The sequence below is a fragment of the Phaeovulum sp. W22_SRMD_FR3 genome (genome assembly GCF_052113705.1).
In the GTDB taxonomy this organism is placed as follows: domain Bacteria; phylum Pseudomonadota; class Alphaproteobacteria; order Rhodobacterales; family Rhodobacteraceae; genus JBGQOG01.
Genome location: NZ_JBGQOG010000011.1, coordinates 57155 through 114825, shown reverse-complemented (window position 1 = coordinate 114825; position 57671 = coordinate 57155). Strand labels below are relative to the sequence as shown.

At 64.6% G+C, this 57671-nt stretch carries 52 protein-coding genes (2 of these 52 running past the window's edge); 24 read left to right on the top strand and 28 right to left on the bottom strand.

The genetic code is table 11. From position 1 onward, the window contains the following. Positions 1–376: the 3' portion of an NAD(P)-dependent oxidoreductase gene (locus ACEN2S_RS14805; protein ID WP_441867102.1), read on the top strand. Its footprint begins 587 nt before the window's first position; only the last 376 of its 963 coding nucleotides appear in the window; its start codon lies beyond the left edge, outside the window; its stop codon occupies positions 374–376. Between the two features lie 182 nt (positions 377–558). Next, positions 559–1302: a 5-oxoprolinase subunit PxpB gene (gene pxpB, locus ACEN2S_RS14800; protein WP_441867099.1), complete on the top strand. Its 744-nt coding sequence runs from the start codon at positions 559–561 to the stop codon at positions 1300–1302. A gap of 117 nt (positions 1303–1419) precedes the next feature. On the opposite strand, the gene ehuA is transcribed toward pxpB, so the two are convergent. The 9 genes from ehuA to ectA all read right to left on the bottom strand — a co-directional run bounded on the left by ehuA (position 1420) and on the right by ectA (position 9474). Then, positions 1420–2235, bottom strand: coding sequence for an ectoine/hydroxyectoine ABC transporter ATP-binding protein EhuA (gene ehuA, locus ACEN2S_RS14795; protein ID WP_441867096.1), 816 nt, complete (start codon positions 2233–2235; stop codon positions 1420–1422). Further along, entirely contained in the window at positions 2232–2924 is a 693-nt protein-coding gene (gene ehuD / locus ACEN2S_RS14790; RefSeq protein ID WP_441867092.1) for an ectoine/hydroxyectoine ABC transporter permease subunit EhuD, read from the bottom strand. Before ehuD ends, ehuA begins: the two co-directional genes overlap by 4 nt. A gap of 3 nt (positions 2925–2927) precedes the next feature. Then, positions 2928–3599, bottom strand: a complete 672-nt coding sequence (ehuC, locus tag ACEN2S_RS14785) for an ectoine/hydroxyectoine ABC transporter permease subunit EhuC (protein WP_441867089.1) — start codon at positions 3597–3599, stop codon at positions 2928–2930. Between the two features lie 77 nt (positions 3600–3676). Then, entirely contained in the window at positions 3677–4540 is an 864-nt protein-coding gene (gene ehuB, locus ACEN2S_RS14780) for an ectoine/hydroxyectoine ABC transporter substrate-binding protein EhuB (RefSeq protein WP_441867086.1), read from the bottom strand. Between the two features lie 23 nt (positions 4541–4563). Then, on the bottom strand, positions 4564–6135 hold the full coding sequence (locus ACEN2S_RS14775) for an aspartate kinase (RefSeq protein ID WP_441867083.1): 1572 nt from the start codon (positions 6133–6135) through the stop codon (positions 4564–4566). A gap of 63 nt (positions 6136–6198) precedes the next feature. Beyond that, positions 6199–7137, bottom strand: a complete 939-nt coding sequence (thpD, locus tag ACEN2S_RS14770) for an ectoine hydroxylase (RefSeq protein ID WP_441867080.1) — start codon at positions 7135–7137, stop codon at positions 6199–6201. Positions 7138–7156: 19 nt separating this feature from the next. Beyond that, positions 7157–7567 (bottom strand): ectoine synthase, encoded by a 411-nt coding sequence (locus tag ACEN2S_RS14765; protein WP_441867077.1) that lies wholly within the window; start codon positions 7565–7567, stop codon positions 7157–7159. 10 nt (positions 7568–7577) lie between these two features. Then, positions 7578–8858, bottom strand: coding sequence for a diaminobutyrate--2-oxoglutarate transaminase (gene ectB, locus ACEN2S_RS14760; protein WP_441867075.1), 1281 nt, complete (start codon positions 8856–8858; stop codon positions 7578–7580). A gap of 25 nt (positions 8859–8883) precedes the next feature. Further along, positions 8884–9474, bottom strand: a complete 591-nt coding sequence (gene ectA / locus ACEN2S_RS14755; RefSeq protein WP_441867072.1) for a diaminobutyrate acetyltransferase — start codon at positions 9472–9474, stop codon at positions 8884–8886. A gap of 301 nt (positions 9475–9775) precedes the next feature. On the opposite strand from ectA, the gene ACEN2S_RS14750 reads away from it, so the two are divergent. From ACEN2S_RS14750 to ACEN2S_RS14740, 3 genes are all read left to right on the top strand, one after another. Continuing rightward, positions 9776–10246 (top strand): MarR family winged helix-turn-helix transcriptional regulator, encoded by a 471-nt coding sequence (locus ACEN2S_RS14750; protein WP_441867069.1) that lies wholly within the window; start codon positions 9776–9778, stop codon positions 10244–10246. 148 nt (positions 10247–10394) lie between these two features. Further along, entirely contained in the window at positions 10395–11621 is a 1227-nt protein-coding gene (locus ACEN2S_RS14745; protein ID WP_441867066.1) for a glutathionylspermidine synthase family protein, read from the top strand. Positions 11622–11634: 13 nt separating this feature from the next. Continuing rightward, positions 11635–12222: a DUF1190 domain-containing protein gene (locus ACEN2S_RS14740; RefSeq protein ID WP_441867063.1), complete on the top strand. Its 588-nt coding sequence runs from the start codon at positions 11635–11637 to the stop codon at positions 12220–12222. Between the two features lie 129 nt (positions 12223–12351). Here the strand turns inward: ACEN2S_RS14740 and ACEN2S_RS14735 are convergent, their stop codons facing one another. Both ACEN2S_RS14735 and ACEN2S_RS14730 read right to left on the bottom strand, forming a co-directional pair. Then, on the bottom strand, positions 12352–14154 hold the full coding sequence (locus ACEN2S_RS14735; RefSeq protein WP_441867060.1) for a flavin-containing monooxygenase: 1803 nt from the start codon (positions 14152–14154) through the stop codon (positions 12352–12354). Between the two features lie 74 nt (positions 14155–14228). Next, positions 14229–15299, bottom strand: coding sequence for a 2,3-butanediol dehydrogenase (locus ACEN2S_RS14730; RefSeq protein ID WP_441867057.1), 1071 nt, complete (start codon positions 15297–15299; stop codon positions 14229–14231). Positions 15300–15553: 254 nt separating this feature from the next. On the opposite strand from ACEN2S_RS14730, the gene ACEN2S_RS14725 reads away from it, so the two are divergent. Continuing rightward, positions 15554–17434 carry a sigma-54-dependent Fis family transcriptional regulator gene (locus ACEN2S_RS14725; protein WP_441867054.1) on the top strand — a complete coding sequence of 627 codons (1881 nt, stop codon included), beginning with the start codon at positions 15554–15556 and terminating at the stop codon, positions 17432–17434. 266 nt (positions 17435–17700) lie between these two features. Then, complete coding sequence (locus ACEN2S_RS14720; protein ID WP_441867051.1) at positions 17701–18237, top strand: carboxymuconolactone decarboxylase family protein; 537 nt, start codon at positions 17701–17703, stop codon at positions 18235–18237. On the opposite strand, the gene ACEN2S_RS14715 is transcribed toward ACEN2S_RS14720, so the two are convergent. The 8 genes from ACEN2S_RS14715 to ACEN2S_RS14680 form a co-directional block, all read right to left on the bottom strand. Beyond that, positions 18234–19022, bottom strand: coding sequence for a DNA-binding transcriptional regulator (locus ACEN2S_RS14715; RefSeq protein WP_441867048.1), 789 nt, complete (start codon positions 19020–19022; stop codon positions 18234–18236). The genes ACEN2S_RS14720 and ACEN2S_RS14715 overlap by 4 nt on opposite strands. A gap of 38 nt (positions 19023–19060) precedes the next feature. Continuing rightward, positions 19061–19909 (bottom strand): fumarylacetoacetate hydrolase family protein, encoded by an 849-nt coding sequence (locus tag ACEN2S_RS14710; RefSeq protein ID WP_441867046.1) that lies wholly within the window; start codon positions 19907–19909, stop codon positions 19061–19063. A 3-nt stretch (positions 19910–19912) separates the two neighbouring features. After that, positions 19913–21409 (bottom strand): bifunctional 3-(3-hydroxy-phenyl)propionate/3-hydroxycinnamic acid hydroxylase MhpA, encoded by a 1497-nt coding sequence (mhpA, locus tag ACEN2S_RS14705; protein ID WP_441867044.1) that lies wholly within the window; start codon positions 21407–21409, stop codon positions 19913–19915. 2 nt (positions 21410–21411) lie between these two features. After that, complete coding sequence (locus ACEN2S_RS14700) at positions 21412–22392, bottom strand: VOC family protein (protein WP_441867041.1); 981 nt, start codon at positions 22390–22392, stop codon at positions 21412–21414. A gap of 101 nt (positions 22393–22493) precedes the next feature. Further along, the gene (locus ACEN2S_RS14695) at positions 22494–23498 is read right to left on the bottom strand and encodes a TRAP transporter substrate-binding protein (RefSeq protein ID WP_441867037.1); all 1005 of its coding nucleotides are present in this window, start codon (positions 23496–23498) and stop codon (positions 22494–22496) included. A gap of 26 nt (positions 23499–23524) precedes the next feature. Then, positions 23525–24826, bottom strand: a complete 1302-nt coding sequence (locus tag ACEN2S_RS14690; RefSeq protein WP_441867034.1) for a TRAP transporter large permease — start codon at positions 24824–24826, stop codon at positions 23525–23527. 1 nt (position 24827) lies between these two features. Continuing rightward, positions 24828–25268, bottom strand: a complete 441-nt coding sequence (locus ACEN2S_RS14685; RefSeq protein ID WP_441867032.1) for a TRAP transporter small permease subunit — start codon at positions 25266–25268, stop codon at positions 24828–24830. 930 nt (positions 25269–26198) lie between these two features. After that, entirely contained in the window at positions 26199–27851 is a 1653-nt protein-coding gene (locus tag ACEN2S_RS14680; RefSeq protein ID WP_441867138.1) for a GMC family oxidoreductase, read from the bottom strand. 174 nt (positions 27852–28025) lie between these two features. Between ACEN2S_RS14680 and ACEN2S_RS14675 the strand changes: the two genes are divergently transcribed. Continuing rightward, positions 28026–28955, top strand: coding sequence for a LysR family transcriptional regulator (locus tag ACEN2S_RS14675; RefSeq protein ID WP_441867029.1), 930 nt, complete (start codon positions 28026–28028; stop codon positions 28953–28955). Between the two features lie 9 nt (positions 28956–28964). Here ACEN2S_RS14675 and ACEN2S_RS14670 read toward each other — a convergent pair whose 3' ends face one another. The 6 genes from ACEN2S_RS14670 to ACEN2S_RS14645 all read right to left on the bottom strand — a co-directional run bounded on the left by ACEN2S_RS14670 (position 28965) and on the right by ACEN2S_RS14645 (position 35672). Beyond that, on the bottom strand, positions 28965–30263 hold the full coding sequence (locus tag ACEN2S_RS14670) for a PQQ-dependent sugar dehydrogenase (RefSeq protein WP_441867026.1): 1299 nt from the start codon (positions 30261–30263) through the stop codon (positions 28965–28967). A 148-nt stretch (positions 30264–30411) separates the two neighbouring features. Continuing rightward, complete coding sequence (locus ACEN2S_RS14665; RefSeq protein WP_441867024.1) at positions 30412–31221, bottom strand: DeoR/GlpR family DNA-binding transcription regulator; 810 nt, start codon at positions 31219–31221, stop codon at positions 30412–30414. A gap of 173 nt (positions 31222–31394) precedes the next feature. Further along, positions 31395–32459, bottom strand: a complete 1065-nt coding sequence (locus ACEN2S_RS14660; protein ID WP_441867021.1) for an ABC transporter permease — start codon at positions 32457–32459, stop codon at positions 31395–31397. A gap of 2 nt (positions 32460–32461) precedes the next feature. Continuing rightward, complete coding sequence (locus ACEN2S_RS14655; protein ID WP_441867018.1) at positions 32462–34006, bottom strand: sugar ABC transporter ATP-binding protein; 1545 nt, start codon at positions 34004–34006, stop codon at positions 32462–32464. Continuing rightward, entirely contained in the window at positions 34003–34647 is a 645-nt protein-coding gene (locus tag ACEN2S_RS14650; protein WP_441867015.1) for a DUF2291 family protein, read from the bottom strand. The genes ACEN2S_RS14655 and ACEN2S_RS14650 overlap by 4 nt, the downstream gene beginning before the upstream one ends. Before the next feature lie 68 nt (positions 34648–34715). Further along, a complete protein-coding gene (locus ACEN2S_RS14645) occupies positions 34716–35672 on the bottom strand; it encodes a D-ribose ABC transporter substrate-binding protein (protein ID WP_441867012.1) in 957 nt (318 codons plus the stop codon). Positions 35673–36032: 360 nt separating this feature from the next. Between ACEN2S_RS14645 and ACEN2S_RS14640 the strand changes: the two genes are divergently transcribed. The 7 genes from ACEN2S_RS14640 to ACEN2S_RS14610 all read left to right on the top strand — a co-directional run bounded on the left by ACEN2S_RS14640 (position 36033) and on the right by ACEN2S_RS14610 (position 44371). After that, complete coding sequence (locus ACEN2S_RS14640; protein ID WP_441867009.1) at positions 36033–37499, top strand: L-fucose/L-arabinose isomerase family protein; 1467 nt, start codon at positions 36033–36035, stop codon at positions 37497–37499. Between the two features lie 9 nt (positions 37500–37508). After that, the gene (locus ACEN2S_RS14635; RefSeq protein ID WP_441867006.1) at positions 37509–38357 is read left to right on the top strand and encodes a transketolase; all 849 of its coding nucleotides are present in this window, start codon (positions 37509–37511) and stop codon (positions 38355–38357) included. Further along, a complete protein-coding gene (locus ACEN2S_RS14630; protein WP_441867003.1) occupies positions 38357–39313 on the top strand; it encodes a transketolase family protein in 957 nt (318 codons plus the stop codon). Before ACEN2S_RS14635 ends, ACEN2S_RS14630 begins: the two co-directional genes overlap by 1 nt. Then, the gene (locus ACEN2S_RS14625) at positions 39313–40782 is read left to right on the top strand and encodes an FGGY family carbohydrate kinase (RefSeq protein ID WP_441867000.1); all 1470 of its coding nucleotides are present in this window, start codon (positions 39313–39315) and stop codon (positions 40780–40782) included. Before ACEN2S_RS14630 ends, ACEN2S_RS14625 begins: the two co-directional genes overlap by 1 nt. Before the next feature lie 762 nt (positions 40783–41544). Continuing rightward, positions 41545–42216, top strand: a complete 672-nt coding sequence (locus ACEN2S_RS14620; protein ID WP_441866997.1) for a cytochrome b/b6 domain-containing protein — start codon at positions 41545–41547, stop codon at positions 42214–42216. Positions 42217–42230: 14 nt separating this feature from the next. Beyond that, positions 42231–43364, top strand: coding sequence for an ethylbenzene dehydrogenase-related protein (locus ACEN2S_RS14615; protein ID WP_441866994.1), 1134 nt, complete (start codon positions 42231–42233; stop codon positions 43362–43364). Further along, entirely contained in the window at positions 43364–44371 is a 1008-nt protein-coding gene (locus ACEN2S_RS14610) for a 2Fe-2S iron-sulfur cluster-binding protein (RefSeq protein ID WP_441866991.1), read from the top strand. Before ACEN2S_RS14615 ends, ACEN2S_RS14610 begins: the two co-directional genes overlap by 1 nt. A 4-nt stretch (positions 44372–44375) precedes the next feature. Here ACEN2S_RS14610 and ACEN2S_RS14605 read toward each other — a convergent pair whose 3' ends face one another. From ACEN2S_RS14605 to ACEN2S_RS14595, 3 genes are read right to left on the bottom strand one after another with little or no spacing between them, the layout of a single operon-like run. Beyond that, a complete protein-coding gene (locus ACEN2S_RS14605; RefSeq protein WP_441866988.1) occupies positions 44376–45632 on the bottom strand; it encodes a CaiB/BaiF CoA transferase family protein in 1257 nt (418 codons plus the stop codon). After that, entirely contained in the window at positions 45622–46002 is a 381-nt protein-coding gene (locus tag ACEN2S_RS14600; protein WP_441866986.1) for a PaaI family thioesterase, read from the bottom strand. Before ACEN2S_RS14600 ends, ACEN2S_RS14605 begins: the two co-directional genes overlap by 11 nt. Before the next feature lie 51 nt (positions 46003–46053). Next, positions 46054–46779, bottom strand: coding sequence for an IclR family transcriptional regulator (locus ACEN2S_RS14595; protein WP_441866983.1), 726 nt, complete (start codon positions 46777–46779; stop codon positions 46054–46056). Between the two features lie 207 nt (positions 46780–46986). Between ACEN2S_RS14595 and ACEN2S_RS14590 the strand changes: the two genes are divergently transcribed. The 9 genes from ACEN2S_RS14590 to ACEN2S_RS14550 form a co-directional block, all read left to right on the top strand. After that, positions 46987–48546 (top strand): acyl-CoA synthetase, encoded by a 1560-nt coding sequence (locus ACEN2S_RS14590; protein ID WP_441866981.1) that lies wholly within the window; start codon positions 46987–46989, stop codon positions 48544–48546. 32 nt (positions 48547–48578) lie between these two features. Beyond that, positions 48579–49718, top strand: coding sequence for an FAS1-like dehydratase domain-containing protein (locus ACEN2S_RS14585; RefSeq protein ID WP_441866979.1), 1140 nt, complete (start codon positions 48579–48581; stop codon positions 49716–49718). Positions 49719–49753: 35 nt separating this feature from the next. Next, entirely contained in the window at positions 49754–50245 is a 492-nt protein-coding gene (locus ACEN2S_RS14580; RefSeq protein WP_441866977.1) for a TRAP transporter small permease, read from the top strand. A 28-nt stretch (positions 50246–50273) separates the two neighbouring features. Beyond that, a complete protein-coding gene (locus tag ACEN2S_RS14575) occupies positions 50274–51275 on the top strand; it encodes a TRAP transporter substrate-binding protein (protein WP_441866975.1) in 1002 nt (333 codons plus the stop codon). A 78-nt stretch (positions 51276–51353) separates the two neighbouring features. Further along, positions 51354–52643 (top strand): TRAP transporter large permease, encoded by a 1290-nt coding sequence (locus ACEN2S_RS14570; RefSeq protein ID WP_441866973.1) that lies wholly within the window; start codon positions 51354–51356, stop codon positions 52641–52643. Positions 52644–52687: 44 nt separating this feature from the next. After that, entirely contained in the window at positions 52688–54295 is a 1608-nt protein-coding gene (locus ACEN2S_RS14565; protein WP_441866971.1) for a carboxyl transferase domain-containing protein, read from the top strand. A gap of 2 nt (positions 54296–54297) precedes the next feature. Beyond that, entirely contained in the window at positions 54298–56292 is a 1995-nt protein-coding gene (locus tag ACEN2S_RS14560) for an acetyl/propionyl/methylcrotonyl-CoA carboxylase subunit alpha (RefSeq protein ID WP_441866968.1), read from the top strand. After that, the gene (locus ACEN2S_RS14555; RefSeq protein ID WP_441866966.1) at positions 56289–57149 is read left to right on the top strand and encodes a hydroxymethylglutaryl-CoA lyase; all 861 of its coding nucleotides are present in this window, start codon (positions 56289–56291) and stop codon (positions 57147–57149) included. Before ACEN2S_RS14560 ends, ACEN2S_RS14555 begins: the two co-directional genes overlap by 4 nt. Before the next feature lie 17 nt (positions 57150–57166). Then, on the top strand, positions 57167–57671 hold the 5' portion of the coding sequence (locus ACEN2S_RS14550; RefSeq protein WP_441866965.1) for a crotonase/enoyl-CoA hydratase family protein. 287 nt of this gene lie beyond the right edge of the window; 505 of the gene's 792 nt are visible here — the first part of the coding sequence; it begins with the start codon at positions 57167–57169; its stop codon lies beyond the right edge, outside the window.

Genomic DNA, 57671 nt, shown 5'->3' with positions numbered 1-57671 from the left:
GCTGCACACGCCGTTGCGCCCGCAAACGCGGGGCCTGATCGGCGCGGCGGCGCTCTCTGCCTGCAAACCGGGGGCAATCCTCGTCAACACCGCCCGCGCCGGGCTGGTTGACGAGGCGGCCCTGGCCGCCGCCCTCGCAAACGGTCAGATCGCGGCCGCAGCGCTCGATGTCTACTCTCCGGAGGCGCCGCAGGGTCCGCTGGCCGCCTTTGCGCAGGTGATCTTCACCCCGCATCAGGGCGGCGCCACGCGTGAGGCTCTGTCGCGGGTTGCTCTGGGCAGCGTGGGCCATGTGCTGACCGCCCTGGCGGGGCAGATCCCCGAAACCGCCCTCAACAGCCCGCCGGGCTGGCCCGGACAGGCCACATCGGCGTGAGCGACATGGCTTTTTGCCCGGCAGAACCCTGATGCGCCCCAAGGGTCCGCCGTCCGGGGCCGCCATCCGGGGCCGCCATCCGGGGCAGCTTCCGCCACCGGCCCCTTGCGCCCTCTGCCGCGGCGTGTACCCTGTCCCTGCCTTCCTCACCCAAAGAGCATTCCCTGCCACAAGGAACCGTCATGCCACCTGCCCTCTCTGCCGCCGGCATGCCGCGCATCCTGCCCGCCGGAGACAGCGCTCTGGTGGTTGAATTTGGTATTCAGATCTCGGAAAGCCTTCACGATCAGGTGGTTGCGCTGGATCAATTGCTGACGCAGGCCCCCCCCGATGGCGTCACAGAATGGGTGCCCACCTACCGTTCGGTGATGGTGTGCTATGACCCCGGCCGCATCCGCGGTGCGGCACTGCAGGCGGAACTGACCGCGATGCTCACGCGGCTGCAGCCCGGCCAGCACCAGCCTCGGCGGTGGCATGTGCCCGTGCTTTACGGTGCGGCGGCGGGTCTTGACCTTGATGAGCTGGCCGCGATGAAAGGGCTGACACCCGCGGCGCTGATCGCGCTGCATGCCTCGGTGGAATACCGGGTCTATATGATCGGATTTGCCCCCGGGTACACCTATCTCGGCGGCCTGCCGGAGCTGCTGCACACCCCGCGCCTTGCGGTGCCGCGGCAGATGACCCCGGCGGGCGGCATCTCCATCGGCGGTGCGCAGGCCAGTGTGGGGGCGCTTGCGGGGCCGAGTGGCTGGCGTTTTCTGGGCCGGACACCCTTGCGCAGTTTTGATCCCCGACGCGCCGAGCCTTTCGTGTTCCGCGCAGGTGACAGCCTGCGTTTCCATCCGGTTACGGCAGCAGAGGCGGAGAGGCTCGACGCGCAATCCGAGGCCGGAGAGATCTGCGCCGAGTGCGAACCGACCGGCTGAACAAGCGCATCCTGCGGCGCGTCATCACGCCGGTCGGATGCCCCCCTCCCCCGGGGGACGCGGCGGCGGTCAGGGCGCAGGACCCGCGCGCCACCGCCAGGATGGCGGCCTGCGCGTTCAGTTTGCGGCGAGCACCGTTTTCAGAAACTCCCGCGTCCGTTCCTCCTGTGGATCGGTGAAGAGTTCCTCCGGCGGACCCGATTCACAGATCTGGCCCTGATCGAAGAACAGAACACGGTCCGAAATCTCGCGGGCAAAGCGCATCTCATGCGTCACCAGCAGCATCGTCAGATCATGTTCCGCCGCGAGTTGGCCGATCACCGTCAGCACTTCGCCCACCAGCTCGGGGTCCAGCGCCGAGGTGGGTTCATCAAACAGCAGGATGCTGGGGCGCATCGCCAGCGCCCGGGCAATCCCCACGCGCTGTTGTTGCCCGCCCGACAGCTGATGCGGGAATTTCTCGGCGTGATCGCTCAGACCCACCAGCTCCAACAGGTCGAGCGCGCGCGCGCGGGCCTCGGCGCGGCTCAGCCCCAGCACCTGCACCGGCGCTTCGGTGATGTTGCGCACCACACTCATATGCGGGAAGAGGTTGAAGGACTGGAAGACCATCCCCAACTGCCCGCGCATGCGGCGCAAATGCGCCTCCGAGGCGGGTTTAAGACCCGGCCCGTCAGGTTCATGCCACAAAGGCTCTCCCCCGACATAGACGACGCCGCCCTCGATCCCCTCCAGGGTCATCAGGATGCGCAGGACCGTGGATTTGCCGGACCCCGACGGCCCGATGATCGAGACCTTTTCGCCGGGCATCACCTCAAAGCTCAGCTGGTCAAGGACGGTGTGATCGCCGAAGCGTTTGACGACCTTGTCGAATTTCACAATCGGTTTGGCGTTCTGGGTGGTGTTCGCAGTGTCAGCGACGGGATTGCTCATTTCAGCGGCACTCCGTGTTGCGGCAGGTGGCGGTCAAGCGCGCGCACCCCGGCCGAGGCGATAAGGGTCATGATCAGATAGAGGCCGCCCACCATCGAGAGTGGGATCAGATAGTTGAAGGTGCGGTCGCCGATGATCCGGGCGACATTCAGCATCTCCAGTACCGTCACCACCGACAGGACCGGCACGTCTTTCATGATCGAGACCAGATAATTGCCCAAGGCAGGCACGATGCGGGGCAGCGCCTGGGGCAGGATGACATGGGTGAAATTCCGCGCGGCGGTCAGGTTCAGCGCCCGCGCCGCTTCGCGCTGGCCGCGCGCCACCGCCTCCAGCCCGGCGCGGTAGACCTCGGAGGTATAGGCGCTGTATTGCAGCCCCAAAGCCAGCGCACCCGTCATGAAGGCGGGCAGGATGATCCCGTAATCGGGCAGGACGTAGTAGAGAAAGAAAAGCTGGGCGAGCAGCGGCGTGTCCCGCAGAAACTCGGTGATCACCCCGGCAGGCCAGCGGATGAGGCGCAGCGGCGCGGCCTTGAGCAGCGCCAGCACCAGCCCGAGGATCAGCGCCACCACAAAGCCCAGAAGCGTTGCCTGCACCGTCACCCAGAGCCCGCGCAGCAGGATCGGCAGGATCGAAAGCGCGAAGGCCCCGGGGCTCGAGATGTCCCATTCGTACCCAAATAGCATGTGTTACCTCCGCACCGGACGCCAGCGGCCCACGGCCCGCTCGGTGGCGCGCATGATCGCGGTCAAGACCAGCGCCATGCCGAAATACATCAACAAGAGCAGCGAATAGACGCCGATGCTGTCTTGGGTGAAATTGCGGATCTGCTCGGCGCGGAAGGTCAGATCGCCCAGCGAGATCAGCGAGACGAGCGCCGTATCCTTGAGGTTTTGCACCGCGAGATTGCCAAAGGAGGGCATCATTTCGGGCAAAGCCTGCGGCAGTGCGATGCGCCAGAGGCTCTGGCGGGGCGTGAAGTTCAGCGCCCGCGCGGCCTCTGCCTGGCCCGGCTTGACCGATTGCAACGCGCCGCGCACCACTTCGGCGCCATAGGCCCCGATGTTCAGCCCCAGCGCCGCCACCCCCGCCACGACGGGCGGAATGCGCAGATCAAGCCCGATCGCCTGACCGGCCAGCGGCAGCGCGAAATAGAGCCAAAAGAGCTGCACCAAGAGCGAGGTGCCGCGAAAAACCTCAACGTAAACCACCGCCAGCCCGCGCAGCAACGGGTTGCGGGAGAGCTTCCCCATCCCGCCTGCAAAGGCCATCACCGCCCCGAGAAGGGTCGAGTAGAAGGTCAGCTGAACCGTGACCCAGGCCCCTTGTGACAGCGGGCCAAGATAGTCTGTCCAATGCATTGCGCATCCTTTGAAAGCGGAAACGAGGGGGCGGGGGTCGATCCCCCCGCCCCGCCCAAACACCAAACGGCACTATCTCAGCTGCCGCAAAGCTCGGCGCCGGTCTTCTCGGTCGAGCCTTTGGTATCGGCCTCGGTAAAGCCATAGCCGGTGACGGTGTCGTGCCATTCCGGCGTGGCCTTATAGGCGGCCAGCGCGGTGTTCACCGCATCGCGCAGCTCTTCATTGCCCTGTGCAAAGGTGAAGCCCCCCCAGCTGCGCGCCGGGGTGCCGTCGATCACCGGGTCGGTGAAATCATCCACGACCGCCACCTTGTCACTCTGCGAGGCAAGGCCCGAGGCGGTGAGGCTGGTCGCGGCATAGGCATCCGCCCGGCCCGTCGACACGGTGGAGATGGCATCGGCGTTGGAGCCGATCATCACCAGGTTTTCCTCTGGCACGCCCAGTTTCTGCATCATGGCCAGCTGATCGGCGCCCGACATGATCGCCACTTTCAGCTCGGGGTTCTTGGCGAAATCACCATAGGCCGTAACACCCTTGGGATTGTCGGCGGCGACCAAAAGCCCCTCGCCATAAGAGGTGTTGGGGTTGGAGAAGAGCACCTGCTGGCAACGCTCGGGCAGGATCGCCATTTCGGCGGCCACCATATCGAAACGGTCGGCCTGCAGGCCCGGGATCAGCGCCGAGAAATTGGTGGTCACCCATTCGATATTCTCGATGCCAAGATCGGCCACGATCTTTTTGGCGACATCCGGGCCTGCGCCCATCGCCTCGCCATTCGGGTCGACATAGCCATAGGGAATTTCATTGGCCACGGCGATGCGGATGGTGCCCTTGGCCTTGATCTCTTCCAGCGTCGCGGCACCCGCCATCGGGGCGCCGAGTGTGGCGCCCAGAGCGGCGGTGGTCATCACGGCAATCGCGGTACGGTTCAACAGCATAAGATCTTCCTTTCGGGTTGGGGTCAGGCCACCGCGTCCAAGACGGGATCAGCACGGGTGGCACGTTGCGCAGTGGTCGCGGTCGTCTGCGCGGAGGATTGGGGGTCGGCAGCGGTCTCTTTGGCGGCCGGAGCGGAGGCGGCATCGCGGCCTGAATCCCGGGCGGCATCGCGGTCGGCATCCCGGGCGGGGGTGGTTTCGACCAATCCCTGATGCAAGGCCCGGATCGCCTGATCGTAATCGGCATCCTCCACGATCACCTGCAAATCGACGCGGCGCATCTGATCGAGCAGGCCCAGCGGCTCGATCCCTGCCGCATGCAGCGTTTGCAGCGTGGTGCGCAGCACCCCGGCACCGCCCAGATCGCGGCCAATCGCCGAGACCAGCGCCACTTTGCGCAGCCGGATCGCGGCGGCGGGATAGGCCTCGGCCAGTTCCGCCTCGGCCTGCCGGATCGCCTGCATCGCGCCTTTCAGGTAATGCGTGATCGTATTGGCGTTCGAGGCTTTGGAGACGATCCAGACCTTGTGCCGGTTGAGCGCGGCAAGGATGGCCGCATCATAGCCTTTGACGCCAACCATATCGGGGTCGTGAAACTCAAAGGCAAAGACGCCCCGCAGCCCGGTGACAATGTCAACGCGCGGCGCTTCGGCGGCCAGATCGGCGCGGATCACCGTGCCCTGATGCGCGGGTTCAAAGGCGTTTTTCACCCGCAGCGGAATGCCCGCTTGCCGCAAGCCCTTGGCCGCACTCGGGTGGATGGCCTCCATCCCAAGGTTGGAGAGCTGATCGGCCACGTCATAATTCGTCTCGCCGATCACCCGCACGGCATCGGTGCCCACCAGCCGCGGATCGGCGGAGGAGAGGTGGAATTCCTTGTGGATCACCGCCTCGCGCGCGCCGGTGACGACGGCCATCCGCGAGAGGGTAACTTCGCTGTACCCGCGATCATAACTCTTCATCAGCTTTTCGCGGCATTGCGCATAGCCGGTGACAATCGCCAGTTCGCGCGTCAGATCCACGTCCTGCAACGCCGCGCGGATCGTCTCGTCCAGCGACAGCGGCGCGCCACCGCACCAGCCGGTCAGATCGACAAAGCGCGCCTTGACGCCAAGGCTGTTGAGCAACAGCGCCGTGTTGAACGCCGATTGCGCCTCGCCCAGCGAAGCCAGCATTTCGCGCAGGGTGAGCATGTGTTCCGCCAGCTGGAAATGCCCGAAGGAACAGAGCCGCCCCAGATCACTGAGGCACGAGCGCACCCCGTCCAACCGCTCGGTCAGAAAACGATCGGCTGTGGCGCGGGCCTCGGGATCGGTGAAGATCGCGGCGTTCAGCGCCAGCATTTTCGCGCCGGTCTCGTCCAGCGCTTCTTGCCAGTCGCTGCCCCGGCCGGGGTCGGTGAACAGCGCATAGACGCCGGGCGTGCCCGACTTTTTATGCTCCAGGAGCGCGTCGGTCACCCCGGCATAGGCCGAAACGACAAAGATCCGGTTGTAGAGCGCGGCCCCCTGACGGGTGCCGATCAGCACCGTGTCCAAAAGCTCTTGCGTGCGCGACATCGAGGTGCCGCCGATTTTCTCAACAGTATGGGTCATGGTTCTCCCGGCGCAGCGCCCGGGCGGGCGCTGCGGCATGTTCAATGGTCAGGACGGATCCGGTCAGGCGAAGGTGCCATCTTCCAGCGTGATCGGCGCTTTCGGCTGCCGGTTGCTCAGGAAATCCGGGCGCGGTGCCGGTGCGGCATAGGGCGCGCGCAAACGGTTCGACCAGGCGTTGTAGACAAAGAAGGCATTCGAGCGCGGGAAAGGCGTGATATTGCCGTTCGAGCCGTGCAAGACGTTGCAATCAAACAAGATCACCGTGCCCGCTTTGCCCGAGGCATAATCGATGCCATGCGTCTCGGCCATCCGCGCCAGGCTCTCTTGCGAGGGCACGCCGATCTCTTGCTTTTTCAGCGACTGCGCATGGTTGTTCTCGGGCGTTTCGCCCGCGCAGGCGATGAACTGGCGGTGCGAGCCGGGGATCAGCATCAAGGGCCCGTTCAGCGCGGAATTGTCGGTGAGCAGGATCGAGGCCGAGATGGCGCGCATCCGTGGCATGCCGTCCTCGGCGTGCCAGGTCTCGAAATCCGAATGCCAGTAGAATTCCTTGCCGGTGAAGCCCGGTTTGTAGTTCAGCCGCGACTGGTGCAGGTAAAGCGCGTCGCCCAAGAGCTGCTGCACCCGGCCCGCCACCCGCGCATCGCGGGCCAGACGGTCAAAGAGCCGGTTGTTTTCATCGAGCCGAAAGACGGTGCGCACGGCCGCGTCATTGCCGGGCTCGGCAATCACATCTTCGGGCGGCAGATTGCCACCGCCGGTGCGCAGATGCTGCGCCTCGGCGGTCAGCGCGGCCACTTCCGCATCGGAAAACAGACCCTTCAGCACCAGATAGCCGTTCTGGTCAAAGCTCTGCACTTCCGCCTCGGTCAGCGCCGCTTTGCCCGCAGGCGCCACGGCGGCTTCCTGCGGCCAGACCACCGGGTCTTTGCGCGGCAGCCAGCTCTCGGATTTCAGGCGGGTCGGATAATCGTCGGATTGATTCTGGGCGTCCAGCATCGGATCCTCCTTCGGCGTCTCAGGCGGTTTCAGAAACAGGTTCGATCTCGGCGGCCGGGGCATAAGAGCCATCTGCGCGGTGCACTTCCTGCCCGGTTACCGGCGGGTTGAACGAGCAGGCCATGACCAGTTCGGTCTCGGCGGTCAGGCGGTGCTTGTCGTGCAGGTTCAGCGCATAGATCACCCCGGGCTTGATCGGATGCACCTGACCCGTGGCCAGATCCTCAATGCTCCCGGTGCCGGACACACAGTAGACACTTTCGAAATGGTGTTTGTAGTGAAACACATGCGAGGTGCCCGGATGGATGCGGGTGATGTGAAAGCTGAAGCCCATGCCATCTTCGGCCAGCAAAAGCCGGGTGCTGTCCCAGCCGTCGGCATTGACCAGACGGTTGGTTTGGCGGGCGTCGTTCAGATCGCGAACAATCATGGGGGTCTCCTTATTCAGCTGCGGTGCGCCAGGCGGCCATTTCGCGCGCGAAGGCGGTTTCCAGAATGTCGAGCCCGGCGGCGAATTGCGCGGGCGCAATGGTCAGCGGCGCGAGGATCTTGACGATCTCATCATGGCTGCCCGAGGTTTCGATGATCAGGCCCTTGTCGAAACAGGCCTTGCAGATGGCGGCGGCGGCTTCGCCACTGCCCGCATTGATGCCGCGCATCATGCCACGCCCGCGCAAGGTGGTGCCATGCGCATCGGCGATCTCTTGCAGGCGCGCCTCAAGGAAGGCGGCCTTTTCGGCGACAGCTTCGGCGAATTCATCATCGGCCCAGAACTTTTCGATCGTCGCCGTGGCGGTGACGAAGGCATGGTTGTTGCCGCGGAAGGTGCCGTTGTGCTCGGCGGGCGACCAGATGTCATGCTCGGGCTTCATCAGCGTCAGCGCCAGCGGCAGACCCATCCCCGAGAGCGATTTCGCCATGGTGATGATGTCGGGCGAAAGGCCCATCCCCTCAAAGCTGAAGAAGCCGCCGGTGCGGCCACAGCCCGCCTGAATATCGTCGATGATGAACAGCGCGCCATGGTCACGCGCGATGCTCTCGATCCGGCGCAGCCATTCGGGGGAGGCCGCGTTCAGACCGCCCTCGCCCTGCACGGTTTCGACGATGATCGCAGCCGGGGCGTCAATGCCGCCCGAGGGGTCGGCCAGTTGCTGCGCCAAGAGTTCAGCGGTGTCGATCTCGGTGCCGTAATAGCCATCATAGGCCGCGCGGGTGACGCCGTTCAGCGGGATGGCAGCACCGGCGCGGTGCTTGCCATTGCCGGTCGCGGCGAGGGCACCCAAGGTGACACCGTGAAAGCCGTTGGTGAAGGAAATCACATTGCTGCGGCCCGTCACCTTGCGCGCGAGTTTCATCGCCGCCTCAACCGCATTCGCCCCGGTGGGGCCGGTGAACTGCAGCCGGTAGCGCATGTCGCGCGGCTTGAGGATGTGACGCTCGAACGCGCTGAGGAATTTTTCCTTGGCATCGGTGAACATGTCCAGCCCATGCGCAATGCCATCGCGGCTGATGTAGGCGAGCAAGGCCGCCTTCAGATCCGGGTCGTTATGGCCATAGTTCAGCGAGGAGCAGCCCGCGAGGAAATCGGTATATTCGCGGCCATCGGTGCCGTGGATCGTGGCGCCGGTGGCGCGGTCAAACAGACGCGGAAAGCTGCGCGAATAGGAACGAACCTGGCTCTCGACGCGGGTGAAGGCGGTGCTGTTGATCGGCTTGTTCATGGAAAACTCCCAATAGGTCTTGCGGTCAGGCATCCTGCGGATGCGGGACCTTTTCAAATGAAGTGGCGGCGGCGGTCGCAGGAAGGGCCTGCGCCGCGAATGGCCCAAGGATCACCCGGCGCTCGCTGGCATGGCTTCCGTCCAGATGCCGGTCACGGTCCAGCCATTCCTGGGAGCGCATGGGGGCGTTGAGACGCCGGGCGACGCTCTCGAAAAAGCGCCAGGAGGCGGTGTTCTCGCGGGTGATGCTGCATTCGAGATGCCGGATGCCGGACAACGCTGGGCGGCCCAACAGCTCGGCGATCATCGCTTGCGCCAGACCCAGACCCCGGGCCTCGGGGCTGGTGCAGATCTGCCAGACAAAGAGCGTGTCGGGCTGCATCGGCGGCACATAGCCCGAGACCCAGCCCAGGAGCGCGCCCCCGCGCTCGGCCAGAACGCAGGTGCCTGCGAAATGCGTGCTTTGCAGCAAGTTGCAGTAGAGCGAATTGGCATCCAGCGCGCCGGACGCCCGCACGAGGCGCGCAATCTCGGCGCCGTCTTCCGCGCGCGGCGCGCGCAGGGCCACATCTTGCGCGGCAATCGACAATTTCCGCAGGCTTGGGTTGTGTTGCATGGGCACTCCGAAACTCTTTGGTTGCGGCAATATTGCTTAGTTTGCACTAAACATCAACCCTAGCGTCTGACTTTTGCCGAAGCGACCGCCTTGGTCTCCCCCGCGAATACCCCATTAAATCATTGAAAATAATTGGATAAATGCAAATGAGCGGGAAAATATATTGCCCTATATGCTTGAAAAATACTTAGTTTTAGCGTAGGAATTTGTTGGGGATTTGGATCAACACAATGGTAATTTCCAAATTCTCCGCGACACTCTACAAGAAAAGCTAAGTAAATTTTCCCAACGGATTCGTGCGATGGAAGACCGGACCAAGCTTGCCCTGACCGCCATGCGCCGGATCCTGCGCAGCACCGAGCTGCACGGCAAAGAACTGATGCGCGAAACCGGGCTGACGCCCTCGCAATTGATCTTCATGCACCTGCTGCAAGAGGCGGGCGAGCAGACCGCCGGATACATTGCGGCACGCATGGGCATCACCCAGGCCACGGCCACCGTGCTGATCCACAAGCTAGAGGCGCAGGGCGTGGTGCAGCGGCGGCGTGGCGAGCAGGACCGGCGGCAATCCTGGCTCTCGCTGACGGCCAAGGGCCAAGAGTTTCTGGCGATCGCGCCCGATGGGGCGCATGCGCAGTTTCACCGAAAATTCAGCGTCTTGCCCGATTGGGAACAGATGATGCTGATCGCCTCGCTGGAGCGGGTGGCGGCGATGCTCGCCTCGCCCGAGGAAGAGATGCTGCAATCGCGCGACCTGCCCTTCGCCCCCTGACCAGCAGCCCTCCCCCGGGCCACCCCCGGCCCGACGCGGGACCAATGTCACAGCCGCGACATTGCGGCGCCGAAAGTCGCCCTGCCCTGTCTGGTATCCCCCCGCCGATCCCCTTATGTATAAGCAACCTTAGGGAGATCAGAACGACGTGCAAAAAATAGCGCTGCCAGAGCGGCCGGAATGGCGGGCAGAAGCCGCCGAATTGGGTTTCACCTTTGCCGATATGCATGGCGAACCCTATTGGGACGAAACCTCTGCCTATCAGTTCAGCCTGCAAGAGATCGAAGACGATCTTGAGGCACCGGCGACCGAATTGCATGGCATGTGCCGCGCGGCGGTGGCGGAAATTCTGGCGCATGAAGAGCTGATGGCGAAAATGGGGGTCCCGCGCGAGCATTGGGACCTTATTGCCGAAAGCTGGCAGCGCGGGGACCCGGAAATCTACGGGCGCTTTGATCTGGCCTATGATGGCACGGGCCCGGCCAAGCTATTGGAATATAACGCCGACACACCGACCTCGCTCTACGAGAGCGCCTCGTTCCAATGGAGCTGGCTGGAGGGGCAGTTGGAGGCCGGGGTGCTGCAGCCGGGCGATGACCAGTTCAACGGCATCCATGAGGCACTGGTCGAGCGCTTCCGCGCGCTGTTCGCGCCGGGCACCGATCTGCATTTCGCCGCCGCCGCGGGCAATCCGGAGGATTACGCCACCGTCGAATGCATGGGCTGGGCCGCGCGTGAGGCGGATCTCGGCGCGCATTACACCGATCTCGACAAGATCGGGATCAGCGATGCGGGGCAGTTTCTGGATGCCGAAGACCGGGTGATCGGCCTTTTGTTCAAACTCTACCCCTGGGAGGATCTGCTGCGCGACGACTATGCGCAGCATTTGCGCAGCGCGGGCTGCATGATGCTGGAACCCGCCTGGAAGGCGCTGGTGTCGAACAAGGGGCTTTTGCCGGTGCTCTGGCAGATGTTCGAGGGCCACCCCAACCTCCTGCCCGCGTTCTTTGAGGCGGATATCGCCGAAGCGCTTGCCGGGCGCGGTCCCGCCGCCCCCGCCGTGGCCGAGGCCTTTGGCCGTGCGGAAGGGGCGCTGATCGCCGGGCGGGTGCGCAAGCCATTGTTCTCGCGCGAGGGGGCCTCGGTCTCGATCATCGAGAATGGCCAGTTGACCGAGACCGCCCCGCGCGACGATTACGCAGCGCATCCGCAGATCCTGCAGGCCTATGCGCCGCTGCCGGTATTTGACGGCTTTCGCCCGGTCGTCGGGGCCTGGATCATCGGTGAGGACTGCGCCGGGATCGGCATGCGCGAAGACCGCAGCCGCATCACGCAAGATCTGTCGCGGTTCAAACCGCATTTTATCCGGAATTGAGGGGGAGCACCTGATGAGACATCGTTCAAGAACCGTCGCGCTGAGCATTCTGGGGGCCGCTGCCTTTGCGTTGGCCGGGTGCAAGGACGACAGCGTCGAGGCCGAAGCCTTCCCGGATCTGCAAAGCTGCAAGGCCGAAGCCAGCCGCAGCGGGCTGATGTCCGCCGCCGAATGTGACGCGGCCTTTGCCGACGCGCAGGCGCTGCATGTGGAATCCGCACCGCGCTATGACAGCCTTGCCGTCTGCGAAGAGCAGCATGGCGCCGGGGCCTGCGGCTCGGAAGAACAACAGGTGGGCAATCAGCAGGGGTCGGGCAGCATCTTCATGCCGCTGCTGGCGGGCTATCTGATCGGCAATATGCTGGGCGGGCGCGGTGGCATGGCAGCATCGCAGCCGCTCTACCGCACGCCGGATGGCAAATTCACCAATGCAACCGGCAGCAGCACCCTGTCGTCGAACAGCGGCAAGGGCAAGATGAGCAGCGGTCTCTTTGCCCGTCCGGCGGCGACGGTGGGCAAACCGCCGATGACTCGTGCCACCGCCGCCTCGCGCGGGGGCTTTGGCAGCAGCGCCGGTTCGCGCAGCAGCGTCGGCGGCTGAACGCTGCCCCGGGGCAAAGCGACCCCCGCATGCCGGACTTCGCCCCGCGCCGGGGACATGCGATCGCCGCCCATGGATGCGCCGCCCCCCCGACGGGAGGGCGGCGCAGGGATGTGGTTCGGGTTTCGGTCAGCTCAGGTGGTGCGGCGGCTCCAGCCCCCAGACCGGCGTCTCCAGCCCCTCATACCGCGCCTTGAGTTGCAGCGAGAGATACCGCGAGTAATGCCGTGACTGGTGCAGGTTGCCGCCGTGGAACCACAGCCCCTCCTGCATCGTCGGCTTCCACATGTTGCGCTCTTCCCCCTCCCAAGGGCCGGGGTCCTTGGTGGTGTCAGAGCCGAGGCCCCAGCATTTTCCCACCTTATCCGCCACGTCCTGGCTGATCAGATCCGCCGCCCAGCCGTTCATCGAGCCATAGCCCGTCGCATAGACCACAAGATCTGCGGGCAGATCGGTGCCATCGTCCAGCACCACCGAACGGGCGGTGAAATGGCTGATCCCCTTGCCCGATTGCAGCTTGATCGAGCCGTCGATCACCAGATCGCAGGCGCCCACGTCGATGTAATAGCCCGAGCCACGGCGCAGGTATTTCATGAACAGGCCGCTCTCGTCATCGCCGAAATCCAGCATGAACCCGGCCTTTTCCAGCGCGGCATAGAAGTCTTTGTCGCGTTCCTTGATCTGGTCGTACACAGGCACATGGAAATCGGCCATGATCTTGTAGGGGATCGAGGCAAAGATCATATCGGCCTTGTCGGTGGTGATCCCGTTGGCCACCGCCTGTTCGGAATATAGCCCGCCAAGCGCCAGATCCATCAGGCTGTCGGATTTCACGATATGGGTCGAGGAGCGCTGCACCATGGTGACATCCGCGCCATGTTCCCAAAGCGCCGCGCAAATGTCATGTGCCGAGTTATTGGCACCGATCACCACCACCTTCTTGCCGCGATAGGCATCCGGGCCGGGGTGCTGGCTGGAATGCTGCTGCTCGCCCTGAAAGATATCCTGCCCTTTGAAGCTGGGCACAAAGGCCTTGCCCGACATCCCCGTCGCCAGCACCAGCTGTTTGGGGTGCATCACCACATCTTGCCCGTCGCGGTCCAGCACCACGGTCCATTCGCCCTTAGCCTCATCGTATGTTGCCGATTTCGCCGAGGTCGAGGACCAATAGTTCAGCTCCATCACCTTGGTGTACATCTCCAGCCAATCGCCCACCTTGTCTTTCGGGGCAAAGACCGGCCAGTTGTCGGGAAACGGCAGATAGGGCAGGTGGTCGTACCAGACCGGATCGTGCAGGCAGAGCGATTTGTAGCGGTTGCGCCATTGGTCACCCGGGCGCGGATGTTTGTCCACGACGATGGTCGGCACCCCTAGCTGGCGCAGCCGGGCCGACAGCGCGATGCCGCCCTGCCCGCCGCCGATCACCAGCACATAGGGCTGATCAGTATAGCCCAGACGCTCGGCCTCTTCGGTGCGCTTTTCCTTCCAGGTTTTGCGCTGGGGATCGTGGCCATGTTCGGCCCCCATCGGGCGGCGCAACTTGCGCGGCTCCTCATGGCCCTTCAGTTCATGCAGGGTGGTGAGCAGCGTCCAGATCTTGCCCTCCTTCATGCGGATATAGCCAATGCCACGCCCGGCCTTGGTCTCAAGCACCAGCCAGCCTTCGGTGACGCCATCGGCATGGCCGACCTCTTCCGCAGGATCGAGCATCAGCGCCGAAGGCACGATTTTGGGCAATTGCGCCGCGGCCATGGCGCCGATTTCCGCGCGGCCTTCGCTGGTTTTCAGGTTCCAGGTAAAGGCCGCAAGATCGCGCCAGAAGCCGGTTTCCAGAAAAAGTTCAGAAACGGCCTGCGCATTTTGCGCGATCAGCGCCCGTTCCAGATCGGCAACAAGCGCTGCCAGTGCGCCCTGTGGGGTTGAATCAAGCATGGTTTCCTCCCGAATGCTTTTGGGGTCAAACCGCGCCGCGCGCCCCTCCCCGGGCGATGCGGCGCGGCATCGGATCAGGTCAGATCAATCAAGATCTTCAGCTGCGTTCCCGCCGGATCGAGGAGCACGTCGAAACCTTCTGACACTGCCTCCTCCAGACGGATTTTCTTGGTCACGACCTTCATCGCCGGGATCGCGCCGGAGGCGATCAGGTCAATCACCCGCGGCCACAGATGCGTCGGATAGGCCCAGGAGCCGCGAATATCGACATCCTTGAAGGTGACCGTGTGCCAGTGCAGGCCGCTGTTGCCAGGGTGCAGTCCCACCTGCACGATCGTGCCCTGCTTGCGCACCGCCTCAAGGCAGCTTTGCAGCGCCTTTTCATTGCCGACGCATTCCAGCGCCACATCACAGCCCACGCCACCCTCGGTCGCCGCCCGGATCGCCGCGCCAATGTCGTCGCGTTTGGGGTTGAGGGTGATCACCTCGGGCAGGATCTCGCGCGCGAGGGCCAGCCTTGTGTCGTTCAGATCTGACACAAAGAGCTTGGTCGCGCCAAAGGCTTTGGCGGCCAGCAGGGTCAGCATTCCGATGGGGCCGGCACCTGTCACCAGAACCGACTGCCCCGCATGCACCTGCCCGCGGTCACAGGCGTAAACGGCCACCGCTGTCGGTTCGACCAGGGCCGCCTCTTCGTCACTCATTTTATCGGGGATCTTGACGACGTTATAGTCGTTCAGCAGCGCGCCCTCAGCCATCCCGCCCGAGATCCAGCTCAGCCCGGCCAACGCCAGCTCTTCGCTCAGATGAAACAGGCCGCGGTCGGCGTAGTAATCACCGCTGCGCGGCATGATCAGCGGCTGCACCGAGACACGGTCGCCCACTTTCACATGGCTGACCCCCGCGCCCACCGCCGTGACGGTGCCGCCAAACTCATGGCCCAACACCTGCGGCAACACCGCCTGGGTGAAGGGATGCGGCTCTGAGGGTATGAAAATCGGCCCATAGGCATATTCATGCAGATCGGTGCCGCAGATGCCGACATAGCGGTTCTTGATGGCGACCTGCCCCGGTCCGGGGGCGGGAATCGCCTCGATATCGTCGATCCGCAGATCCTTTGCAGCGTGGAAACGCAACGCTTTCAATTCGCTCTCCTCCTCATCATTCCGAAGACCACGGTGGCGCGCCCCGCCCGCCGCGCCAAAGCCGCCTTTTCACAGGGCACGATTTCAAGGGCTTATCCGCCCGCCCTGCCGCAGCTCTGCGCAACCTGTTGCACGGCGGCGCAACACTTCTGCTGCGTTGCAGCAATCACGCTGCACCACGCAGACAGCCCGGTTCTGCCCGGGCCCTATCTGGGCTAGGCTCTCCCCCAGCGGGCAGGACAGCGGAGGGCACCATGCAAGCCGATAGTGAGCATCTGGAGGAAATCGCCGCGCTCGCGCAGCGCGATGCCCGCCCCGACAGCGCCCGTGACCCGATCGTTGTGGAAAGCTGGCTGCGCTGCCTCGAAAAGCACGGGCTTGATCCGAGCACCCGGGCCGAGGCCTATATCGTCCCCGACCGGCAGCTGCGGGTGCACCGGGAACGCTCGGAGGAGCTGATCTCGATTGCCCGTTCGGGGATCGACAACCTCTACAAACTGGTGGCGGGGCAGAACTATGTGCTGCTGCTGTCGGATGCCGCCGGGGTCACGGTGGAATATCTGGGGGATGCGGTCAACAAGGAGGCTTTGCGCAAAAGCGGGCTGTTCATCGGAGCGGAATGGTCAGAGTCTCGGGCGGGCACCTGCGCCGTCGGGGCCTGCATTGAGGCAGGAGAGCCGCTGATCATCCATCAAAGCGATCATTTCGATGTGACGCATGGCGCGCTCTCCTGCACCGCCGCCCCGATCTATGACACCAGCGGCCAGCTGAGCGCGGTGCTCGACATTTCCCTCTTGTGCCCGCCCCGGCCGCGCGAAAGCCAGTATCTGGCGCTCAATCTGGTGCAGCAGACCGCCCGGCGCATCGAAATGGCGAATATCATGGCTGAAAGCCGCCGCGACTGGGTGCTGCGGCTGGCAGGCTCGCCCGATTTTCTGGATGTCGATCCTGAGGCCGCGCTGTCGCTGGATGCGGGCGGGCATGTCATTTCGATGACGAATGGCGCGGCGCGGCTTATGGCGCGCACCCTTGGCGTGGACTGGCGCCGCCCCGGTGATCTGCTCGGGCGGCATGTCTCTGAGGTGTTCGACCTTGATCTGACGATGTTTGAGGGGCTGACCCGGCAGGCCGCCGCCCGCGACCGCCTGATCGAGACGCGGGACGGCTATCGCCTCTTTGCCCATGCGATCGAGCCGCGCCGCGCGCCCGCCCCGCGCTTCAGCGCGCCGCGCCGGATGCCCGATGAATTGCGCAGGCTGGCCGGGGATGATCCGGCGATGACAGCCCTGCTCCAACAGGCGGCGCTGTTGGCGCAGCGGCAAAATCCGATGCTGATCGAGAGCGAAACCGGCAGCGGCAAAAGCACCCTCGCCCGCGCCATTCATGCCATCGGCGGGCGCGGCCCCTGCCTGACCGTGCCCTGCGAAAGCCTGACCGAGGCAGAGGCCGCCATCATGTTTGGCCGCGAGGAGAAGCGCCGGTTTGAGCCGGGCCTGCTGGACAGCGCCAGCGGCGGCACGCTGGTGGTCGACAATATTGATGAGCTGCCGTTGCGCCTGCAGGCGGGGCTGGTCAAATATCTGACCGAGGGCAGCTATCGCCCCGTCGGCGCCATCCGCGAGCGGCGGTCGCAAGCCCGGGTCATCGCCACCATCACAGGCAATCCCGAGACGGCGGTGGCCGAGGGCCGCCTGCGCCGCGACCTCCATGCCCGGCTCCTGGGCGCGCGGCTGGTGCTGCCGCCGCTGCGCCAGCGCCGCGATCTCCTGACGCTCGCGGATCAGATTTTCGCCGCCAGCCTCGGCCAGCGCGTCATCTTTGATTCCGACGTGGTCACCCTGCTGGCCGCGCACCGCTGGGCCGGAAATCTGCATGAGATGACCCAGTTGGCCCAATCCGTGGCGGCGGCCTGTGGTCAAAACGCCTCCGGTGAATGTGCCGTGTTGAGCCTGCGCGATTTCCCGGACCATCTGTCGCGCACGGCCGCCCCCAGTGAGAGCGTTCAGGCGGTTATTCTGGCGCGTCATCTGCAGGAGACGGGCTGGAATATCTCGGAAACCGCGCGGCGCATGGGCGTCAACCGCTCCACCATTCACCGCAACATCAAGCGGTTCTCGCTGCAGCAAGGCCATTAGGCCTTCGCGCCCCTGCCCGGACCGGCCCTCCGCCGATTGGCTCTCTGCCGATTGGCTCTCTGCTGACGGTAGCGGCCCGGTCAGGCACAACACGACACAACACGATAGAACACCCTGGCCGTGCCCGGTGGCATTGCCGCAGCGCAAACGGCATAGTGCCCGCGGGCACAGCCCGAAGCGCCGATGTCCGCACCGCGGACGCGGCCAGTTTGGCCCTGTCGGCGGCGCCCGCTCTGTTGTCCGATCCGATCCCGAAGGAGACCCTGATGACCCAAAGCCCCTGCCCGCCCCTGCCCGACGCGGAATGGCCCGAGAGCATCGCAGACCTGCGCAATGGCTTTGCCGGCGCCCTGAATGTCTATCGCACGATGGCGCATCACCCAGACCTGCTGCGGGCCTGGGCACCGCTGCGCCAGCATATCGTGCGCGACACGGCGCTCGGAGCCGCGCGCTCGGAAGTGGTGATCCTGCGCGCCGCGCATCGGATGGGCTCCGCCTATGAATGGGCGCATCACGTCAGCCGGGCGCGCGCCCTGGGGTTCAGCGATGCCCGCATCGCGGCGATGGGCGGCGATCCGGAGGGCGAGGACGGGCTGATCGCGCGCGGCGTTGACGCACTTTTTGACCACCGGCGCCTGCCCCCCGCCCTTGAGGCGGAGCTGGCGGCGGCACTGGGCCGTCCTGCGGTGATTGATCTGATAGCGACCGTGGGGTTTTACACGGTGCTCGGCCATCTGCTGATGACCTATGAGACGCCGCTCGACGACGCCATCGCGGCGGAAATGGCGGCGCAGCCGCTTTAGGCGGCAAGCCTTTGCTCAAGCCGCGCGGCAATCTCGCCCAATGGTGCCGCGAAACTGTCCAGCGCCTTGCTGGCCGACATCGCCGTGCGGATCCAGATCATCGAGACACAGCCAAGCACATTGCCCTGCAGGCAAACGGGCACCGCAATCGAGGCGGTCTGCGGCCGGAACTCGCCCGCATCGCGCAGCGCAACGCCCCGGGCGCGGGTCTCGTCCAGCATCCGCTGCAGACGCAGGGGCTCCAGAAACGGCATGTCCGCCGGATCGCCCAGGCGCCGCAGATGCGCAATGATCAGCGCCCGCTCCTCTTCGGGGCAAAATGCCAGATAGGCCCGGCCCGCCGAGGTGCGCAACACCGGCAGCCGGTAGCCGATCATCGCACGGTCAATAGAGAGGGGGGAGCGGCCATGCGTGGTTTCCTGAATGACCATGGCCGCATTGTCATAGACCGTCAGGTCGAGCGGCCAGACCAGCCGCGCGCCGTATTCGGCAAAGAGCGGCGTCGCCGCCTGACAGAGTTCGGTGGTCTGCGCCGAGCCATCGCCCAGCGAGGCCGCGAGCCGCGTCACCCGCACCAGATTGGCGCTGCCGGAAAACACCACATAGCCTGCCTCTTCCAGCGTTTCGAGCAGACGATAGACGGTCGGGCGCGGCAGGCTGAGGGCGCGGGCAATTTCGCCCGGCCGCGCCTCGCCCACCGCATTCACATGCCGCAAGATGGCGAGACCGCGCGTGAGGGCACGCACGGAATCTGATTTTTGCGGGGGGCCGGCGCGCTCTGTCATGCCGTCACTCTGGCACAGGCGGTCACCGGGCGACAGCCTCATGCCTCGGCGCGCACGGGGTTTGCCAAGGTGCCGATCCCGGAAATTTCCACCTCGCAGAGATCACCGTCGCGCATCCACAGCGGCGGGTTGCGGCGCGCGCCCACCCCGCCGGGGGTGCCCGACACGATCACATCCCCCGGCAACAGCGGCAGGATCGTCGAGCAATAGGCGATCAGCCGCGGGATCGAGGAGATCAGCATCGACAGGTCCGTGTCTTGCACCACCGTGCCGTTCAGCCGGGTTTGCAGATGCAGTCTGGTGGGGTCCGGGATCTTATCGGCACTCACCATCCAAGGGCCGAAGGCGCCGGTATCGGCAAAGGTCTTGCCCGGCATGAACTGATGCGTGTGCTTTTGCCAGTCACGCACCGAGGCATCATTGTAGCAGGCATAGCCCGCCACATGCGCCAGCGCGTCCGCCTCGGAAATCCGCCGCCCGGCCTTGCCGATGATCACCGCCAGCTCGCCCTCATAGTCGAACATGGTGCTTTCGCGCGGGATCACCAGATCGGCGCCATGGCCGGTCTGGCTGCCCGCATAGCGCGCGAACAGCACCGGATAGACGGTCTCTTCGCGGCCGGTTTCCTGAATATGGTCGTGATAGTTCAACCCCACACAGATGATCTTGTCGGGATTGGGGATGACCGGCGCGAGGGTCACGGCCTCCATCGCATGATCCGCCGCGGATCCGGCGAGCGCTGCCGCCCGGCCAGGATCGCCCGCCGCGAGAAAGTCGCGCAGCGTGGCCTCGGGCAGACGTGCGCCAAGATCGATGATGCCCGTCTCATTGTCGGTGACGATGCCATAGCCGGGGCGGCCATTATGGGTGAAGGAACAAAGTTTCATGGGTCAGACCATCTCCGGTTCAGAAAGGGGAATTGGGTTGGGAAGGATCAGCGCCACAAGCGCCTGCAGCTCTTCGGGGGTGTCGGCAGCCCCGAAGGTATGCCGGTCGGGACGCAGCACCACCGCGCGGGTCGCAAGACTGGCAAGATGCTCTGCCGCATCGGGTGCGGTGGCGGGGGTCAGCAGGGCGACCCCGTCCGGCAGGACCACCGCCGCGGCCAGTGCGGCCTCGGCCACCACCACCCATTGATGGGGAAAAGCCGCATCCATCAAGGTGCCATCGGCAAGGCGTGGCTGCCCGAAAAGACGCCCTGCGCCCGCGCCCTGCCCCAGCCCCGGCCCCAGCGGCGGCGCGATGGATTGCATGCGCGCAGTGCCGTCACGGCCGGGCAGCGCCGCACGCAGGGCGGTTTCAGTGCCGCAGGTATTGATCAGCCCGCCCAGACGCACCGCCGTCTGGATATATTCACGGGCATTCGGTTTACGCTCGCTCTCATAGCTGTCCAGCAGCGCCTCGGCGGCGGCATCGGTGACCTTGCCCTGACAGATCAGCGCCAGTTTCCAATAGAGATTGGCCACATCGCGGATGCCCGCGCACATGCCCTGTCCCATGAAAGGCGGCGTCTGGTGACAGGCATCGCCCGCGAGGATCAGGCGCCCCCGGCGCCAGTCATGGGCCACCAGCGAGTGAAAGACATAGACCGCCGTGCGCTCCAGCGCCGCTTCCCCGGGCGAAAGCCAGTCAGAGAGCAGCTCCCACACCCGTTCGGGCCGGGCGATCCCGGCACTGTCCTCATCGGGGCGCAGGGTGATTTCCCAGCGCCGCCGCAGGCCCGGGCCGCGCACATAGGTCATCGGCCGTTCGGGCACGCAATATTGGATCGAGTGATCGCCGAGTTCGGGTTTGTCCTTGTTCAGGATGACATCGACCACCAGCCAGCGTTCATGAAAGCCGTAATCCTCCATGCCGGTATCAATGTAGCGGCGGATCAGCGAGCGGGCGCCGTCACAGCCCACGACATATTTCGCGGCAATCCGGCGGATCTGGCCACAGCTCATGTCTTCATAGCGCAGCTCAACCTGCGCGCCCTGATCCTCAACAAAGAAGACGTCACAGCGGGTGCGCACCGTCACCTCGGGCCGCGCCTGCAACGTGTCGCGCAACAGCTTTTCCAGATCAGGCTGGTGAAAACGGTAGTTCGCCCGCCAGCCCTGCGGCCCCACACCCTGCGGCCGGGGCCAATCCAGCAGCAGCTTGCCCGCGCCGTCGACAAAGCGCATCCCCGGATGCCGCGCGGTCTGCGGCTCCATCGCCTCCGCAATGCCGATCCATTGGAACACCCGCATCACCTCTGCATCAAAATGCACCGCGCGCGGCAGGTGATAGGCCGCGGTTTCCCGCTCCAGCACCAGGGTTTTCAGCCCGCATTGCGCCAACAGATGCGCAAGCGTGGCGCCCGCCGGGCCGTAACCGACGATGGCGACATCGAATTCTTCCATGATCATCCCCGTTGTTTCGCAAGTTCACCGAACAGCCAGGGGCATTCCGCCACCGGTGGTGCCCGCCGCCCCCGGGCCGCCGCCTGAAGGCGCATGTCGCGCAGGCGTTTGCGCCCGCCCTCTTCGGTCAGATAGAGCCGCTCGTGGCCCCAAAAGCTCGGCCCGTCATGGGTTTCATGCGGCTCCCATTGATCGGGATCGATCAGCCGCCCCCCCCAGCCATTCTCGACAAAGAACCCGGAGGGGCTGTGGGCGTAAAAGCTGGTCATGTAGTCATTGGTGTGACGCCCGAGGGTATAGGCCAGTTGCCCCTCGCCGAGCTGCGCGAGGTCAAGCCCCTGCCCCACATCATCAAGGTTTTGATATTCCACCATGAAATGATGGAACCCCTCCTGCCCCGAGCCGACCATCGCAAAGGAATGGTGCCGGTCGTTCAGGTGGAAGAAGTACAGGCCATAGGGGGTGAGGCCATAATCCGACACCCGGAAATCCAGCAGATCGCGGTAAAAGGGCATCATCACGTCGATGTCGCGCACATGCAGCACCGCATGGCCCATCCCGAGCGGCCCGGTGACAAAGCCATCAATCGGGCGGCCCGGCACAAAGGGATCGGTGGCGATCATCGGGGCGTGGAACAGTTCCACCCGGTTGCCCATCGGATCCTCGAACCAGATCAGATCGCCGACAAAGCGCCGGTCCGCCAGCGCGGCACTGCCGATCTGCACCCGCACCCCCGCCGCATCGAGGCGGGCGGCGTATTGCGCGAGATCCCCCCGTTCCGCCACTTCAAAGCCGAGAAAGGCAAGGGTTTCACCCGGCTCATCCGACACCAGAAACCGCTGCGCCTGATCGTCCATGCGAAAGGCAAGCGCTTTACCGCCGCGGTCTATTTTCTGCATTCCCAGCAACTTGCCCGCGAAATCCGACCAGTCATCCAGCCTGTCGGACCGCACGCCAAGATAGCCCAGTGCAATGATTGCCATGGTTACCTCCGTCGGTTGAATTCGGTGGGCCCCGTCCTGACACCCATCGCGGTGCCGGAGGGGGCGGGGTGTTTGCGCGCCCGCAGGCGCGCCGGCGCGCGTCAGGGCTTCGCGATCTCATGGGCGCGGTCGAGCAGGCGTCCGGCCGCCGCCGGATCGGCCTGCATCGCCACCCATTTCGCCGGTGCATCGGCCAAAGCATCGGTCCAGAGCTGCAATTCGGCGCTGTCGGGATCGATAAAGGTTACTTTGGGGTCCGCCCGAAACTGCGCCTCGATCTCGGCATCGGCAGCATCGACCACTTGCGCGATCCAATCGGCCGCGCCCGCGCCCGCGGCCGCATCAATCACCGCGCGGTCGGCCTCAGACAGGCTGTCATAGGCGGCGCGGTTCATCAAAATAGCCATCGGTGAGGCGGTGAAACGCAGATCGGTGACCACAGGCGCCACCTCGTTCAGGCGGAAGGTGCGATAGGCGTCCATCACCCAGACCGCCCCGGACACCACCCCCCGCTCCAGGTTTTCATAGACTTGCGGTGCCGGGATTGACACACCCGAGGCACCCAGCAGCTCAAACAGGACCGAGCCGAACTGCGAGGGGGTGCGCAGCTTCTTGCCCGCCAGATCCGCGGGCACCCGCGCGCCATCCCCTGACATCAGGAACCGGTAGCCCGGCGTGGTGAAAAGCGCGATGACCTTGTAATCGGCATATTCACCGGCCAATGCCCCTTCTTCGGCCAGCGTGTTCAGCAGATGCGCGCCCTGCACCGACGTCTCCACCAGCCCCGGCACCTCCACCACCCCCGTCATCGGGAAAAGGCCCGGCGTATAGGTCGGCACCACCAGCGCAACATCGGCCACGCCCGCCTTCACCAGTTCGGCCTGGGCCGGGGGCGCGCCGAGGATCGACGCCGGATAAAGGCGGAAGCGCGCCGCATCCGACAGCTTGGCGTTGACCTGATCAATCCAGACCTGCAGCACCTTGGCCGAGTAAAAACCCTGCTGCGGCTCAAAGGATGACACCCGCATCTCCCGCGCCCCCGCGGCTGTGGCGGCGGCTGTGAACACGAGCGCCAGTGCGGCCGACTTCAACAGTGACTTCAACATGGTAGTCCTCCCATTTCAGCGTGAATTCAGAATGCGTGATGCGGCAGCCAGGTGACGATGGCGGGCAGCGCGATGATCAGCCCGACGCGGATCAGATCGGCCAGCACGAAGGGCATGACACCCCGCCACAGCTCGACCATCGCGATCTCGGGATTGGTGGTTTTCAGCACGAAGAGGTTCATCCCCACCGGCGGCGTGATCAGCCCCATCTCGACCACCATCACCGCGAAGATCCCGAACCAGACGAGGTCGATCCCCGCCGATTGCGCGATTGGCACGAAGAGCGGCACGGTCAGCAGCAGCATTGCCAGCGAGTCCATCAAGGTGCCGAGAACCAGATAGATGCCCAGCATCAGCAAGATCACCAGCAAGGGCTGATCGAGGAGGCCCGCGAAAAGGCCGGTCAGCGAAAACGGCAGCCCCGAGAGGGCGAGGAAGAAGTTGAAGAGATTGGCGCCGATCAGCACCAGATAAAGCGCGCCACAGGTCAGCGCCGTGTCCATTGCCGCGTCGAAGAAACCCTCCCAGGACAGGCGGCGGGCGAGGATGCCGTACAAGAGCACCACCGTCGCCCCGATCGCCGCGGTTTCATTCGCGGTGAACAGCCCGGAATAGAGCCCGCCCATGATCAGCCCGAAAATGCCCAATGGCGGCACAAGCTCCCGGATCGCCGCGATCCGCTCGGCCCCCATAGCCCGCGCCCGCTCGGGTGCCTTCGACCATCCGGCCCAAAGCGGCACCCAGATCGCCAGACAATAAAGCGTGACGGCCAGCACGATCGGCCCGGCGGTGGCCAGCAGCAGCTCGCGAATGGACTGCTCGGCGATGAAAGCATAGATCACCAGCACGGTTGAGGGCGGGATCAGAATGCCCAAGGTGCCCCCCGCCGCGACCGATCCCGCCGAAAGGGCGCGGGAATAGCCCGCCGCCTGCATCTCGGGCAGGGCGATGCGTCCCATGGTTGCGGTGGTGGCGAGCGAAGAGCCCGAGATCATCCCAAAGCCCGCCGATGCGCCGATGGTGGCCAGCGCCAGCCCGCCGCGCCGGTGCCCGATCAGTACCGCCATGGATTGATAAAGCCGCGCTGACAGGCCGCTTTGCGCCGCCAGATTGCCCATCAGCACGAAGAGGGGCAGCATCGTCAGGGTGTAATTGGTGATGCTGTCCCAGACCGTGGTCGCCCCCACCGCCATCGCGCCGCCGGTGCCGATGATCAGCCCGGTGCCAAGCACACCCACCAGCCCCAGCGCCACGGCGACCGGCACTTCCAGAAAGATCATCACGATGGCCACGGCAAAGCCGGTGCCGCCCAACAGCAATCCATCCATCTTATGCCCCCGCCTTGCGATATTCGAGCCAGAGGCCCACCAAAGCCGCGATCAGCGCCGCCAGCAGCGTGGCAGAGATCACCCCAAGCAGCATCGGCATCGGCAGCCCCAGATCGCGCGAGGTTTCCGGTGAGTTGATCTTCGACAGGGTGTTCTGCCCGACGATCCCCAGCATCATCGCGGCAAAGACCACCGAGGCCACAGCGCCCAGCCGCCCCAACGGGCGGCCAAAACGGTTGGGCATCAGTTCGGACAGCAGTTTTGCCGTGACATGGCTCCGCAGGGCGTAGCAGACCGGCATGGACAAAAGCGCCCCCAGCCCGATGGCAAAGGAGGTGGTTTCGATCGCCGCAGGGACGTTGCGCCCCGCGAGGCCGCGCAGCAGCACATCGCAGACGGTGACAGCCGCGCCGAACAAAAAGCAGCCGGACGCAGCACTCAACAAGGCAACGGATATGATTGGGCTCGATCTGCGAGACATCGGCGGCGCCCTCCCCAAGCGCAGACATCCCCCGCCCCGGCCGGGAAAGTCGTCATCAGTTCAACCGTCACCGCGGCCCGACCTCCACATCGGCGCGGCGTGTTCCTGAACTCTGTCTAACGGCAGGGACGGGGGCGGCGCAGCCCATCCGCGCCAACTTTCCGCCTGCCGGACACCAAGCGTCGACCCCCGGCCCCACCGTACAGCCGGGCACCCGTCGGCGACAGGAGACGGCATCTGCGCCATGACGACCCTGTCATGCGCCATCGACAGCAGGTTTGGCACGCCGCACGCCACGAGAAACCGCTCTTCCGCAGCCGCCAGACCAGGCTCCGGCCCGGCGTTTAATTCGCTGGCAGCAAAGCGGACTGCACCGTCGCAACGCGCAGTTCGGCGGCATTTCAAACGGCAGAAAGCCCGGACACACCGCAGCCGCGCATTCCCGCGTCAGCTGCGCCCGAGGGAGGCAATATCCCCGACAAGTGCCCGCGCGATATGGCGGCGCGTTGCTCACCCCATCGGCACCGCACTGCATGTCCTCCACAAGGAAAACAACAGCTTGCCTGCAACACGGCGCGCGATGACCCGCGTGGGCGGGCAGAATGGCGGCGCTGAGCGCGGGCGGAGGGACTTCGGTTTCTCCCCGAGCGCTCAGCACGGCCACAAGCAGATCGTTGCGCCAAAGACCAGCACGATGCGGGCTGGCCGCACATCGCGCAGGTTTGGCATGCGCGGAGGGCGCGCGGAGCCCGCCCCACAATCATCGTGATGCCACGCGGCTTTGCCCCGGGCACCGGAGCTACGATGCGACGGAGCGATAGAGCGGCGGGCGGGTGATGCGACGGGCGGGTACCGCGATCAACCTCAGATCCGGGCCAGCGCAATCATGGCTCAGGTCTCGGACAGAATGAACCCTGCGGCTTTTTCCGCAATCATCAGCGTCGGCGCATTGGTGTTGCCGCTGGTGATGGTCGGCATCACCCCGGCATCCACCACCCGCAGCCCGGCCACCCCGCGCAGACGCAGGCGGCTGTCGACCACCGCCAATGGATCATCCTGCGCCCCCATCTTGGTGGTGCCGACCGGGTGAAAGATCGTGCTCGCAATATCGCCCGCCAAGCGGGCCAGCTCCGCATCGCTTTGATAGGCGACGCCCGGCTTCCATTCCTCGGGCTGATAATGGGCAAGCGCGGGCTGTGCCACGATCGCGCGCACCTGCCGGATGCTGTCCGCGGCGATCTGACGGTCGGCCTCGGTGCTCAGATAATGCGGCGCAATGGCGGGCGCGTCCCGGCTTTCGGCGGAGCGGATCTGCACCCGGCCCCGGCTGGTGGGGTTGAGGTTGCACACACTGGCGGTAAAGGCGGGCACCCGGTGCAACGGCTCGCCAAAGGCATCAAGGCTGAGCGGCTGCACGTGATATTCCAGATTGGGATGCGGTTGCGACGGGTCAGAGCGGGTAAAGGCCCCCAGCTGCGAGGGCGCCATGCTCATCGGACCCGACCGGGTGAGAACATATTCCAGCCCGATCCGGGCGCGCCCCAGAACCGAATTGGCCAAAGTGTTCAGCGTCTTGGCCCCTTTCACCTTGAAAACCGCCCGGATCTGCAAATGGTCCTGCAGGTTTTCGCCCACCCCCGGCAGGTCCTGCTCCACCGTGATCCCGTGCCGCTGCATGAGCGCCGCCGGGCCGATGCCCGAAAGCTGCAGGATCTGCGGCGAACCGATGGCCCCCGCCGACAGCACCACTTCGCGCCGCGCCACCGGACGGCGGATGACGCCGCCCTGCTGCACCTCCACCCCGGTGCAGCGCAAGGCGCCCGCCGCATCCCGCGCCAGCTGGAGGCGTTTGACATGGCTCTCGGTCCAGACCGTCAGATTGCGGCGGTGGCGGATCGGCCGCAAGAACGCCTTGGAAGTGTTCCAGCGCCAGCCCGACCGCTGATTCACATCAAAATAGCCAACACCCTCGTTGCAGCCGGTGTTGAAATCGCGGCTTGGCGGCACGCCGTTTTGCGTGGCGGCGGCGGCAAAGGCCTCCAGAACATCCCATTTCAACCGCTGCTTTTCGACCCGCCATTCGCCGCCATGCCCGTGCAGCGCCGCAAAATCGGCATCCTTCGGCATGCCCGCATCCAGACGATAATGGTCCTCATGCGCCTTGAAATCCGGCAGGCTGTTTTCCCAGTTCCAGGCCGGATCGCCGGTCAGCGCGGCCCAACCGTCATAGTCGCGCGCCTGCCCGCGCATGTAGATCATGCCATTGATCGACGAGCAGCCTCCCAGCGCCTTGCCGCGCGGATAGCGCAGACGGCGGCCGTTCAGCCCGGCCTCGGCCTCGGTCTCAAACAGCCAGTCGGTGCGCGGATTGCCGATGCAGTAAAGATAGCCGACCGGGACGTGGATCCAGGGGTAATTGTCCTTGCGCCCCGCTTCGATCAGCAGCACGCGATGCGCCGGATTGCGGCTGAGACGGTTGGCCAGAAGGCATCCCGCCGAGCCCGCGCCCACCACGATATAGTCAAAACTCTCGTCACCCGTCATCGCCATCCCTCCCGCTCCGGCCCCGCCGCAGGCATTGCTGCGCAGGTATCATTATAACCCCGGGGCGCCAATAATCGGCATCCCCCGCCCTTTCGGACGCTGCTTTGGTTCTAATCTGCCGCCGCAGTGAAAATCCAATGACAAGAGACGCGAGGCATTATAAATGATATTTATATGAGCAGCTGGAATGACCCCCGCCTTTTACGATCCTTTCTCACCGTCGCGCGCGAGGGGAATGTCACCCGTGCGGCGGCGGCCCTGCATCTGACCCAGCCTGCGGTCAGCCTGCAACTCAAACGTCTGGCCGAGGATCTGGGCGTGCAGCTCTTTCAGCGCAACGCCTCAGGGATGACGCTGACGCCGCAGGGGGCGCTGTTGGCGGCCAAGGCCGAACAGGTGCTCGCCTCCTTTGTCGATCTGCGCCAGACCGCGCGGCAGCTGCAGCATCAGGTGACGGGCCGGCTGCGGATCGGCACGATCATCGACCCCGAGTTCACCCGGCTCGGTGCGCTGTTGCGGGGCCTGTTGGAAAGCGGCGCGCAGCTGGAGACAGAGCTGCGCCACGGCGTCAGCGGCGAGATCCCCGAGGCGTTGATCCGCGATGAGCTGGATGCGGGCTTTTATCTCGGCGACCTCCGTCAGATGGACCCGGCCCGCCCGGGCGAGGCGCAAGACAGCGCCTTCCAGGCCCTCCGCCTGACGCCGCTGACCTACCGCGTCATCGCGCCGCCGCAGATGGCGGGGCTGCTGAGCGGCAAGGGCTGGGCCGAGGTCGCCGCCCTGCCCTGGATCGGCACGCCACCGCAATCGGTGCACAACCGCCTGCTGACGCCGCTGTTTCAGGGCCTCGGGGTGCGGCAGAATGTGGTGGCGCGGGTCGATCAGGAGGCGTCGATGCTGGCGATGGTGCGCTCTGGTCTGGGGCTGAGCCTCTGCCGCGAGGCGGTGGCACTGCAGGAACGGCACAACCACGGGCTGGGCGTGGCCGAGGATCTGCGCCTGCAAACCTCGCTGAATTTCGTGATGTTGCAGAGCCGACAGACAGAGCCCGCGCTGGCACTGGCGCGTGAAACGCTGGAACGGATCTGGAGCGCGGGGGCCTAGGCGCGGCCCTCAGGGGCGCGCCACCCGCCAGACCGTGTTGCCGACATCATCCGCCACCAGCAGCGCGCCATCTGCGGCGATGGCCACCCCCGCCGGACGCCCGCGCGCCTCACCCCCGGGCGTGCGAAATCCACCCAGAACCTCCTGCGGCGTGCCCTTGGGCTTTCCCGCCTCGAAGGGCACGAAAACAACGGCATAGCCGCTGGCCGGGCGCCGGTTCCACGAGCCGTGTTCGCCCACAAAGGCCCCTTCTTCATAGCGCGGCCCGAGCTGCGCCCCTGCGGCAAAAGCCAGCCCCAGCGGCGCCACATGCGCGCCGAGCGCGTAATCGGGCGGCAGCGCCCGCACGACGAGATCCGGCGCGGTTTGCGGCACACGCGGGTCCGGCCTGTCGCCGTAATAAACATAGGGCCAGCCGTAAAAGCCGTCCTTTTGCACCGATGTCAGATAGTCCGGCACCAGATCATTGCCCAGCTCATCGCGTTCATTGACCACCGTCCAGAGCGCGCCGGTCGTCGGCTCAAACCCCATGCCCACCGGATTGCGCAAACCCGAGGCATAGATGCCCGCCGCGCCTGTCGCCGGATCGACCTCCCAGATCGCGGCGCGGTTCTCCTCAGCCGCCATCCCATTGTCACCATGGTCGCTGTTCGAGCCGACGGAGACATAGAGTTTGCCATCCGGCCCGGCGATCAGCCCCTTGGTCCAGTGACGGTTGGTTGCATTGGCAGGCAGATCAACAATTTTCCGGCCCGGCGCCGTGATCTGCGTCGCACCCGGCCGATAGGGAAACCGCATCAGCGCATCGGTGTTGGCGACATAGAGCGCATCCCCCACCAGCGCCATGCCGAAGGGAGAGGTAAGCCCTTGCAACAGCACGGATTGCATCTCGGCCACCCCATCCCCGTCTGTGTCGCGCAAAAGGGTGATGCGGTCGGGACTATCCACCTCGGCCCCGGCGCGGCGCATCACCTGCCGCTCGATCCAGCCGCGCAGCCCTTGCACCGGCAGCTTTTGCTTGTTGCTTTCGGCCACCAGCACATCGCCATTGGGCAGCACGGCCAGCCAGCGCGGATGATCAAGACCCGTGGCGAAGGCCTTGACCGCCAACCCCGGCGCAGGCGTCGGCGCGGTACCCTCCGGCCAGCCGGTTGCGGGGGCAATGTTCAGCGTGGGCAGAAGGCGCGTCTGCGGCGCGGGCAAGGCGGGGTCAGGCCCGACACTGACGATGGTTGGCGCGACGGAGGGGCTGCCGCATCCCAGCAAAACCAACAGGAACAATCCGGCGCGCAGGGGTTTTGTGTCCATGATGTGCCTCCTGCCCTGCAATCTGGCATGGCTGCCCCAAAAGGCCAGCATTGTTTCGTGCGAAAAGGCGGATCTGGTCCCATGGCGTGGCGTCAGCGCCCGCCGCTGCCCAGTGCCGGACCAGACGCACCGCCGGTGCCCCGATGCCTCAGCGGGCGATCAGCAGCTCAATCCCGCGGCGCTCAAATTCCTTGGCCTCGGCATCCGAGATCCCGTCATCGGTGATGAAGGAATGGATCACCTCCAGCGCCCCCAACCGGGTGAAGGAGGCACGGTTGATCTTGGTGCTGTCGGCCACCAGATAGACCCGGGAGGCGGCGCGGATCATCGCCTCTTTCAGTTGCAGATCGGCGAAACTCGGATAGGTCAGCCCGGAATCAAGCCCCACCCCGGCCGTTGCCAGAAACAGCTTGTTGGCAAAGATATTGCCGAAATACTCCACCGCATTATCGCCCGAAAGCGAAAGGGTCGGCGCCTTGAACTGGCCGCCCGGCATGTGCACTGCAAAGCCCGGCACCGTGCCCAGAATAACCGCAATGTTCAGCGCATTGGTGATCACCGTCAGATTGCGGCGGGTGACCAGCCGGGTGGCGACTTCGGTGGTTGTGGTGCCCGCATCCAGAATGATCGTGTCGCCATCCTTGACGAGCGTGGCCGCCAGCGCGCCGATCTTGCGCTTTTTGTCCATGTTTTCCTGATGGTGCAGCACCAGCTGCCCGCCCTGCGCGGGCTGCGCGTTCAGGAATGCACCGCCATGTTCGCGGGTGATCAGCCCCTCTTTCTCCAGCGCATCCAGATCCTGCCGGATCGTCGCCTCCGAGACCTGAAAGGCCGCCGCCAGTTCGCGCACCCGCGCCGAGCCTTCCTCTTCGATCCATTCCAGAATGCGCCGCCGCCGGGGTTCGGACAGCAGGCCCACAAGGGTATCGTCACGCGTGGCAGGCGGCTTGATCTGCAATGGCTACTCCAAACTCGCCGCGCGAGGGGCGCGCAGCGCGGGGGTCAAGGGGGCGGCGCGCGCAGGGCGACCCGCGCGTGGAGCATTTAAGCGCGCCATAGCCGGTTGGCAAACCGTCTTTATGTCTGCGGCACCGCGCAAAGGATGCAGCCTGCGCCGCGGGACGGGCGCGGTCACTTGCCCGCCGCCGCCTCCTGCGCCAGCGCGACGCGCGCCTGCAACCGGCTTTGCGCCTGATCAATCACCACGGCGGCAATGATCACCACGCCTTTGATCACCGTTTGCCAAAAGCTGGAAACCCCCATCATCACCAGCCCGTCCGAGAGGATGCCGATGACGAAAGCACCGATGATCGTGCCGCCGACACGCCCGCGCCCGCCCGACATCGAGGTGCCCCCCAGCACCGCCGCCGCGATAGCGTTCAGCTCAAAGGTCTCGCCGGTCGCCGGATGCGCGGCCTGCAATTGCGAGGCGATGATCAGCCCGACGAGGGCGGCGCAAAAGCCCGAGAACATGTAAACGAAAAGCTTGACCCGGTTGACCTTTACCCCCGACAGCGCCGCGCCGCGCTCATTGCCGCCCACCGCATAGATATGGCGACCCAGCGGTGTCCGATAGGCGATGTAGGATGCCGCGAGGGCCACGCCGACCAGTATCAGGATCGGCAGCGGCACCCCCAGAAAGCTGCCGGTGCCGATCAGCGGAAAGCTGGCCGAGCCGTATTCGGCCGAGCCGCCGAGGTTGGGAAAAGTCCGCCCCTCAGAGGACAAAAGCGCCGCGCCACGGGCGACATAGAGCGTGCCGAGGGTGGCGATAAAGGGTGCCACATTCAGCCGGGTGATCAGCAAGCCGTTGATCAGACCCACAAAGATCCCGACCCCCATCACGATCAGCGCGATTTCAAACGTGTTGAACTGCACCGACCAGCCGAGCCCCGGATTGATGCCGTAAAGCACCAGCCAACCCGCCACCATCGCGCAGAGCCCGACGATGGAGCCAACGGAAAGGTCAATGCCGCCGGTGATGATGACAAAGGTCATGCCGATGGCCAGAAACGCATTCAGCGCCACGTGCTTCGACACGATCACCGCATTGCCCATGCTCAGGAAATTCGGCGCCGCGAGCGAAAAAAACACCAGCACAAGGATCAGCGCCACAAAGGTGCGCAGCCGCAAGAGCAGCAGCAGCCAATTGGTCTGCGCGGAACCCGCCGGAGCGGTGGTTTGGGTCGTGCTCATGCTCATGACATCCTGTCCTTGCGGGCATTCGGGGTGGCGGCGGCGATCACGTCAGACGCTTCGGCACCAGAAGGAAATTCACCGCTGACCTGACCGTCGGCCATCACCAAAATCCGGTCGGACAGCTGCAGCACCTCTTCAAGATCGGAGGTGACGAAAATAATGCCCAGCCCCTCGGCCGCGAGACGCCGCATCAGGCGGAACACCTCGGCCTTGGCGCCGATATCAATGCCGCGCGACGGCTCGTCGAGCAGCAAGATTTTGGGATCGGTCATCAGCGCCTTGCCGATCACCACCTTTTGCTGATTGCCACCCGAGAGCGAGGAGACCGGATTTTCCGGGCTGGCCACCTTGATGGTCAGATCCTTGATGAAATCCCGCGCCCGCGCCGCCTCGGCCCCCAGATCGAGATGAAAGAGCCGCGCGAAACGCTGCAGCGCCGAGAGGGTGATGTTCTCGCGGATCGCCATGATCTGCACGAGGCCATCCCGCTTGCGGTCCTCGGGCACCAGCGCGATCCCGCGCGCGATCCGGCCCGCCACATCGCGTTCGGTCAGCGCCTGGCCCTCGACAAAGAACCGCCCCGTCGCGGCGGGGTGCTGCGCCATGATGCATTCCAGAAACTCGGTGCGCCCCGCGCCCATCAGCCCGTAAATGCCCAGAATTTCGCCCGCCTGCAGGCGCAGCGACACATGGTCCACCCGGTAGCCGCCACCCAGTTTCGGCAGGCAGATTTCTTCGGCGCGAAACACCTCCGGCCCCAGATCCGGCGCGGTTTTGCGGCCGTAATCCTTTGAATTTTCGCCGATCATCGCCCGCACGATCCAGGGAATATCCACCCCCGCCATCGGGCGCGCGCCGGTGATTTCGCCGTCCCGCAGCACGGTGATGTAGTCGCCCACGCGGATCAGCTCTTCCAGACGGTGGCTGATATAGACGATGCCGACGCCCTGCGCCTTCAACTCGTCAATCACCCGGAAGAGAATATCGACCTCCGCCGCCGACAGTGCCGATGTCGGCTCATCGAGGATCAGGATCCTGGCGTCTTGCGAGAGCGCCTTGGCAATCTCGACAATCTGCTGTTGGCCCACGCGCAACAGGCCCAAGGTGGTGTCGGGATCAATATCCTGCTCCAGCCGTTTCATCAACGCGCGGGTGCGGCTGCGTTGCAGGCCGCGGTCAATGTCGACACCCGCCCGCACCGGCTCATGGCCCACAAAGATATTCTCGGCCACCGACATGTTGGGAAAGAGGTTAAGCTCTTGAAACACAATGCCGATGCCATGTGCTACTGCATCGCCCTTGTCGCGAAAGCGCACCTCGCGCCCGCCCATCAGCACCTGGCCTTCGGTGAGTTGCTCGACCCCCGCCACCACCCGCATCATGGTGGATTTGCCGGCGCCATTCTCGCCCACCAGCACATTCACCGCGCCCATGCGCAGATCGAAATCCACGCCCTTCAGCGCGCGGGTGCCGGGGTAGACCTTGACCCCGCCCCGGATGCTCAGCCCGATGGGATGCGCCTCAGCGGCTGCGGGGGCGTTCATGGCAGCACCTCGATCTCGACCGGGGTCACCAGCCAGGGATCATTGGCGGTTTTCAGCGAGAGCGCGCCCAGAAACCGCAGGGTCTTGCCGGTGGGATCACCCTCGGGCAGCACCAGAAGGCCGCCCACTTTGTCGTTCAGCTCGCGCGCAAGTTTGGCATATTCGATCTGATCGCGGAAATCGGTGAAGACGAAGAAAGGCGCCACATCGCGCAGGCTGGTGCCCTTGAACACCGGGCCGAGCTGCACCGTCAGATCCGCCGCGCCATCGCCCGTCGTGTCGAGATCCAGCGTGCGCGCGCGGCTGTCGAGTTTCGCGGCGACGATCTTGCCGGTACCGCGCAGCGGAAAGGCCCAGGCCGACCCCGCCCCCGCGCCGCGGTTGCCATATTGCGCCCCGGCGGCATCAAGGCCCGCCGCCACCGCGCCGCGCAGCACCGGCACATCGACCGCGGCCGATGCCAGATGCGGCAGCAGTTTCGGCGCAAAGGTCTCGTCCAGCAGGTTCGCGATGCGGGTGGTGTCGCCGCTGGCATCGGCCGCCACCGCGGTCTGATCGGTGGGGGTATCCTTGACGATCTTGCAGCCAGAAAGGCCAAAGGGGATCAGGGCGCAGAGCGCCATCAGGGCAATTCGGGTCATCATTCTCTCGCGTGAAGAAGATACCGGCGCGCCCGCAGCGGGGCGCGCCGGATCCGGGCGGAAGGGCCTCAGTTGCTCAGCGCAAAGGTTTCCAGCTTGGCCGCATTGTCGCCATTGATCAGCACGCAATCCATCAGCTGCTTTTCATCGACCCCGGTCGAGCCGGTCTTGATGTATTGATCGGCCTGGGTCACCGCCATCTGCGCCTGATCATAGGCAGGCTGCAGCACGGTGGCCTTGATGCCGCCCTTCTGGATCGAGTCGCGCACGTCGTTCGAGCCGTCAAAGCCGACCACGATCACATCCTTGCGGCCCGCCGCCTCAAGCGCCGCATAGGCGCCCATCGCCATCGTGTCATTGCCCGAAATCACGCCCATGATGTCAGGATGCGCCTGCAGAATGGATTCCATCACCGTATAGGCCTCGGTCTGCGACCAGTTGGCGGTCTGCTGCGCCACCATCTCGAGATCCGGATACTGGCCGATCACATCGTGATAGCCCGAGGAACGGATCCCGGCGTTGGTGTCGGATTCCTTGCCCAAAAGCTCGGCAAATTTGCCCTTTTCGCCCATCAGTTTGACGAATTCTTCCGCCCCGAGTTGCGCGCCCTGATAATTGTTCGAGACGATCTGGCTGACAGCAACGCCGCTCGCGGTGATCTCACGGTCGATCAGGAAGGACGGGATGCCCGCATCCTTGGCCTTTTGCACGGCCGCCACCGAAGCATCCGCCCCGGCATTGTCCAGAATGATCGCCTTCACACCGGCAGCAATCGCGCTGTCAAAAAGCTCGGATTGTTTGTTGGCATCATCATCATGCACCAGCACCATGGTGTCATAGCCCAGCTCTTTCGCCTTGGCCGCCGCGCCATCGGCCTCGGCCTTGAAGAACGGGTTGTCATGGCTGGGCGTGATGATGGCGATGGTGTCGGCGGCAGATGCCAGACCCGGCAGCGCGCCGGTCATCGTCAGCGCCAGGGCAGACAGCAGCAAGCGCCGCTTCAAATGAACGGATTTCAGATTCATGGGATCCTCCCTCAACATGGCCCCCGGGGTTGGGGGCCGCTCCTCCGGTTCCGTTTGTGACGATTATCCACGATTCGTGTCAATGTTTCTTTTCGATTGATGACGTTTTTTGACAAAACGCAAATGCATGACGCTCAGATCAGGATGGGCCCACACACCTCAAACCTGAATTATTCGTATAATTATCAGATATATGCGGCTGAATTTCGGATATTCTCGACCCGCAGGCCGCGCAAGGCACTTGCCGGAGAAATCAAAATTCGATAGCAATCGAAAGTAAGCGAAAGGCGAGAGAGTCGACAGCACGCCAAACGGCCCCGTCGACCGCCGCCCGTGCTGCGACCGCTCTGGGAGGATGCGATGACATTGACGATACGCCGCAAGATCACGCTGGGTGTGGTGATCGGAAGCCGGGCGTTTTTCAGCCCCGCCCCCTGCCGCGAGGCCCGCGATCAGGTGCTGGCGCAGCTGGAGGCCTTGGGCTATGGCGCGATCACCCTGCCGTTCGAGGCGACAGCCAATGGCGCAGTGCAAAGCCTTGCGGATGCTGATCTTTATGCCGCGCATTTCCGCGCCCATGCCGATCAGATCGACGGGCTCGTCATCTGCCTGCCGAATTTCGGCGATGAGATTGCCGTGGCCGAACTGGTGCAGCGCGCCGGACTGAAAGTGCCGGTGCTGTTGCAGGCGAGCAATGACAGCCTCGACAAGGTTGATGTGCATTCGCGCCGCGACGCTTTTTGCGGCAAGATCTCGGTGACCAACAACTTCTGGCAATACGGCATCCCCTTCACCGAAACCACCAGCCACACCTGCGATGTGGACAGCGCCGAATTCGGCGCGGATCTTGAACGTTTCGGCCGCCTCTGCCGCACGGTGCGGGGGCTGCGCGGCGCGCGGATCGGGGCGATTGGCGCGCGGACCGGCGCGTTCCAGACCATGCGCTATTCCGAGAAACTCTTGCAGGCCGCCGGGATCACCGTGGTGACGGTGGATCTGTCCGAAATGATGGGGGCCGCCGCCGCCATTCCCGCCGATGACCCGGATCTGGCCGCGAAAATGGCCAGGATCAAGGCTTATGGCACCATTCCCGCGCATATCACCGAAGAGCAGATCACCAAACAGGCGCGCTGGACCCTCGCCGTGAACCGCTGGATCGACGAGACCGGCTGCGATGCCTCGGCCATCCAGTGCTGGCGCAGTTTGCAAGATAATTTCGGCTGCGCCACCTGCGTCACCATGTCGATGATGGGCGAAGAGCTGATGCCCTCCGCCTGTGAGGTCGATGTGATGGGGGCAATTTCGATGTATGCGCTCGCGCTCGCTTCGGGCGCGCCGCCGGCGATTCTCGATTGGAACAACAATTACGCCGATGTGCCCGATCTTTGCGTCTGCACCCATTGCGGCAATTTCCCCCGGAGTTTCATCGGCGACACGCCGGAGATTTCGGAGCTTGATGTGCTGGGCGAGGCGATTGGCCGCTCGAAGTGCTTTGGCGCGGTCAAGGGCAAGGTGAAACCGGGGCCGATGACCTACTTCCGGCTGTCGAGCGATGACCGCGCGGGCCGGGTGAAATGCTATCTCGGGGAGGGTGAGTTTACCGATGACCCCTTCGCGATGGATGGCGGCATTGCCGTCTGCCGGGTGCCGCGCCTGCGCGAGCTGATGCGTTTTGTGACGCAGAACGGCTTTGAGCATCACGTCGCCATGGTGCGCGGCCACCACGCCGGGATCGTGAATGAGGCGGTGGTGCGTTACCTCGGCTGGCCGATCTATGACCATGACACCCCGCCCGAACCGCAGCTCTATCTGCGCAACCCATTCTGAGGCGCCCCGATGACCCGCGAGACAACCCCCGAGACCCCCTTGCCCAATGACCACATTGCCACCATCCGCGCCAAGGCGCTGTGGATGCGCCGCCGGGCGTTCCAGATGGTGCATGCGGCGCAGCTCGGCCATCCGGGCGGCGATTTTTCCGCCATCGACGTGCTGTCGGTGCTCTATTTCGGCGTGATGCAGTATGATGCGGCGCGCCCCGATTGGGCCGATCGTGACCGGTTCATCATGTCCAAGGGCCATGCCACCGGCGCGCTCTATACCGCGCTTTGTGCGGCGGGATATTTCCCCGAGGACTGGCTGACCACCTATATGCAGCCGGAATCCCGGCTGAACGGCCACCCCAACCGCAACTATCTGCCGGGGGTGGAAACCAATACCGGCCCCTTGGGGCATGGCTTTCCGGTGGCGGTGGGGATCGCGATTGCGGGCCAGATGACCGACGCGCCCTACCGCACCTTTGTGCTGACCGGCGATGGTGAGCAGCAAGAGGGCTCGAACTGGGAGGCGGCGATGACCGCGGGCCACCGGGGGCTGAACCGGCTGACGCTGATCATCGACCGCAACCGCCTGCAACAGGGGGCGGGCACCGAAGACACGATCGGCCTTGATCCCTTGGATGCCAAATACCGCGCCTTTGGCTGGGAGGTGGTCGAGCTGGACGGGCATGACCTGACGGCGCTGCATGCGGCTTTGTCCGCAGACCCGGCGACGCGGCAAAAACCGCTCTGTATCATCGCCAATACGGTCAAGGGTAAGGGCGTGTCTTTCATGGAAAATCAGGCAAGCTGGCACCACGGCGTGCCCAGCGACGCGCAATTCGCACAAGCGATGGAGGAATTGGTCTGATGGCACATGCCGCACCTCTGGCCACGGGCCATCACGATTGCCGCAACGCCTGGGTCGCCACGCTGGAGGCGCTGGCCGAAGCCGATCCGCGCATCTGCGCGGTGGTGAATGACTCGGTCGGCTCCTCAAAACTCGGCGGGTTTCAGAAAAAATTCCCCGAAAGGCTGATCAATGTCGGCATTGCCGAGCAAAACATGGTCGGCGTCAGCGCCGGTCTGGCGAATGGCGGCCGCATTCCCTTTGTCTCCGCCGCCTCCTGCTTTCTGACCGGCCGCGCGCTTGAGCAGATCAAGGCCGATATCGTATATGCGGGTTTCAACGTGAAGCTGATCGGCCAAAGCTCGGGCATTGCCTATGGCGAGCTGGGGCCGACGCATCATTCCATTGAGGATTTCGCCTGGCTCCGCGTGCTGAACGGCCTGACGGTGATTGCGCCTGCCGATCCGTGGGAAACCGCAGAGGCGGTGAAATGGGCCGCCGCGCATGAGGGGCCGGTCTATATCCGCCTGTCGCGGATGCCGGTGCCCGATCTTGACGTGCCGAACCGCGTGTTCCGACCGGGTTTTGCCGAGGTGCTGCATGCGGGCAGCGACCTCGCGATCATCGCCAATGGCACCACGGCGCATCTGGCGTTGGCGGCGGCGCAGGGACTTGCGGCGGCGGGCATTTCTGCGCGCGTCCTGAACATGGCAACGCTCAACCCCTTGGATGAGGCGGCGGTGCTGGCGGCGGCGGAAACCGGCGCCATCGTCACGGTCGAGGAAGCCTCGGTCCGCGGCGGTTTGGGCGGCGCGGTGGCCGAGCTGACCTCGGCGCATCAGCCGGTGCCGGTGGAGCGGGTGGGCTTCCCGGGCTTTGTGCCCACGGGGTCGGTGGATTATCTCTTTGAAAAATTTGGCCTCAGCGTGGCGGGCATCACGGCCGCAGCCCGGCGGGCCCTGGCGAGGAAGCGGTAATGACCCCGCCCCGTATTCTGGCGATTGATCAGGGCACGACGAATTCAAAGGCGATATTGGTCGGGGCGGAGGGGCAGATCCACGCCCGCGCAGCGGCGCCGATGCAGAGCAGCTATCCGCAGCCCGGCTGGGCCGAGCAATCCGCCGAAGAGATCTGGGCCTCGGTGCAAAGCGCCATCGCCGAGATCGTCGCGCAGGCGGGGGCAGAGGGGATCGCGGGCATCGCCATCGCCAATCAGCGCGAAACACTGGTGGTTTGGGATGCGGCGACAGGCGCAGCGCTCTGCCCCGCCATTCTCTGGCAATGCCGCCGCACCAGCGCCCGGGTGGCAGATCTGCGCGCGGCAGGCGCCGAGCCTGCGGTGCTGGCGGCAACCGGGCTGGGGCTGAACCCTTTGTTCCCGGCCGCCAAACTGGCCTGGGTGCTGGAGACTGTCCCCGCCGCCCGCGCGGCCTCTGAGCGGGGCACCCTGCGGGCGGGCACGGTGGATGCCTGGCTTTTGTGGCGGCTGACCGGGGGCGCGCGCTTTGCCACCGACCATTCCAACGCCGCGCGCACGCAGTTGTTTGACACAAGCACCCTGTGCTGGAGCCCTGACCTGGCCGCCATCTTCGGCGTGCCGCTGGATTGCCTGCCGACGCCCTGCGCCTCGGATGCCGATTTTGGCAGCACAGTGGCAGGGGTGACGGCACTGCCCGCGGGCCTTCCGATCCGTGCGATGATCGGCGACAGCCATGCCGCGCTCTTTGGTCACGGCATCCGCGCGCCGGGCACGGTCAAGGCAACCTATGGCACCGGCTCTTCGCTCATGATGTTGGTGCCCGCGCGCCTCGCCTCGCAGCATGGCCTCTCGGGCACCATCGCTTGGACGCAAGGCGGCGTGACCACCTATGCGCTGGAGGGGAACATCACCGTTTCGGCGCAGGCGGCGGCCTTCATGGCACAGCTCCTCGGCGTGGCGGATGCTGCCGCCCTTTCGGCGCTGGCGCAAAGCGTGACGGACAGTGGCGGCGTTGCCTTTGTGCCCGCGCTGGCCGGACTGGGGGCACCGCATTGGGATGACGCGGCAACGGGCACGATCACCGGCATGACCCATGCCACGCGCCCCGCGCATCTGGCCCGGGCGACACTGGAAGCGATCGCGCTGCAAATCGCCGATGTCTTCAGCGCGATGGGCCGCGACGCCGGACAGATGCCAGAGGGGCTGCGGGCGGATGGCGGCGCCTCGGGCAATGATTTCCTGATGCAGTTGCAGGCCGATCTTCTGGGCTGCCCGGTTCAGCGTGCAGAAGTGGAAGAGGTCGGGGCACTCGGGGCCGCAGCGCTGGCCTTTGCGGCCCTCGGCCTTGAGTGCGGGACGACCGGCGCGCCACAGGGCGCGGCGTTCCTGCCCCGGCGTGAGCGCGCGGATGCCATGCAGGATCTTCGCCAGAACTGGGAACATGCGGTGCGCAAAGCGCGGCTGTGACCCTCGCGACGGCGCGCCTCGCACCCCCGGGCACCAACCAGCGGGTTGCGCCTGCCGTCGGAGAGCCCGGCCTGACGGGAACATGATAAGGGCATGATGTGGCCATGAGGCGCCGCAGCGGATCGGAGCAACCCGAACCGCTGCGCCCGGTTTCGTGGTCCGTGCGCCCCCGCCGCCCGCGTCCGCACGCGGCAACAGACCCGCATATTGCCTGACCGCCGGGGCACCCCGCCCCCACCGTATCCGGTAGTTTGGGGCCGTGCGGGCGCAATTCATGCGGGATCTTTAGACCACCAAATAGGATTGAGGTTGTGCAGCGCTCGGACTCCGGGTCCGGGACCTGCTCGCGCGGGCCACACGAATCACAACCACAACGGGCAGAGCCGCATGCGCTGACACGCGCACGGGGCAGGCACGGCACCCCTGGGGTTGCTCCTCCGGGCAGCCTGCCAGACAGGGCGCCGATCCCGGCGAAGAACCGCCATAAACTTTTGCCATAAGGCCCGTTTGAAGCCCCGGATCCGCATCTATCCGAGGGCAGAAAGACGCGGCCGCCCGGGCGCCTGAACGGCGCTCTGGCGCCTCCCTGCCGATCTGTTGGCGTGAAACCGCGCAGCGGGCCTTTTGGTGGGGTTTGCCGGACGGCGGTGAATGCGCAAGTACTTTCGCAGCAGGGTCAGACGGTGTCGTCAGACCACAGGTTCGAACCGCATCGCGCCACAAAATCACAACAAGGCCCATTGCGATCAAGGAGTGTACAGGATGAACTTTCGACGATGGCCACGCACCGATGTGGGCACAGTGCTGTTGCATTGGGTCACTGTCGCCGCAATCGTCGTGCTCATGCAGACGGGCCTGCGTTTCACCAGTGACGATGTCCATTATCTCTGGCTGCGCGACTTCGATGCCTACCTCGGGTCGGAAACCCTGTGGGAGCGCCATCTGATTGCGGCGGGCGTGCTGACTTTGGCCGCCGTTGCCTATGCCCTGTACATGTCAAAAGCGCGGCTGTGGGACCGGATCCGCCTGAATGGCGCCCGGCTGCAAGGGCTGTTCGGCACCGCGAAGATGTGCTGGTCTTGCATCAATGTCCTGCTGTACTGGGCGTTTTTCATCGCCGTGCTGGGAGCCTGCGCCACCGGCTGGCTGGCCTATTACGACCTGGGCGGCCCGCTCTTGCCGCTGCACCGCCTGTGCACCTGGGTCATTCTGGCCTTCCCGGTCCTGCATCTGCTGGCGCTTTTGCGGCTGGCGGGGGTTCCGCATCTGTTGCGCATCTTCCGCCCCAAACGGGTCGAGCCTGCGGCGGATGAGATCGACCTTGCCCATATCGTCTCTGACCTTCTGGCCGAAAAGCGCGCGGCGGAACGCCGGGCGCGTAGCGGCGCCTCTGCGAGCGCCAATCCCGCCGCCAAACCCCGGCAATCCCCCTGAGCGAGAGTCTGTCAATGTCTGTACTTCGAACCCACCCGCTCAGTTCTGCCCTGATGGGCAGCGTGGTGGCCCTTGGCGCCCTGCTCGCGGTGAATTGGTATCTGTGCCCGCATCTGATCGTGCCCGCGATCAGTGCGGTCGACGCACCGAAACTGGACGGTGACATCTCGGATGCGGCCTGGAGCGCCGCCGTGCCGGTGACGGTGCTCACCCGGCATGGCGGTGATTTTGGCGGCAGCGGGGAGAGCAAGATCACCGTCCGGGCGGTGCATGACAGCCAGAACATCTATCTGGCGCTGGATTGGGAGGATCCCACCCGCTCGCTGGAATATCTGCCTTTGTTCAAAAACGGCGGGGCCTGGCGCAGCGTCCAGACCGACAACCAATCCGCGAGCGAGCCTTATTTCTTTGATGACCGCATTGCGGTGATGCTGGCCGAGCCGGGCCTGCCCCTGATCGGTGGCGCGATTCACCTCGGGAAAAAGCCCCTGCCCGAAGCGCCCGGTTCAACCACCGGCCGCGGTCTGCACTACACCGATCCCGGCAAGATGGTTGATCTGTGGATCTGGCATGCCGCGCTCGGGGCGCAGACCGCGCGGGTCGAGGATGCCTATCTCGGGCCGCCATTGCCGTTCACCGCGGCACAGATGGCGGGAAAGACCCGGTACTTTGGCGGCATCAGCGAAGACGATCCCACCCATCCGCTGACGCAGGTGAATTTCATCCCCGCCCCCGGTGCGCAGGATGGCGCGGTGCAACCGCTGAACCTGCCGCGGTACAAGACCGCCGCCGTGGATGACATCAAATCAGACGCAGGGCTGAGCGATCCGCTTGACCACGAAAAGCTCTGGGCGCTGCAGGCCTCCGCCGCGGTTCCCTATTCGGCACAGGCCGATGCCGCGCTGGCCGATGGCAGCGTCATTCCCGGCGTGATGGTGGACGATGCGGGCCCCGTGGGGCCGCATGACACGCTGGCGCGCGGCGCCTGGTCCGGGGGCCATTGGATTCTCGAGATCAAACGCAGCCTCGCGCCCGGCGACAAGGACCTCGCCTTCAAGGACGGCATCATGCTGTGGTTTGCCGCCTTCGACCATTCGCAAAGCCGCCACAGCTATCACCTTCGACCCCTCATCGTGGAGATGCCCTAATGCCGAGAACATTCACCGTTGCTGTCCGGGATCAGAAATTCACCGTCGCCGCCGGGGACCGCCTGCTGGATGCCGCCCTGAAGAACGGGGTGGAACTGCCGCATGATTGCCGCGCCGGCCAATGCGGCGCCTGCACGCTGGAACTGACGCGGGGGATCACCCTCGGCGGAGAGGCGGGATGCGGCAATATCCTGGCCTGTCAGGCGCGCGTGTTCTCGGATCTTGAGGTCACCCCGCATGATGCGCCCGAAACCGTGCTGCAAAACGCGGTGATCGAAGACATTCGCGACCTTGCCGCCGATGTGGTCAAGGTGATCGTGCGCCCGCGCAGGCCGGTGCACTGGCTGCCGGGGCAATACATGAAGCTGCAGTTTCGCGGCTATCCCGCCCGCAGTTTCAGCCCGACCGCCGGGCTGACCGACGGCACCGTTGACGAGCGGTTGATCTTTCACATCAAAAAGGTCCGTGACGGGCTGGTGACGCCGAAGCTCGGGGCCGAGATTGCGGTCGGCAGCAAGCTGAAGGTGGAGGGGCCGTTTGGCCATTCCTTCCTGCGCGATGACCATCCCGGCCGCATCATCCTCTTGGGCAGCGGCACCGGCTTTGCCCCGATCTGGGCGATTGCCGCGGCCGCGCAACGCCGCGACCGGCAGCGGCCCATTCACCTGATTTGCGGCGCCAAGGATGCGCATGCCTTTTACATGGACACCGCCCTGCGCAAGGCCGCCCGCCATGAAGGCACTTCGGTTCAGGTGGTGCTGGAAAGCCTGCACCCGCCCCTGCCCGACGTGCATATCGGCACGCCCGCCGACCACATGCCCGTGCTGACCGCCGAAGACACGGTTTTTGCGGCGGGCGGCCCCCGGATGGTCGAGCGCGCGCGGGTGCAGGCAGAGGCGGCGGGCGCCCGTTTTTACGCCGATCCGTTTTCCCCCGCCCCGCAGCCGGACCGGGCCCCTGCCTACGGGCTGGCGCGCCTGACCCGCGCCTTTGGCCGCGCGCGCTGACCTATCAGCCCTCGCCGGACCCTGTCGGCGGCGCACCCACGATGTTGCGCCGCAAGAGCGCAAGGATCTGCTCGGCGTCATAGCCAAGTTCGGTCGCCAAAATCGCACAGCTGTCCTCGCCCAGAAGCGAGGGCGGCCGGGCGGGGGCCGGTCCCTGCCCGTCAAACAGGATCGGGCTGCGCACCATTTTCAGGTCACCCACCTGCGGATGTGTCACCGTCTCGATCAGCCCATGCGCCAGAACATGCGGTTGGGTAAGCGCCTCGGCCACGCTCAGGATCGGGGCATTCGGCACGTCAAACTCCGACAGCCGGTCAAGCCAGAATGCCGTGCTCTCCTGCTGCATCCTGCCGCAAATCAGATGTTCCAGCGCTTCGCGATGCTCCAAACGGTGCTGATAAAGGGCGAACCGCGGGTCTTCGATCAAGCCGGGCAAATCGAGACAACGGGCGAAATTGTGGAAAAACCGCTCGGTCAGGCAGGCCACGATGACATGCCCGTCCGCGGTGGGAAACGAGCCATAGGGCACGATGCTGGGATGGCGTGTGCCCACCGGCGCCGGATCTTTGCCCGAAACGAAATAGATCTGCGACAAATATCCCTGCATCGCAATCAGACTGTCGAGCATGGCAATTTCAACATGCCGCCCCTGCCCGGTTTGATTGCGCTCATGCAATGCCGCCAGAATGCCAAAGACCGAGAAGATGCTGCCCGCCAGATCCCCAAGCGGTATGCTCAGCTTGTTCGGCGACTGGTCGGGTTCACGGTTCATGTGCATGACGCCGGACAGGGCTTGCGCGACAATATCAAAGGCCGGTTTGTCACCATGCGGGCTGTTCTTGCCAAATCCGCTGATCGAGCCGTAAATCAACCGCGGGTTTTCCGCCTTCAGCGCCTCATAGCCCAGCCCAAGCCGGTCCATCACCCCGGGCCGGAAATTCTCCAGCACGATATCGCTTTTCTGCGCAAGCTGCCGTGCAATGGCGGCACCTTCGGGCGCTTTCAAATCGAGGCTTATGCTCTTTTTGCTGCGGTTCAGCGAAATATAATAATGGCTCATTCCCGCCTGAAAGGGCGGAAACTTCCGCGTCTCATCGCCGATCTCAATCGGCTCGACCTTGATCACCTCGGCGCCAAGATCGGCCAACACCATGCTGCCATAGGGGCCCGACAAAATCCTCGAAAAATCAAGAACCTTCACCCCGGACAATGGCCCCGGCCGCGGATCTTGCGCCGGAGCATTCTTCACCTCATCCTGCATTTTTCGACACTTTCATCACTGCGGTGGCGGTGGCCACCAGAACCTCGCCGCAGGCAATCTCGGCATCGGCAAAAATCAGACTGCGGGCAACATGCCGCAATGAAGCACGGGCCCGCAGAAAATCTCCTGCGGTTGCTGCACCAATGAAACGGACATCCATTTGGACGGTCACCACCGGTTGTTGCCCGACCGCTTTCCATGCCTCAATCGCAATCACCTGATCCAAAAGCGTGGCAATGACCCCGCCATGCACGCAGCCAATGCGGTTTTGATGCGTTGCATCTGTCTGCAAACCGTATTCAGGCGCGCCCGAAACATCGCGCCGACGCATCAGCGGGCCGATATGCGCCATGAAGCCATCCAGCTTCATGCTCTGCCAGTCCGATGGCACTGCATCCACAGTCATCACGCCCCCGCCCCCTCAGATCTGCGTTTCTTCCACGTCGTCCCGCATCTGCTGCAACGCCGCCGCAATTTTGGTGATTTTGGTGTCGGACAGCCGCTCCGAAATACCAATCGCCACCAGCGAGCGTTTCATCTTGCGGTTGCTGCCAAATATCGGCACCGCCACCACCGTCACCCCTGAAATATAGACGCCCTTGTCGATGGCAAAGCCTTGCTCGCGGGCCTGATCCACCTGGCCGCACCAGTCGTCGAAACGCGGCGGGTGATCCCATTTCAGCTTGGCAAACTCGGCCTGCAGGGTGGCGGTATCGAGGCTGTTGTAGGCCGCAAAAAGCCGCCCCGTCGCACTGATCAGCGCCGGAAACCGGCTGCCAAGATCCACCTGCAGCCGGAACGGCATGCTGGATTGCGACAGGGCAACCACCACCATCTGGCCGGGCTCAGACAATTGCGTGGCGATGCTGGTGACCCCGAATTCCTGCGACAAGGCCGACAGCCGCGGCTGCACCAGGCTCGAGAAGGAGTTGCGCTGCATCGCCGCACGGGCGAGCGGCAGAATGCCGATGCCGATCGTGTAGCGTTTGGTGGTCGTATCGAAATCCACCAGCCCCTCATCTTGCAGGATTCGCAGGATGTGCAGGCAGGTGCTCGGCACCAATTCCAGACCCCGCGCAATCTGATTCACCCCGACAGGTTCGGGCGCCCGCGCCAGCAACCGCAGAATGGCAAGGGCGCGCGTCACCGCCGGAACCTGCCGTTTAGTCGTTGTTTTGCTGTCTTCTTCCAACATCGGCTCCCCTCAATCCATGTCATTTCATTGTACAGATACAATAAATGAATCATATTGACAATACTTCACATCGATCCTTACCCTTGTCAACGAAGCTGACGGCCCTCTGCGCTGTACGGTGGCGAGGTTGGGGAGGCGAGGTTGGGGAGGCAATGGCGCATGGCGCGACTGACGGAATTCACGTCCTATGCGGACGCACAGCGGCACTATTCAAAAGAGGCGCTCTGGGCCTTGTTCGACGGCACCCGCGAGCGGTTCAACATTGCCCATGAATGTGTGGACCGGCACGTCAACGGCCCCAATGTGGCCCTGCGGGTTGCCCATGCGGAGGGCGCGGATGAGGTCATCACCTTTGCCGAACTCTCGCGCCGCTCCTCGCAGATTGCGCATTTCCTGACCACTCAAGGCATCCGCAAGGGAGAGCGCGTCGCGGTGATGATCGAACCGTCGCTGGCTTTCTATTGCGCCATCTTCGGCATCATCAAATCCGGCGCGGTGGCGGTGCCGATGTTCTCGCTCTTCGGGCCTGAGGGGATCGCGCTGCGGGTCGGCGATTGCCAACCGGCGATGTTCTTCACCAATGCCGAGAAAGCGGCCGATGCGGCTGCGGGCGGTGCCCGGAATGTCACCATTGTCGATCAGGCGTTTCTGGACGGGCTGAACGACTTGCCCGCGCATTTCGACTGGCAGACCTCGGGCAGCGACCTTGCGGTGCTGCAATATACCTCGGGCACCACGCGGCAACTGCCCGCGGCGGTTCACCACAATCACCAATCCATCGTCACGCTGATGGTGGCCGCGCTCTATGCCACCGGCATCCGCCCCGGCGACCGGTTCTTTTGCCCCTCCTCCCCCGCCTGGGGGCACGGGCTTTGGCACGGCACGCTGGCGCCTTTGGCTCTGGGCGTTTCGACCGGCACTTTCAGCGGCCGCTTCGATCCGGTGCGGCTGTTGCGCGCCCTGCAGGATTTCCGCATCACCAACCTGACGGCGGCCGCCACCCATTACCGGATGATGCGCAACGCCGGCGTGGCCGGGGAATACAGCTTCTGTTTCGACAAGCTCAGCTTTACCGGCGAGCCGATCGATACCGAAACCGCGCAATATGTGGAGCGGGTGTTTGGCACCAAGGTCCGCTCGATGTACGGCACCACCGAAATCGGGGTGATCATCGCCAACTATCCCGGTGCGGAAGATCTTGAAGTGCGCGATGGCGCGATGGGCAAAGCGGTGCCGGGGGTTGAGGTCGAGGTGCAACTCCCCGACGGCACGCCCGCGAAACCCGGCGAAACCGGCGAGTTGATGGTGAAGAAACGCGGGGAATGGTTCCCGACCAAGGACCTCGGCCGGGTCGATGCGGATGGCTATTTCTACCACGGCGGCCGCGCCGATGACGTGATCATCTCGGCGGGCTGGACCATCGGCGCGGTGGAGGTTGAGGATGCCATTCTGCGCCACCCCGATGTGGCCGAATGTGCCGCCATCGGCGTGCCCGATGCGCTGCGGGGGCAAGTGGTCAAAGCCTTCATCATCCTGAAATCCGCCCCGCGGGACGGATTGAGCGATGAGATTCAGGACCTCGTGCGCACCAAGCTCAGCCGCCACGAATACCCCCGTCAGATCGAATTCGTCACCAGCCTGCCGAAGACCCCGGCGGGCAAGGTGAACCGGAAAATCCTGCGCGATCAGGAAGCTCAGAACCGGGTGGCGGTCGAATAGCCGCCCTCGGACACCCATTGGAGGAGAAGCACATGAACGAAACACTGCACCGGAAATTTCCCAAGATCACCGAAGAGGGCCTGGAAGATCTGCGCCAACGCGTCGGCGTGAAGATCGAGAAAACCGTCGAACCCTGGTGCTATGAAGCGACCCGCGACAATATCCGCCATTACGCGCATGGGATCGGCGATGACAATCCGCTCTGGTGCGATCCGGATTACGCAAAAACCACGAAATATGGCGATGTCGTCGCCCTGCCCAGCTTTCTCTTTGCGACCAGCCGGATCATTTCGGGCTATGTCGGCGGGCTGCCGGGGGTGCATGCGATGTGGTCGGGGGCCAATTGGACCTGGCACAAGCCGATCCTGCGCAACACCGAGTTCCGCACCGAGGCCTACCTCAAGGATCTGATCGAGCATGATACCCGTTTTGCGGGCAAGGCGATCCAGCAGATCTATCACGTTGATTTTTATGACGCGAAAACCGGCGAGATGCTGGCCGAGGCCGACAGCTGGTGTTTCCGCACCGACCGCGATCAAGCACGCGAAAGCGGCACCAAATACACCGAGGCCAAGGAAAAGGGCCGCCGCGTCTACACGCAGGAAGAGCTCGACGCCTATTACAAATATTATGAGCAAGAGAGCATTCGCGGCGCCGAAACCCGTTATTGGGATGATGTCGCCGTGGGCGAGGAGCTGCCCACGATGGTCAAGGGGCCGATGACGGCCACCGGCTTTATCTGCTACGCACAGGGCTGGGGCGGTCTTTACATCCGTGCCAACAAACTCGCCTGGCAGCTGCAGCAAAAGCACCCCAGCGCCGGGATCAAGAACCGCTTTGGCATTCCCGATTGCCCGGAACGTGTTCATTGGGAAGAAGAATTTGCCTTGGAGGTTGGTGCGCCGGGCGCCTATGACTACGGCCCGGAGCGGACCTCCTGGCTGACGCATCAGGTCACCAACTGGATGGGCGATGACGGCTTCCTCGCGCAGGCCAAATGTCAGGTGCGCCGTCACAACCCGGAAGGCGACATCATCCTGATCCACGGCACCGTCACCCGCAAATTTGAAGAAAACGGCCGCCACAAGCTGGAGATCCAGCAGCGGGCCGAGCAGCAGGATGGCGAACTCTCTGCGGTGGGCTCTGTCATTGTCGATCTTCCCAAGCGCTGAACGCGCCTGAGAAGCAACCAGCTAGGGAGGCAAGGTTGCAGATTTTCGGGAGACTTCTGAGCAAAATTGAGGACATCCTGCATTTTGCAGGGTGCCTCGCGCTGATCGCCGTTGCGGTGATCATCAATGGCGACATCCTGCTCCGGCTGTTCTTCAACCGGCCGGTACAGATCCAGTTCGAGCTGACGGCACTCTATCTGATGCCGGCACTGGCAACGCTGTCATTGTCCTATGTCTTTCGGGACGGCGGGCATCTGGCGCTGGACTTTTTGCCCAACAATCTGCCCGGCCGCATGGGCTGGCTGATCGCCAAGGCGCGCCTTTTGCTGTCAACGGCCTTTTTCGGGGCCGTCACCTATATGTCCGGAAAATTTGCCCTGAAGGCACTGATGCATGGCGATGTCCAATATGGCGCCGTGGATTGGCCGCTGGGCTATGCCTATGCCGTCATCCCGCTGGGATGCGGTGTGCTGGTCCTGCGGCTGATCCATGACACGCTGGTCCATCGCCCGGAGCCTCAACGCTAAGCACGCATATAAAAGGGAGGGAAACGACATGAACATTGCACGCAAATTGGTGGTGGCACTGACCGGCGTTCTGGCGCTGGGATCGGGGTCTGCCGGGGCGGAAACGTTGCGGCTGGGGGATTTCCAGTCCACCAGCCATATCATCACCATCGAGGGCACGGCGAAGTGGATGGCGGCGGTCACCGCAGCCACCGATGGCGCGGTGACCTTTGAGCATTTCCCGGCAGAGCAGGCGGCGAAAGCCAATGCGCAGCTTGACGCCGTGGCCAATGGCATTCTGGATGTCGCCCTGCTCGGCGCCTCCTACCATGCCGAAGTCCTGCCGCTGAATTCGGTGGTCGGGCTGCCGGGCTTTTACGGCTCTGCCGAACAGGGAACCGTGGCGCTGCAAAAACTGCTGGCGGAAGGCCCGCTGCGCGACGAGATCCTTGCCACCGGCGTGACGCCGCTCTTTGGTTTCGTGCTGCCGCCCTATCAGGTCTTGTCGAAAGAGCGTCTGGGCAAGCCCGCAGACTGGACCGGGCTTGACGTGCGCACCTCCGGCTCGACCCAGGCAATGACCGCGCGGGCTCTGGGGGCCGTCGGTATCTCGATCCCGGGACCCGAGGTCTATACCGCCGTCGAGCGGGGCCGTCTGGATGCGGTATTGTTCCCGCTGCCCTCGGTGCCGGGCTACAAGCTGAACGAGGTGGTGAAATACATCTCCACCAATGGCTCGTTTGGCGGTTACAGCTTTATCATGGTGATGCGGACCGAGGTTTTTGACGGTCTCGCGGCGGATGTGCAGGCGAAACTGCTGCAGCTGGGCGGCGAGACGGCCCTGCATGTCGCGCAGGCGCAGGATGCGTCGGTTGCCGGGCTGATTGCCGAGTGGAAAGCACAAGGCATTGATACCTATGAATTCACGCCCGAAGAGCTGGCCGAGGTGAGCACCGCGCTTGCCGCCGTCGGTACCGATTGGGTCGCGCGGCTGAACAACCCGCAAGCGGAAGCGGTGCTTGAGACCTATCGCGCGGCCACCAGCCAATAGAACGCCGCCCCCTCAAGCCACCCCGGGGCGGTCGCGCGTGCAACCGCCCTGCACCTCACTGGAGCGCGAGTTCAGTCGATGCTAACATTTGCCGCAATACTCCTCCTGCTGGCCGTGCTGATGGCCATCCGGATTCCGATCGCCTTTGCCATGGGCATCGCAGGCTTCGTGGGGCTGTCCACGCAACTCGGGCTGCGCCCGGCGCTGTCGGTGCTGGAGCGGACCTTCTTCGACTCCTCCTCCTCCTTCATCCTGGTGGCGATCCCGCTGTTCATCCTGATGGCCGAGCTGTTGACCGCAGGCGACGTCACCCGCCGCGCGATTGTGGCCTGCCAATCCTGGATCGGGCATGTGAAGGGTGGCCTGGCGATGGCCACCGTGGCGGCCTCGGTCATCCTTGCCGCGCTGGTGGGCAGCTCCACCGCCTCCACCGCCGCGATGGCTTCCTCGGCCTTCCCGGAGATGCGGCGGCACAACTATTCCGACCGGCTGGCCGCGGCCGTGGTCAGCGTCGGCGGCACGCTCGCCGTGGTGGTGCCGCCCTCCATCGTGCTGGTGGTCTACGGCGTGCTGACCGAAACCTCGATTGGCAAATTGTTCATCGCGGGCATCATTCCCGGATTTCTGACCGCAATCGGTCTGGCCGTGGTGATCAAAATCATCGCCAGCACCACCGATCAGGCCCCGAAAGGCGCGCCCTTTGTCCTGAAAACCGCCATCAGCGAAAGCCGCCACGTGCTGCCGATGCTCCTGTTGATGGTCACCGTCATCGGCGCCATCTATGGCGGCATCGCCTCCCCCTCCGAAGCGGCGGCCCTCGGCGTCATGGGCGCGCTGATCATCGTGTTGTTTCAGCGCAGCCTGCATTTCGCCGCCTTCAACCGCTCGGTCAGCGGCGCCATCCGGGCCACCGTGATGATTGTCACCATCGTGGCCTGTTCGGCGATTTTCTCAAATTATCTGGCCTTTACCCGGATCACCCAGGGCCTGCTGGAATTCGTCGCCACCACGGATCTGCCGCGTGAGGCGATCATGGCGATCATCATCGTGATCTTGCTGGTGATGGGCATGTTCATGGACCAGCTCGCCATCTTGTCGCTTGCCATGCCGCTGGCGTTTCCCACGGCGATGGCGCTGCACTATGACCCGGTCTGGTTCGGGATCGTGGTCACCAAAACGGTGGAGATCGGGCTGTTGACGCCGCCGCTGGGCCTGAATGCCTATGTGGCCGCGGCGCAGACGCGGGTGCCGCTGGGCACGATCTTTCGCGGGATCCTGCCGTTTCTGGCCATGGAAATCGTGCTGCTGCTGATTTTGCTCTGCTTTCCCCAGATCACGCTTTTGCTGCCGCAACTCATGCAGCGCTGACGCCCCCGCGGCATCACCACAGAACCATCGGAGACCGAGGACATATGACGATCCTGAAAAGCAGCCTGACGCCAACCGCTCCCGAGTTTGCCGAGAACCGCCGCGCGATGCTGGCGCAATATGACACCATCGCCACCGAGGCCGCGCGGATCCTTGAGGGTGGCCCCGTCGCGTCGCGCGCCCGGCATGTGGCGCGGGGGAAACTCTTGCCGCGCGACCGCATCGCCGGGCTGCTCGACCCCGGCGCGGCGTTTCTGGAAGTGGGGCTTTTCGCCGCCTCCGGGCTTTATGACGATGAAATCCCCTCGGCCGGGGCGATCGCGGGGATCGGCCGGGTTGAGGGGCGCGATTGCATGATCCTGTGCAATGACGCCACCGTCAAAGGCGGCACCTATTTCCCGATGACCGTCAAAAAACATCTGCGCGCGCAGGAAATTGCCGAGGAAAACCACCTGCCCTGCATCTATCTCGTGGATTCCGGCGGTGCGAACCTGAACAATCAGGATGAAGTTTTCCCCGACCGCGACCATTTTGGCCGCATCTTTTACAATCAGGCGCGGATGAGCGCGAAGGGCATCACCCAGATCGCCGTGGTGATGGGCTCCTGTACCGCAGGCGGCGCCTATGTGCCCGCGATGAGCGATCAGACGATCATCGTGCGCGAACAGGGAACCATCTTTCTGGCCGGTCCGCCCTTGGTCAAAGTCGCCACCGGCGAGATTGTTGACGCCGAGACCCTCGGTGGCGGCGACACCCATACCCGCCTCTCGGGTGTGGCAGATTATCTGGCCGATGATGACCGGCATGCGCTCGCCCTTGCGCGCGAAATCGTCCGTCATCTGGGGCCAAAACCGCAGCCGGGGATTGATCTGCTGCCGCCGAAACCGCCGCTCTATCCGGCGGAAGAGCTGATGGGCGTGGTGCCCGCCAATGACAAAACCCCTTATGACGCGCGCGAAATCATCGCCCGCCTTGTGGATGGCTCGGATTTTGCCGAGTTCAAGCCGCGCTATGGCACGACATTGCTCACCGGGTTTGCGCATATCGACGGGGTGCCGGTCGGGATCATCGCGAACAACGGCGTGCTCTTCTCGGAAAGCGCGCTGAAGGGGGCGCATTTCATTCAGCTCTGCTGTCAGCGCAAGATCCCGCTTCTCTTCTTGCAAAACATCACCGGCTTCATGGTCGGCTCAAAATACGAAGCGGGTGGCATAGCAAAGGACGGCGCCAAGCTGGTCAATGCCGTCTCCACCGCCTCGGTGCCCAAGATCACCGTGATCATCGGCGGTTCGTATGGCGCGGGGAATTACGGCATGTGCGGGCGGGCGTTCGGGCCGCGTTTCGTCTGGATGTGGCCGAATGCCCGCATCTCGGTCATGGGCGGCGCGCAGGCGTCCGGCGTGCTGGCCGATGTCAAACGCGCGGGGATCGAGGCCAAGGGCGGCAGCTGGAGCGCGGAAGAAGAACAAGAATTCAAACGTCCGACGATCGAGATGTTCGACCGCCAGTCGCGCCCGCTCTATGCCTCGGCGCGGCTCTGGGATGACGGGATCATTGACCCGCGCAAAACCCGCGAGGTGATCGCCCTCTCGCTGCACGCAACGCTCAATGCGCCGGTCGAAGACACGACCTTTGGCCTGTTCAGGATGTGATGATGAAACCGCCTTTTGCCAAACTTCTGATCGCCAACCGCGGCGAAATCGCCTGCCGCATCATCCGCACCGCCCAGCGGCTGGGGATCCCCACGGTGGCGGTCTATTCCGATGCCGACCGCGATGCCCTGCATGTCAGCCTGGCCGATGAGGCGGTGCATATCGGGCCAGCCCCGGTGGCGCAAAGCTATCTGCGCGCCGAGGCGATCATCGCCGCCGCCAAAACCACCGGGGCCGAGGCCATCCATCCGGGCTATGGCTTTCTCTCGGAAAACCCGGACTTTGTGGAGGCGGTGACGGCGGCGGGTCTGGTCTTTGTCGGCCCTTCTGCCGCCGCCATCCGGGCGATGGGGCTGAAGGATGCGGCAAAAGATCTGATGATCGCGGCGGGGGTGCCGGTGGTGCCGGGCTATCAGGGCAGCAATCAGGAGGCTGGCTTTCTGGCCGGGGAGGCCGCCCGCATCGGCTATCCGGTGCTGATCAAGGCCCGCGCGGGCGGCGGCGGCAAAGGCATGCGCATGGTCGAGCGCCCCGGGGATTTTGCCGAAGCCCTCGCCTCGGCGCAGCGCGAGGGTCAGGCCTCTTTCGGCGATCCGCATGTTTTGGTTGAGAAATACATCACCGCGCCGCGCCATATCGAGGTGCAGGTCTTTGGCGACAATCATGGCAATGTCGTGCATTTGTTTGAACGCGACTGCTCATTGCAGCGCCGCCATCAAAAGGTGATCGAAGAGGCCCCCGCCCCCGGCATGACACCCGAATTGCGCGCTGCGATGACCAGCGCGGCGGTCAAGGCCGCCGAGGCCATTGCCTATAGCGGGGCGGGCACCATCGAGTTCATCGTCGATGGTTCCGGCCCGCTGCGCCCCGATGGCTTTTGGTTCATGGAAATGAACACGCGGCTGCAGGTGGAGCATCCGATCACCGAGGCGATCACCGGCGTTGATCTGGTCGAATGGCAATTGCGCATCGCCGCTGGCGCCCCCCTGCCAATGGCCCAGAAAGACCTGACCATCACCGGCCATGCCTTTGAGGCGCGGCTCTATGCCGAGGATCCGGCCAAGGGGTTTCTGCCCGCCACCGGGCGGCTGGAACATCTCGTCTTCTCGGAAACCGCGCGCAATGACACCGGCGTGCGCAGCGGCGATGACATCAGCCCCCATTACGACCCGATGATTGCCAAAGTCATCACCCATGGCCCCGACCGCGCCACGGCACTTGCCGGGCTGGTCACCGCGCTGCGCGACACCCATGTGGCGGGCAGCGCGACCAATGCCGAGTTTCTCGCCCGGCTGGCGCTGCATGACGGGTTTCAACAGGGGCAGTTCGACACCGGCCTGATCGGGCGAAATCTGGCCGCGCTGACCACCGCCACGCCGCTGAACGAAGAGGCGATTGCACTGGCCGCCCTCGCCGCCCTCCGGCTTGACCCCGGCGATCCGGCGCTCGGCTGGCGTCTTTGGGGCAGCGCCGCCCATGCGCTCCGGCTGATGCACGCGGGAGAGATGATCGAACGGCGGCTGACCCTGCAGGGCGGGGGACGCATCACCCTCTCGGGCGGGGACAAAGAGGTCGTGCTCGACCGGATGGTGCAGGACGGAACTATGATCCACGCGCGCTCTGGTGACAGCGCGCGGCGGATCGCGGCACGGGTGGTGACGCGGGCGCGGCGTGCCGATTGGTTGATTTCGGTACAAATGGCGGGCACGGTATGGGATCTGACCCTGCCCGATCCGCGCGACGGCCGCGCCGCGACGGCCGCGCAGGGCCACGCCGTGCTGGCCCCGATGACCGGCACCATCGTCGCGCTGCGCGTGACCGAAGGCGACAGCGTGACCGAGGGAGACAGACTGGGTGTGATCGAGGCGATGAAGATGGAAACCGCGCTGGTGGCGCCGCGCACCGGGATCATTGCCAAGGTGCATTGCGCCACCGGCGATGCGGTATCGGGCGGCGCAGTGCTGATCAGCTTTGGGGAGGAGGAGACCGCCGCATGACGGAGAGCATTCGGATTTATGAGGTGGGGCCGCGCGACGGGCTGCAGAACGAAAGCCGGATCATCCCGACCGCGGCAAAGATTGCGCTGATTGATCTTTTGTCCGCCGCCGGGTTTCAGAAGATCGAGGCGACCAGTTTCGTCTCGCCGAAATGGGTGCCGCAACTGGCCGATGCGGCCGAGGTGATGGCCGGGATCACCCGCGCCGCCCAAACCGATTACGCGGTTCTCACCCCGAACATGCAGGGGTTTGAGGCGGCGAAGGCCGCGAAGGCGGATGAAATCGCGGTCTTTGCCTCGGCCTCCGAAGGTTTCAGCCGCAAGAACATCAACTGCAGCATTGCCGATAGCCTTGCGCGCTTTGCCCCGGTGATGGCGGCGGCGCAATCGGCCGGAATTGCCGTGCGCGGCTATGTCTCTTGCGTGACCGAATGCCCCTATGATGGCGCGGTCGCCCCGGCGGCGGTTGGCGATGTGGTGCAGCAGCTGCTGGCGATGGGCTGCTATGAGGTTTCCCTGGGGGATACCATCGGCCGGGCCACGCCTGATCAGGTGCGGCGCCTGCTCGATCACCTTTTGAGGGATGTGGCGCCCGCACAACTCGCCGGGCATTTTCATGACACGGGCGACAGGGCACTGCACAATGTCGCCGCCGCCGTCGAGATGGGGCTGCGCACCTTTGACAGCGCGGTCGGCGGCCTTGGCGGCTGCCCCTATGCGCCGGGCGCCAAGGGCAATGTCTCAACCCGGCCCCTGGTGACCATGCTGCAAGAGTGCGGCTTTCACACCGGAATCGACACCGAAATCCTGGCCGAGGCAGAGGCCTATCTCGCCCGCATTCACACCATGTCCGCCTGACCAAGGGAGCAGATCCAATGACCTTTGCCACCATCCGCCTGAGGACCGACAGGCGCGGCGTTGCACAACTGACCCTGGCGCGGCCGGACAAGCACAATGCGATGAATGCGCAGATGATCGCCGAGCTGACCGAGGCTGCGGCGCAGCTTGCGCAGGATCCTGCGGTACGGGTGGTTGTGCTCTCGGGCGAGGGCAAGAGTTTTTGCGCCGGGGGCGATCTGGCATGGATGCGCGCGCAGGCCGACAGCGACCGCGCGGGCAAAATGGCCGAGGCGGGCGCCCTGGCCCAGATGCTGGGGACGCTGAATGCACTGCCGAAGCCACTGATCGGCAAAGTACATGGTGCCGCCTATGGGGGCGGCATTGGCATGGTGGCGGTCTGTGACATCGTGGTCGCCGAGCAAGGCACCCGCTTTGCCCTGACCGAGACGCGTCTGGGGCTGATCCCGGCGACGATTGGCCCCTTCGTGCTGGCGCGCATGGGCGAAGCCTTTGCCCGGCAGGTGTTTTTCAACGGCAAGC

Excerpts from the sequence above, each read along its gene's own strand:
- pxpB (WP_441867099.1), top strand. The coding sequence starts at position 559 with ATGCCACCTGCCCTCTCTGCCGCCGGCATGCCGCGCATCCTGCCCGCC.
- ehuA (WP_441867096.1), bottom strand. The coding sequence starts at position 2,235 with ATGAGCAATCCCGTCGCTGACACTGCGAACACCACCCAGAACGCCAAA.
- ehuD (WP_441867092.1), bottom strand. The coding sequence starts at position 2,924 with ATGCTATTTGGGTACGAATGGGACATCTCGAGCCCCGGGGCCTTCGCG.
- ehuC (WP_441867089.1), bottom strand. The coding sequence starts at position 3,599 with ATGCATTGGACAGACTATCTTGGCCCGCTGTCACAAGGGGCCTGGGTC.
- ehuB (WP_441867086.1), bottom strand. The coding sequence starts at position 4,540 with ATGCTGTTGAACCGTACCGCGATTGCCGTGATGACCACCGCCGCTCTG.
- ACEN2S_RS14775 (WP_441867083.1), bottom strand. The coding sequence starts at position 6,135 with ATGACCCATACTGTTGAGAAAATCGGCGGCACCTCGATGTCGCGCACG.
- thpD (WP_441867080.1), bottom strand. The coding sequence starts at position 7,137 with ATGCTGGACGCCCAGAATCAATCCGACGATTATCCGACCCGCCTGAAA.
- ACEN2S_RS14765 (WP_441867077.1), bottom strand. The coding sequence starts at position 7,567 with ATGATTGTTCGCGATCTGAACGACGCCCGCCAAACCAACCGTCTGGTC.
- ectB (WP_441867075.1), bottom strand. The coding sequence starts at position 8,858 with ATGAACAAGCCGATCAACAGCACCGCCTTCACCCGCGTCGAGAGCCAG.
- ectA (WP_441867072.1), bottom strand. The coding sequence starts at position 9,474 with ATGCAACACAACCCAAGCCTGCGGAAATTGTCGATTGCCGCGCAAGAT.
- ACEN2S_RS14750 (WP_441867069.1), top strand. The coding sequence starts at position 9,776 with ATGGAAGACCGGACCAAGCTTGCCCTGACCGCCATGCGCCGGATCCTG.
- ACEN2S_RS14740 (WP_441867063.1), top strand. The coding sequence starts at position 11,635 with ATGAGACATCGTTCAAGAACCGTCGCGCTGAGCATTCTGGGGGCCGCT.
- ACEN2S_RS14735 (WP_441867060.1), bottom strand. The coding sequence starts at position 14,154 with ATGCTTGATTCAACCCCACAGGGCGCACTGGCAGCGCTTGTTGCCGAT.
- ACEN2S_RS14725 (WP_441867054.1), top strand. The coding sequence starts at position 15,554 with ATGCAAGCCGATAGTGAGCATCTGGAGGAAATCGCCGCGCTCGCGCAG.
- ACEN2S_RS14720 (WP_441867051.1), top strand. The coding sequence starts at position 17,701 with ATGACCCAAAGCCCCTGCCCGCCCCTGCCCGACGCGGAATGGCCCGAG.
- ACEN2S_RS14715 (WP_441867048.1), bottom strand. The coding sequence starts at position 19,022 with ATGACAGAGCGCGCCGGCCCCCCGCAAAAATCAGATTCCGTGCGTGCC.
- ACEN2S_RS14710 (WP_441867046.1), bottom strand. The coding sequence starts at position 19,909 with ATGAAACTTTGTTCCTTCACCCATAATGGCCGCCCCGGCTATGGCATC.
- mhpA (WP_441867044.1), bottom strand. The coding sequence starts at position 21,409 with ATGGAAGAATTCGATGTCGCCATCGTCGGTTACGGCCCGGCGGGCGCC.
- ACEN2S_RS14700 (WP_441867041.1), bottom strand. The coding sequence starts at position 22,392 with ATGGCAATCATTGCACTGGGCTATCTTGGCGTGCGGTCCGACAGGCTG.
- ACEN2S_RS14695 (WP_441867037.1), bottom strand. The coding sequence starts at position 23,498 with ATGTTGAAGTCACTGTTGAAGTCGGCCGCACTGGCGCTCGTGTTCACA.
- ACEN2S_RS14690 (WP_441867034.1), bottom strand. The coding sequence starts at position 24,826 with ATGGATGGATTGCTGTTGGGCGGCACCGGCTTTGCCGTGGCCATCGTG.
- ACEN2S_RS14680 (WP_441867138.1), bottom strand. The coding sequence starts at position 27,851 with ATGACGGGTGACGAGAGTTTTGACTATATCGTGGTGGGCGCGGGCTCG.
- ACEN2S_RS14675 (WP_441867029.1), top strand. The coding sequence starts at position 28,026 with ATGAGCAGCTGGAATGACCCCCGCCTTTTACGATCCTTTCTCACCGTC.
- ACEN2S_RS14670 (WP_441867026.1), bottom strand. The coding sequence starts at position 30,263 with ATGGACACAAAACCCCTGCGCGCCGGATTGTTCCTGTTGGTTTTGCTG.
- ACEN2S_RS14660 (WP_441867021.1), bottom strand. The coding sequence starts at position 32,459 with ATGAGCACGACCCAAACCACCGCTCCGGCGGGTTCCGCGCAGACCAAT.
- ACEN2S_RS14655 (WP_441867018.1), bottom strand. The coding sequence starts at position 34,006 with ATGAACGCCCCCGCAGCCGCTGAGGCGCATCCCATCGGGCTGAGCATC.
- ACEN2S_RS14650 (WP_441867015.1), bottom strand. The coding sequence starts at position 34,647 with ATGACCCGAATTGCCCTGATGGCGCTCTGCGCCCTGATCCCCTTTGGC.
- ACEN2S_RS14645 (WP_441867012.1), bottom strand. The coding sequence starts at position 35,672 with ATGAATCTGAAATCCGTTCATTTGAAGCGGCGCTTGCTGCTGTCTGCC.
- ACEN2S_RS14640 (WP_441867009.1), top strand. The coding sequence starts at position 36,033 with ATGACATTGACGATACGCCGCAAGATCACGCTGGGTGTGGTGATCGGA.
- ACEN2S_RS14635 (WP_441867006.1), top strand. The coding sequence starts at position 37,509 with ATGACCCGCGAGACAACCCCCGAGACCCCCTTGCCCAATGACCACATT.
- ACEN2S_RS14630 (WP_441867003.1), top strand. The coding sequence starts at position 38,357 with ATGGCACATGCCGCACCTCTGGCCACGGGCCATCACGATTGCCGCAAC.
- ACEN2S_RS14625 (WP_441867000.1), top strand. The coding sequence starts at position 39,313 with ATGACCCCGCCCCGTATTCTGGCGATTGATCAGGGCACGACGAATTCA.
- ACEN2S_RS14620 (WP_441866997.1), top strand. The coding sequence starts at position 41,545 with ATGAACTTTCGACGATGGCCACGCACCGATGTGGGCACAGTGCTGTTG.
- ACEN2S_RS14615 (WP_441866994.1), top strand. The coding sequence starts at position 42,231 with ATGTCTGTACTTCGAACCCACCCGCTCAGTTCTGCCCTGATGGGCAGC.
- ACEN2S_RS14610 (WP_441866991.1), top strand. The coding sequence starts at position 43,364 with ATGCCGAGAACATTCACCGTTGCTGTCCGGGATCAGAAATTCACCGTC.
- ACEN2S_RS14605 (WP_441866988.1), bottom strand. The coding sequence starts at position 45,632 with ATGCAGGATGAGGTGAAGAATGCTCCGGCGCAAGATCCGCGGCCGGGG.
- ACEN2S_RS14600 (WP_441866986.1), bottom strand. The coding sequence starts at position 46,002 with ATGAAGCTGGATGGCTTCATGGCGCATATCGGCCCGCTGATGCGTCGG.
- ACEN2S_RS14590 (WP_441866981.1), top strand. The coding sequence starts at position 46,987 with ATGGCGCGACTGACGGAATTCACGTCCTATGCGGACGCACAGCGGCAC.
- ACEN2S_RS14585 (WP_441866979.1), top strand. The coding sequence starts at position 48,579 with ATGAACGAAACACTGCACCGGAAATTTCCCAAGATCACCGAAGAGGGC.
- ACEN2S_RS14575 (WP_441866975.1), top strand. The coding sequence starts at position 50,274 with ATGAACATTGCACGCAAATTGGTGGTGGCACTGACCGGCGTTCTGGCG.
- ACEN2S_RS14570 (WP_441866973.1), top strand. The coding sequence starts at position 51,354 with ATGCTAACATTTGCCGCAATACTCCTCCTGCTGGCCGTGCTGATGGCC.
- ACEN2S_RS14565 (WP_441866971.1), top strand. The coding sequence starts at position 52,688 with ATGACGATCCTGAAAAGCAGCCTGACGCCAACCGCTCCCGAGTTTGCC.
- ACEN2S_RS14560 (WP_441866968.1), top strand. The coding sequence starts at position 54,298 with ATGAAACCGCCTTTTGCCAAACTTCTGATCGCCAACCGCGGCGAAATC.
- ACEN2S_RS14555 (WP_441866966.1), top strand. The coding sequence starts at position 56,289 with ATGACGGAGAGCATTCGGATTTATGAGGTGGGGCCGCGCGACGGGCTG.